The sequence below is a fragment of the Enterococcus sp. AZ050 genome (genome assembly GCF_051715085.1).
Classification (GTDB): Bacteria; Bacillota; Bacilli; order Lactobacillales; family Enterococcaceae; genus Enterococcus; species Enterococcus faecalis.
In genome coordinates this window covers 2,810,344-2,868,014 of record NZ_JBIOTC010000001.1, presented here as the reverse complement: position 1 = coordinate 2,868,014, position 57,671 = coordinate 2,810,344, and the positions used below count along the sequence as shown (strand labels likewise).

The following is a 57,671-nucleotide window of genomic DNA, read 5'->3' as shown; positions in this document are numbered from 1 at the left end:
GAGTGGCAGCGATGACTAGCATGACTAGAATCGCTAAAATCTTTGAATGGCCTAATTGCATAAGTGCACCAGTTGGGATATACGTTTGCATGATTGCTGCCAACAAAGAACCAAAAATTAAATAGCGACCTGTATCAAAAAATTCATCAATACTATGGGTTAACGCTGACCAGCCGTTTTTCCAAAATGAACGAACTTCATCAACGTGTTCATGCGTATGAGCAACCTGCTCTTCTTTAATCTGCGCCAACTCTTTTTCTGTTAAAATTGATTCTTTTCGAAAATAAGCTAACCAAATGCCGATAACCCACGCGACAATCATACTACCTAAAACTCGCCAAATCACAAATTTTGTTGCGCCACTAAAAGCTACGTATGTTGAGAATAGCACAATTGGATTAATGATTGGTGCCGTTAACATAAAAGCAAAAGCGGTATGTGTTGGTACATCTTTTTTTACAAATTGATGCACAATTGGTACAATCCCGCATTCACAAGAAGGGAAGAAAAACCCTAGGAAACTACCTACACAAATTGATAAAAATTTATTTTTAGGTAACACTTTTTTTACTCGTTCTGGTGTTAAAAAAACATGTAAAGCGCCTGAAATCAAGCAACCTAACATGACAAAAGGCAATGCTTCGATAATAATCGAAAGAAAAATAGTGCTCATCTGTAAAACAGAGTTTGGTAAAAATTGAAACATTATAGACCTCCCACTAATAAAAATCTAGTTAACTATACTCCTAACACCAGACAAACACAAGTATTTGTCAAAAAATTAACTAAGAGTTTAAAAGTATTATCACCGATGTCTCTGTCAAACCAGCTAGATAAAAGAACAAAAAATGAGCATGGGACAAAAATCACTTTGGATTTTTGCTCCACGCTCAAAAACTGATAAACCACCATTATTCTAAATTTGAAATAACTCTGAGGCTGAATCGGGGTCTGTATCATATACCTTAAATGCTTCACCGACGCCTAAATCCTTTTGCTTCAAAGTAGACTCCATTGCCATTCGCGCATGAAGTTTCGTATTATTTTCTTTGCTAAGATGACCTAAATAAATGCGTTTTGTTTTATCACCTAACACATCCGCCATCACAAGAGCACCATCATCATTGGATAAATGGCCTTTATCTCCTAAAATCCGTTGTTTAAGACTCCATGGATAAGGTCCTGCTCGCAAAATTTCAATTTCATGATTGCTTTCGACTAAATAAGCATCTGCATTTTCAATCGTACCACGAATATGATCGCTACAATAACCTGTATCCGTTAGAACAACAAAGGAACGATTATTGCGATGAAAACGATAAAATTGAGGCGCAATCGCATCATGTGAGACACCAAAACTTTCAATGTCCATATCTCCCAAGGTCAAAACTTTGCCCATTTCAAAAATATGTTTTTGAGCGACATCGACTTTGCCAATCATGGGATCCATCGCTTGCCACGTTTTTTCATTGGCATAGACATCTAACTTATATTTTCGCGCTAACACGCCAACGCCGTGAATGTGATCCCGATGTTCATGTGTAACTAAAATCGCATCTAAATCTTCTGGTTTGCGATTGACTTCTGCTAACAGTGAAGTGATTTTTTTGCCACTTAAACCCGCATCTACTAATACTTTCTTTTGGTTGGTTTCAATAAAAAGGGAATTGCCTGTACTGCCACTGGCAAGAACACTGATATTAAAAGCAAACTCTGAATCCATTTAAAACTCTTCCCTTCTACATTACAACATTAACGTGTTTCATTATACAACGGACCTTAATGTTTTTCCACCTTTGGCACAGTATTATTTGTGATGATGGTATTACTTACGGCATTCACCTGTTCAATTTCAACTGAATCTTCACCAGTAGAAATTCCTACAAACCAGACTGGAACGTATACATTTTTCTCACGAATTTTATAAATTCTTGAATAGGCCAATTTAATGAATGTTATTTTGGAATTACTAGGAATCCGGTTATTCATATAGAGCGTGTCTATCGCATCACGATTGGAATATAAATCCGTTTTGTCTCGTAACTCTTCAATATTTTCAATGTGCGTTTGCGAATATTTACTAATTTTCCATAATTCACCTGACGTATCTGCTAAAATACTTAATTTTGCCGTGTCGTCTCTAAAAGGAATTCCTTTATACGATTGTGCAGCCACAATTTCTGCCGTCGGCTCTTTTAAATGAGAAAATTCTGGTAAGTATTGATATTCGTCTCCGAATAATAAAGCATTTTTTTCATTTAAAAAGGTACTTAAATCTTTATCAATTTTCTTAGGATCAATAAAATAGTTTTTACTAGGTACACTCGTTAAAGTATTATCCGCAATTTGCAGCCCATTTCTCAAAAAATTTTTATTCTTTTCACGTTGGATTTTTAAAGCAGCAGAAAAATTGGTTTGTTCGCCACTTAAATAATAACCTTCCAATCGTTCTGAAGAAAGTGTCCCTTTATACGAGATGTTATCTTTTTCCAACCGACTTTCAATCGATTCTGTTTGGCTGGAAGAAGAGACGTTGCTCTCCTCTTGTTGACCTTCCCGATAAATTCCAAATAAAAAGATATTTAATCCTAAAAATGCTAAGAAGAAAATCCACTCAATTCGTTTAAAATCCATTAGCCCACCTCCAAGCTTGGTAATTGTTTTACCAAGTCCGTTGCAGTGTACCAATTGTTGTTATAAAGGACATACCATTCCGGACTTAAATCAACGACTTGTTTGACTTCTTCAATTGTCTGCCACGTATAACCGATAACAGCCGATTGAATTTTTTCCTTTTTAGCACCAGCCGTTTCTAAACGCTTAATCAATTTTTCCGTGCTTTCCAGCGTCACTTCTTCTTCTGAAGGAATCGGCACTTGGATCGTATTCACACTTGTGTTAATGGTTACGCTTGGTGCAGCACCATCGTTGTTCGTGATGCGAATATCCACTTGGCCTTTTAAATCATTACTGAACACTGGGAAACCTTCCACAAAAGTCCGATAATTGACACTATCTTTCGTTCGATCAAAGTAACGCAAATTCCCCATATTGGTTCCTAAACGTTTTACATAAGAAAAGCTTTGATTATAGATTGAGTCCCGTTTATTCTCTTCTGGCAAGGTCCCTTTAAAATCAATTTTTCCCAGTTTTTCTTCTGCAAACAATCGTTCTTCTTTACTCGTGTAGGTTAAGTCTTGACTGTCTTCATTGGTTTGGATATCTTCCGTTTCATTGAAAAAAGCATTCCTAAAACGAGTAACTGGTTGCGAAGCTAAGATATAACTGTACTTTTTCAACTTCATATCATTGGTTAAATAACATTGCCCTTGTTTGGTTAGCGTATTTTCGGAAACGTCTTGATATTGTAATCCCTCTTTATTGATAATTCCCATTAAGCGCGCCTTATTGACAGTCATGGGCGCTTCATAGACGTTGGCTTGATCATAATCTAAAAAACGTATCTTATTTTCGTTAAAATCCAATTGAATTTTCGTAAAATACTGGTCCGTCAACTCATTAAAGTTAGTAAAATTAATGGATAGATTATAAATCGAAGCATAGTCCGAGATTAAAAAGGGACCTTGATAAAGAAGTTCAATGCCTTGTTCCATTTGGTTGTAGCGCTTAAGTTGCTCTGCATTTTTTGTCACAACTTGTGTCAATTTACCAAACGTAGCCATTTTAATATCATTTTGAACATTACTAATTAATGTTTCACGATTACTTTGCATCGCTTTTCCATCAGTTATTCGAATCAATTGCAAAGGTAAATAGACATCGCCAATGGCTTTTTCATTGACAGCTGTTGTGACTTGGCTTCCCGACTTCATTTCTGGTATTTTTTTGGCAGAATTCAGCCAGATATTGACTGAAAAATATATACTTAAAATGACCATCAAAATCAAGCCAATTCTTGTAATCCATTCTGATAATTTCATCATTCCCACCAATCCTCTTCATAAGGTTCATATGGTAGTGAAATATAGAAAGTCGATCCTTCACCTTCTGTACTTTCCACCCAAATACTCCCGTTATGGGCCCGAATTACTTCTTTAGAAATTGCTAAACCTAAACCAGTCCCACCTTGTGCTCGCGCACGTGCTTTATCCACACGATAAAAACGCTCGAAGACTTTCCCGAGATCTTTTTTAGGGATGCCCAAACCTTGGTCCGAGATACTAAAGACGACATTATTATGTGTTTCAACTAGTCGGCAGGTAATGACGCCGCCATCTGGCGAATACTTAATCGCATTGTTCAAAATGTTGTCTAAAACCTGAATTACTTTGTCTGTATCTAATTCTACCCATAAATCGCGTTTAGTAAATTCACGGCAAATTTTGTAATTTTTTTGCTCATTTTCAATCATCATATCAAAGCGATCCAAGACAAAATTAATCAATTCGTTAAAATTCACATACTCTAATTGAAGATGTGTATTCCCAGAGTCCATCCGAGATAAATTTAACAAATCATTAATCATACGAATCATCCGGTCGGTTTCTTCTAACGTGACTTTTAAGAAATTCGGCGCAATCTCAGGGTTTTCCCAAGCTCCTTCACTCAAAGCCTCTATATAACTACGCATACTTGTTAAAGGCGTTCGCAACTCATGAGAAACATTGGAAACAAATTCCCGTCTTTCCCGTTCGTTTTTTTCCTGTTCTGTGACGTCATGAAGTACGCAAACTAAGCCAGTAATAAATCCTGATTCCCGACGAATCATTGTAAAGTCTACCCGGATAATCATTTGGTCTTCTTCACGATCAGACGTTGAGCGATCAATCAGCAGTTCATCTGGCTCTTCTAACAGCTTCCGCAATGTGTAATCTTCTTCAATATCTAACAACTCTAATAACGAGGTCCCAATCACATTTTCATTTTTTACATTTAATAATGAAAGGGCCATTTCATTAATCGTAATCACCTTTCCGCGGCGATCCGTCGCAATGACACCATCTGTCATATGCGTTAAGACACTATCTAAACGATTTCTTTCTGCTTCCATTGTTTCTTGTGCTTCTTCAATCCGTTCTGATAATTGATTAAATGTTTCTGCTAATTGGCCTAATTCATCTTTTCCATGGACTTCTACTTTTCCAGCGTAATCACCACGAGCGATTCGAATGGCTTGCTCGCGCATTTCACCAATCGGCTTCGTGATTGATCGTGCAATCAGTAAAGTCACAATAATCGAGATTGCTGCGGCAATAATAGAAGCAGTGAAAAAGATACTTGCTGTGTTGGTAATTTCTTGGTATTTATTTTCTAAATTACTTTTCACATAAAGGACGCCAATCACTGTTTCTCCAGTAGGCGATTGAATCGGCTGGACATTCACATACACGCGTTTATCATTATCTAAAGCTTGATATTTTTTACTCGTAAAGTCATTTAAATCACGATAATCATTCTTTTTCCCAATAATATTTTGTTGATTTAAATCATTGGTTGCCCGAATAATCCCTTTATCATCGACAATTCTCGCTTCAGAAATATCTGCATTTGAAAAATCAGATAACGCTTTTTTTAAATTTGCATCAACGTCACTACGTTCGAGATCTTTGTTGCTCATCTGCGTACTTAACGTGTTTGACAATTGGACAACTTGGGAATCCATATTTTTTTTAAAATCGGAAATTGTAGTGGCTTCCAATTCACGAATGAAATAGCCACCAATGATTTGAATCGCAATCAGTAACAGCAGAATAAATGATAAAGCAATCTTAAAATTAACAGATTGAAAAAAGTGAACTTTTTTCTTCATACCTGATTACTCCTGTTCAGGATTTCTTAGATAATAACCAACCCCACGACGAGTAACTAAATACGTTGGATGACTTGGACTATCTTCAATTTTTTCTCTTAAACGACGTACGGTTACGTCCACTGTCCGCACATCCCCAAAATAATCATAACCCCAAACGGTTTGTAATAAATGTTCACGAGTCATCACTTGTCCGATATGTTTTGCTAAGTAATAAAGTAACTCAAATTCACGGTGGGTTAATTCAATTTTTTCACCCCGTTTTGAGACCATGTATGCATCAGGATGAATGGTTAAATCACCAATCGTTAATTCAGATTGTGTTGTCACCTCGGCTTCTTTCGCATTGGTTGCACCTCGCCGTAAATTGGCTTTTACACGAGCAACTAATTCACGATTTGAAAATGGTTTCGTTACATAGTCATCGGCTCCTAATTCCAATCCTAAAACCTTATCAATTTCAGAATCTTTGGCAGTCACCATAATGATTGGCATATCATGTGTTTTGCGCACTTCTCGCGCGACTTCTAAGCCATCCATTTTAGGGAGCATTAAGTCTAAAATAATTAAGTCTGGTTCCACTTCTTCCACTTTTTCAAGTGCTTCTTCTCCATCATAAGCAGTAAATACTTCATATCCTTCTTTAACCAAATTATATTTAACGATCTCTGAAATTGGCTTCTCGTCATCAACTACTAAAATTTTCTTCACAAAGAGACACCTCTTTTTCCTTCTAATCTTATTTGATACTTTCCTATTATACCTTATTTTGATGATGTTTTCATCTTTGGTTAAAAATGCGCCTTTAGGTTCTCCTAGTATAACAAAAAAAGAATCTCTGACAACAATTGACGCTTGTTATCAAAGATTCTTCTTTCGCTAATCTATTCTTCCGTATCTAAGACGAATTTTGCTACAAGAGCGGCTAATAATCCACCAATTAATGGCGCAACGATAAAAATCCACAACTCAGATAACGCTGAACCACCCGCAAAAACGGCTGGCGCGATGCTACGAGCTGGGTTGACAGAAGTTCCTGTCAAAGGAATGCCGACTAAGTGAATCATTGTTAGTGTTAACCCAATTACGATTCCTGCTAATGAAGCATTGCCTTTCTTAGCACTTGTAACTGTCATGACAACTAAAACAAAAATAAATGTTAAAATAATTTCGACTGTCAATGCACCAGCAACACTTAATTCCCCTACGCCATTTTGACCTAAGTTCTCAATACTTTTACCAGCACCTTTTAGAATGCTTAATAAAGCAAATGAGGCAATCAAGCCACCAACAATTTGTCCCACTACATAGTAGATTAGTTCCATTGTTGTCATTCGTTTATTAAGCCACATTCCTATAGAAACAGCTGGGTTTAGATGTGCACCTGAAATTGTGCCAATACTATAGGCAGCAGCAACGATTGTTAACCCAAATGCTAAGGCAATCCCCGTTGTTCCAATCCCTTCCATACCATTTCCTAGAACGGCTGTTCCTGTCCCAAAAAAGACAAGAATAAATGTTCCTAAACATTCTGCTATTGCTTTTTTCACAAAAAATTCCCCCTTTGTAGATGAATTGTAACACATTCGTGAAATTTTCAATATAATTTTCGTTGTTTTTCCAGCTAAATGATATTTCTATGAAAAAGAGAAATCTTAAATGAAAAATCCCCTCAAAAAAATTTGAGGGGATTTTTCATTTAATTAATCATTTAATAACTGTATGCCAACACCTAAAAGTCCTGGTCCTGTATGAACAACTAATGCCGGACTAATTGTTCCAAAGTAAATTTCTTCTGCTTGTGGAAAAGCTGCTTTCAAGCGTTCCATCATTGCTTTTGCTTCTTCCTCTGCCGCACCGTGAGCGACTGCCAAACGGAAACGGGGTGCCTCACCTATAAAGTTCGTCACCAACTCAAACGTTTTATCAAGACTTTTTTTACGGCCGCGAGACTTAGCCACCGTATAGTAAATGCCTTCTTCATTACAAGAAATAATGGGGTTTAATTTTAGCGCATTCCCTAAAATAGAAGTGACTAAACCAATTCGTCCACCTTTTTGTAGATATTCTAAAGTGGCTACATTAAAAAATACTTTTGCGTTGGCTACTTCTTCTGTTAATTTTTGTTGTAATTCTTGCCATCCTAATCCTGTTTCAATTAATTCTGCTGCTCGTATCGCCTGAATGCCAGCCCCGATACCAATGTTCTTTGTATCTAAAACAAATACATCTAGTCCTTCGGTTTGTTCTCCAAGCAAGCGAACTACATTATACGTTCCACTTAAACCACTAGAAATGGTCACCGCTAAGACTTTTTCGTAACCCGCTTCTTTAATTTTGTCAAAAATAGCTTGGATTGTTGCACCATCAGGTAATGAAGTACTAGGGATTTCTTTCTCTAAACGTTGATACACTTCTTCTGGTGTAATATCTACCTTATCTGTATAGGTTTTTTCAGGATAAATAATCTGTAAGGGCAAGACATACATGCCGTATTGTTTGACTAATGCCTCTGGAACATCTGTCCCAGAATCAACTAGTAGTGCGATTTTTTCTTTATTCATGTGTCATCTCATCCATTTCTTTTAAGTATTCTTGTTCCAATTCAATCACTTTTTCACTAAACATTTTAGTAGCAAAAGACATTGTCGCTGCTTTTACAGCCAAATATTCAATCCCCATAGGTTCTTGTGATTTGGCCTGAACTTCTTTTTCTTGCGCTTGAGCAGCAATCACATAAATCGCTCGTTCCTGTTCTTGACAAAATAAATTGTACGCTTCACGAATACCAACCGTAGCTCCTTGGAATAAAATGCCTTGCTTAATTTCTGGCAATGTTAACACTTGTTTCAACAACGTAATCGCAATTAAAAACGCTAAATGCTTTTGATTGTAGCGCTTTTTCACTGGGGCCGGGATTAACCCGTGTTTGACATAATTATTAACCATTGAGGACGTTAACAAAGTATGTTTTTCCAGTGTAATCAATGGGGATAAGTATTTTTCTATCAGAGTAATCACTTGATCCATATATAATTCAATATCTGGTAACTCATGCCATCTTGGCAAATGAACGTTTTCCAATTGTTGGCCCCAATTTTGTAGTGATTTTTCTATCTCGTCCATAAAAACCCTCCTAACCATTTCTAAAAAAGAATATCATACTTTTGACAATTATTCAATCTAGTTTTTAAAACTAGATTGAATAAAAAAGAAAAGCGAGCAATTTTGGAATTGTTCACTTTTCTCTCTTTATTTTTTTAAAGAACGTTTTCCGATTAAAATACCTATCAAAAACAGGCCTTCTAATAAAATAAAAAACAAGATAAAACAATGCATAAAGTAGGCTTCAGGTAAGGCATTGATAATCGGATCAGTCAGCGGATTAAATAACCAAGCATCGTTGTTAAAAAATAATCCATGAAACGCAATAAAAAATTGATCAAAGCCAATCAGCATGAAAAAGCCAAAAAGCACAGGCAAAAACATTCCCCACTGAAATGGCCGTATCAATGTCCATAAACGCTGATTTTTCACCAAATATTTTAAATAAAGGACACTAGGCAACAACGTAACTAGTAATACGCCATAGCACAATAAAAATAATTTTTTCACTTCATAAAAATGAAAAGCCGCGCTATCAGACATTGGAAAGTCAGGAAATACTAATGTTTTTTCAAAAGGATTGTTTAAGTACATCATTAAATGATCGTAATTTTTAATCAAGGTCACACGATCAACCTCTACGTCTTTTAAAATATTTAAGTGTTGGATATCAAAAAGATACAATGGACGAAAATTAATCGTGATCGTGATACTTAAAGCCACAATCGTTAAAAACAAACAAATGAGTCCAAGTGTTTCCCTTAAACGCAATTTCGACCTCATCATACTCAAAAAGTCCATTCATCTAAGGAATCAACAACATAGGTTGGTGGCGTTGGCAAAGTTGGAACAGCTGACTTAGGGGTAAAACCTGATGTAACTAACAAGCTATCAATACCATTTTGAATCCCTGATTGAATATCGGTTTCATAATTATCTCCAACCATAATCACTTGCTCTTTTTCCACGCCTAAATGCGCAATGGCTCGTTCCATGATAATCGCTTTTGGTTTGCCAATATAAACTGGTTTTGTTTGAGTAGCTGTCTCCACAAACGTCACAACTGAACCTGCACCAGGTAATAAGCCTCTTTCTGTCGGAATGTTCTTATCTGGATTGGTCCCAATAAACAACGCCCCTTTTTGAATGGCTAAGGTAGCTAAAACCACTTTTTCGTAAGATAATTCTGTATCAAGTCCCACGACAACATAATCAGGATTTGTTTCATCCCATTCAAAACCTGCTTCTAAAATTAAGTCAATTAAACCAGCCTCGCCGATGACAAAGACTTTCTTGCCCCGATTGGCTTCTTTCATGTAATCAATCGTCGCTAAAGTCGCTGTATAAACAAGGGATGCTGGGACATGAATATCAAATTCATTTGCTAAACGTTGTGCCACTGTTTCAGGAGATTTAGTGGTATTATTCGTTACAAATAAAAAAGGCAAATCTTTTTCCTGTAACCGCTCGACAAAACGTTTTCCGGCTGGAATTGGTTCTTTTCCTAAATAAATCGTTCCATCTAAATCAATTAAATATCCTTGATAGTCTTTTTTCACTCTGTTTACTCCTCACGTTGACGAATCGTAAAGCCTTTGCCAGATTTTTTGGGACTAGGCTGTTTGGGTGTAGTCGTTTTTTTATTTTCTTCTTTTCTCGTACGAATCACTGGCTTGCTATTTTTATTAGCGGGCGCACTCTTTTCCTCGACAAACGCGTTAGAACGATTATTTTTTTTATGGCGACGACGACGATGCGTTGTTTTTTCTTTACGTTCCCCTGTTCGTTCAATTACAAAATAGGCACAGCCAAAATTACAATATTCATACAAATAGTCTTCTAGTGTATCAATGCGTTGATCCGGCGCTGCCCGACGATTAGAAGTATCAAAAAAGCCACGCAAGCGTAACTGTTCATAGCCCCAGTCTCCTACGATATAATCATAACGAGCTAATACTTCACTAAACCGTTCACCTAAGCGTTCAGGATCAAAGGCATCACGATGATTTTTAACAATTCGGTACTCTCTTTCACCAATTTGAATATCTGTTTCATTCACAATGGTGACAATTTCCCCTTTTTTCTTTTCTTTTACAGGTTCTTCTTTTATTTCTTCAAGAACTGCTGTTAGTTCTTCTGTAAAGGTTGCAGCAGTTTCTGTTTCTTTTTTTTCGGTTGTCTTTTTGTCTGTCATTTTTTCACCACCTAGTTTTTATTATACCTTGTTTTTATTTGATTGGATAGTGGGCATGCAGATAGTTCGCCACGACAGTTCTTAAAACGTCTGGAAATAAAAATTCGACTTCTCCAACTAACTCAATCGTTGGGAAAAACGGAACAAATTGAAAGTGATCCACTGTTGTCAGCGTATACTTCTGCTCTGGCTGAATAGGTTTCCCTTGCCAAAAAACGGTCTGGCTATTTCGCTCAAAACGAATCCCATCATAACATAATTCGCCAAAAATTTTCCCGCGGAAGCCCATCCCGCGAATCGGAAATTTCCGCAGAAATTGACGACTTTTTTCCATTTCACGAATCAAACGGCTCATGTCTGACCCTTTCAAGGTAACCTTGATTAAATGCATTGGATGAGGCAAGGCCTCATGTAATTGGTCTGCATTGATTATTCCTTCTGGTAAATCTGCTAAAAATAACCCGTTGTTCAACACAGCCGCTTCGGTCTGCCCCGCTTCTTTTAACGCCTTCAAGGCAACAGTTATAAAGGCATGCGGTTGCCGTAAGTCCGTTGACAAGGTTTCAGGGATTTGTGCAATTTGCTGCGCTTGCAATAGTCGATGACCTTCCGTTAAGTAACCCGCAATTTCCTTGGCATCCGTTGCTTGCTCTTCTAAACTTGCTGTTTCAATGGTTTTCGCATAACTTGTGACTTGCTTCGTGTCGGCATCCACAAACAGATGCACTTCACCAATATACTGTCCATATTTGCCAGCAGCTGCTAGTTGCACATGATTAATTTTTTCACCATCTTTAAATAAATGATGTGTATGGGAACCTAAAATCACTTGAATTTCAGGATAATTCGCCGCAATCATAAAATCAGTATCTATCCCCAAGTGACTAAGCAAAATGAGAACATCACATTGAGGCGCAACTTCTGTAATCAGTTGAGGAAGGACTGCTTCCACTTGTTTGATTGTCCAGCCATTGGGATTATACGTTAAAGGAAATGGTGCGGTTAAGCCAATAAACCCTAACTTTGTGCCTTCTTTAGTTGTCATAATTTTATATGCTTGACAAAAATCTGGTAACGTTTGGGTTTTTGGTTCTTCTAAATTAGCTAAGACCACTTCAAATGTTGCCTGATCATATAAATGCTCTAATTGTTTCTTTGAATTGCCGATTCCTTCATTATTTCCAATTGTAACCAGGTCATACGCTAATGTATTCATTATAGCTACATTTGCTCGACCATCTGTTGCTTCGGTCAAAGGATGACACCGATCTGAAAAGTCACCTAAATCAATGGTTACGACTGTTTTGCCCTCTTTTTGGTACAGCGAACGTTTGGCTTTAACCAGACGCCGTATTTTGGGCCAATTTTCAAAGTGAGAATGAAGATCATTGGTATGGAACAACACAATCTCTTCCACTAAAATCGCCTCCTTTATTCAGCGCTCTGATTAATAGTACCATATTTATAGAAGAAAGTTACAAAAAAGAACAGATGACTTTAGAAGAATTTCTCCTAAAATCACCTGCTTTTATCAGGACGAACTATGCGTTATTTTTGGGACGCTTGCGTTGCGTCGCTTCCATGATAACTGGTAAGATCACAGGACGACGTTTGGTTTGTTCAAATAAATAACGGCTTAAGTTTTCGCGGATTTCTTGTTTCAGTTTGCTCCATTCGAAATCGTCACTTTCTAAATGCTTTTCAACAATTTCTGTAACAATATTGCTACTTTCTTTCATTAGGTCTTTACTTGTTTTAACGTAAACAAAACCTCTAGAAGTAATTTTAGCTGGTGAAACAATTCGTTTTTCTCGACGATTAATTGTCACAACAGCCACAAAAATACCATCTTCGGAAAGAATACGACGATCCCGTAAAACGATATTACCAATATCGCCGACACCAATCCCGTCAATCATAATATTTTCGGCCGTTGTGCTGCCAGCTACCGACATTCTACCTTTTGTATACTCTAGAATGTCCCCACGACCTGTAATAAAGATATCTTTATAAGGCATGCCAATTTCGTGTGCTAAGTCCGCATGCGCAGCTAACTGGCGGTATTCACCTTGGACAGGAATGAAATATTTTGGTTTCATTAAGTTCAGCATCAATTGCAAGTCATTCGGATTAGCGTGACCAGACACACGTAAATTGTCGGAAATTTGCTTCACCGTAGCACCGGCCCGATAGACAATATCCTCTGTTTTGGCAACCGTTGTTTCCATGGCCGTTGTCGGCGTTGTCGTAATATAAACTAAATCGCCTTCTTCAATTCGAACGACACCATGTGTATTATTAGCCATTTTTTGAAGTGACTTAATAGGTTCTCCCATCCGGCCTGTTTCTAAAATTAATAACTGTTCGGGTGCATATTTTTTCATTTCTTTTGGTTTCACTAATAGATCTTCACTTGGCAATTGTAATTTTTCCAATTTCATCGCCGTCCGAATAATCCGTTCAAAATCTTGGCCTGTCAAAACGACTTTACGACCAGAACGATCCGCTGCATTCAATACTTGTTGGACCCGTTGCAAATTACTTGCCACACATGCCACGATGATTCGTCCTTCCCAATAGCGAATCGTGTCGAACACTTCATCAGCGATTTGGGCTTCCGATGCAACTTGGGCTGGGTTTTCAGCATTTGATGAATCACTAAGTAGCGCCAAGACGCCTTCTTTCCCAATTTCAGCCAAGCGGCCATAATCGGTTTGATACATCTCAATCGCACTTTGATCAAATTTAAAATCACCAGTATAAACAATGTTGCCTTCTTTTGTTTTGATGCTAACGCCAATCGAATCTGGAATGGTGTGCGTTGTTTTAAAGAAGCTCACCGTTGCTTGACCAAAATCAATTTCTGTATGCGGGTCAATCACATGGAAATCTTTAAATTTCTTCGTTTCCGCATGACTGTTGACACTTAGTTTTGCTAGTTCAATCGTTAATTCTGTCCCAAAAACAGGCACTTGAATTTTTGAAAGCAAATACGGTAAGGCCCCAATTGCATCAGCATGGCCATGTGTTAAAAAGACCCCTGCAATTCGTTCACTATTTTCTTCTAAATACGTAAAATCCGGAATGACGACGTCAATTCCTAAAAGTTCGTTCTCTGGATATTGTAATCCACAATCCAGTACAAAAATTTCATCTTCCACTTCAGCAACGTACATATTTTTTCCATTTTCACGAACGCCGCCTAATGGAACGATTTTTATTGTACTCACTCTTTTCACCTCTCTATGATTACACGTTCTTTAAATCTCTAACGTGCGAATAATTCTTTGCTCTTCTTCTGGTGTACAAGCAACTAGAGGTAAACGTAAATTTCCAACAGGAATACCTAAATGATTTAAGGCCGCTTTCACGGGTGCCGGCGAAGGCACTGAAAACAATGCGTTCATTTTTGGTAATAACTGTCGTTGAATTTTAGCCGCTTCCGGCAAGTTCCCCTGCTCCAGCGCTTGATACATCTCATACATTGACGAACCGAAGACATGACTGGCTACCGAAATAACCCCTTGTCCGCCAAGTGCCTTGGTGGCAAAAGCCAACCCGTCTTCTCCAGTATACACTAGAAAGTCTTTTGGCGCTCTTTCAATCAACTCAGTAATTGCATCTAACCCTGCACATTCTTTAATTGCCACAATTTTTTCCAATTGTGCTAAGCGCAAAGTAGTTTCCACTTCTAGACATGCAGCCGTTCTACCAGGAACATTGTACAAAATAATTGGCAGTTCACTTGCTTCTGCGATGGTTTTAAAATGTTGATACATACCTTCTTGATTTGGTTTATTATAATAAGGAACAACCGCCAAAACAGCATCGATACCAGCGATTGTCGCTAACTCTTTCACAAAAGCGACTGAGTCACGTGTATCATTCGTACCTACACCACAAATAATCGGAATACGTCCATCGATCAGTTCAATAATTCGCTGGAATAATTGTAATTCTTCTTCATGAGTTAACGTGGGTGATTCACCAGTTGTTCCTGCTAAAATAACGCCTTCTGTATGATTGGCCAATAAATAGTCTACCAATTGCGGTAGTTTATCAAAATCTATTTCTCCCGATTCTTGAAACGGCGTAACCATTGCCGTAATAATTGTTGCATTCGTTAAATCCATCCTATTCCCTCCCGAGTATACAATACAAACCTTCTAGTCGTTTTCAGGTACACGAAGCAAATTCATTTCGTGTAGCGTTTCAGCAATTTGGACCGAGTTCCAAGCAGCTCCTTTTAATAGGTTGTCTGACACAATCCATAAATGGAAACCGTTCTTCACGTCAACGTCTTGACGAATACGGCCGACAAATGTTTCTTTCTGGTTGACGCTATTTAGCGCTTGTGGATATAGTTGTTCACTTGGCTCATCTTGCAAAATTACACCTGGAGCTTGCGCCATTAATTCTTGGATGGCTGAGACCGATGCATCTGCTTGTTTCACTTCTATATAAACAGATTCAGAATGTCCTGAAATTACCGGAATACGGACACAGGTGGCAACGACTTTTAGCTTGTTGTCTCCCATGATTTTTTTTGTTTCATTCATCATTTTCCATTCTTCGTAGGTATACCCTGCTTCTGAAAAAACATCAATTTGAGGCAACGCATTAAAAGCAATTGGACAATGTTTTTCGTCACTGCCAGCTGGTAAAATTTCAGCTGACCATTCGCTGACAGGTTTTCCCTCTAAAAAATCTTCGGCTTGTTCTTTTAGCTCATTAATTGCACGGATACCTGCGCCACTCACAGCTTGATACGTTGAAACGATGATTCGTTCTAAGCCAAACGCTTGCCGAATTGGTTCTAAGGCCACCATCATTTGAATCGTAGAACAATTGGGATTTGCGATGATTCCCTGATGATTTTTCAAGGCTTCCGGGTTCACTTCCGGAACAACTAAAGGAACATCTTTTGCCATTCTAAAATGGCTAGTGTTGTCAACAACGACAGCTCCGCGCTTAACTGCTTCTGGTGCAAACTTTTCGGAAATACTCCCACCAGCACTAAATAATGCTAAATCGATTCCTTCAAATGATTCCGGGACTAATTCTTCCACGATAAGAGGTTGCCCTTTAAACTGAATCTCTTGTCCAGCAGAACGCTTAGACGCCAATAACCTCACACTGGCAATTGGCAAACTTGTTTCTGCTAACAATTCAATCATTCTTGTCCCGACAGCACCTGTTGCTCCTACCACGGCAACATGATATTCTTTTCCCATATTTTCATACTCCCCTCTTACCTTCTTGTAAAAGCTACTTGTCCTATTTTACCATAGTATTGAAAAAACCTACATAGTCAAAAAAATGATTTTTTTATTTTCCCATGATATTTTAAAACTATTACCCATCAAAGGACTATCCATTGACTTTTGACTTAAATTTGTTATAGTTAAAACGAATTTAATTATAAAGGGAGCGAAATTTCATGGCACGCGTAGAAAGTTTTGAATTAGATCACAACACAGTAAAAGCACCATATGTTCGCCTTGCTGGCACAGAACAAAATGGTGATGCGTTAGTCGAAAAATATGACTTACGTTTCTTACAACCAAACAAAGATGCCCTACCAACAGGCGCATTACACACGTTGGAACATTTATTAGCAGTTAACATGCGTGATGAATTAAAAGGAATCATTGACATTTCGCCAATGGGTTGCCGCACTGGTTTTTATATGATTATGTGGGATCAACATTCACCACAAGAAATCCGTGATGCATTAGTCAACGTTTTAAACAAAGTAATCAATACAGAAGTTGTTCCAGCAGTCTCTGCAAAAGAGTGCGGAAACTACAAAGATCATTCTTTATTTGCAGCGAAAGAATACGCAAAAATCGTCTTAGACCAAGGAATTAGTTTAGATCCATTTGAACGTATTCTGTAATCTTTAGCAATTAACGACAGAGAAACCCACTATTAAGCTGTGGGTTTTTCTGTTCTCTTTCTTAATTTAAACGGAGGTTTTTTATGAATCAAACAATCGAACAATTACTAAGTCACCGTTCCGTTCGTCATTTTAAAAAGCAAGCGTTAACGGACAAGCAGAAACAACAGTTAATTACTGCAGCTCAAGCAGGATCAAGCTCCAATTTTTTACAAGCTTATACAATTATAGAAATCAAAGATCCTGAGCTACGCAGAGAATTGGGACGTTTAGCGAATTGTGAAGACTATGTCGTTAACACTGGTGTGTTCTATGTTTTTGTTGCTGATTTGTATCGTCATGCAACGATTTTGTCAAAAGAGGGGCAATCATTGGAACCCTTAAAGACACCAGAATCATTATTAGTAGCTGCCGTTGATACAACGATTGCTGCGCAAAACATGGCCATTGCGGCTGAATCTATGGATTTAGGGATTTGTTATATTGGCGGCATTCGAAATGACTTAGACACAGTAGCCAAACGCTTATCTTTGCCTGAATTAACTGTACCACTTTTCGGATTAACAATCGGTGTACCAGAAACGTTAAATGGTGTAAAACCACGGATGCCTTTTGAAAATATTTTAAGTGAAAATCACTACCAATCAGACAAATTGACAGATATGCACACATATGATGAATTATTAAAAGATTATTATGCCAGCCGCTCAAGTAACGCCCAAACAGCGGATTGGTCACAGAAATCTTTGTCCTATTTTTCTTATAATCGTCGCCCAGAAGTAAAAATTTTCTTGCAAAAACAAGGATTTGATGTCTAAACAAAAGAGCGTGGGCTTACGTTATTTCAACGTAAGCCCACGCTCTTTTGTTAATTTTTATTTATCTTTACTAAATTTGTCTTTTAAGTCTTCAAAGCCTTCTTTAACTTTATCAGTTAATTTTTCAGCGCCTTCTTTAAGGTCGTCGCCGGCATCACGTGCTTTGTCTTTTACGTCAGCAAAGGTTGATTGAGCTTTTCCTTCAAGTTCTTTGCCTTTATCATCCGTAACTTTGCCTTGCGCTTCTTTTGCAGTACCTTCTACTTTATCTTTTGCATCGTCAAAACGTCCTTTTAAATCTGCCATGCTAATCCCTCCTAAATAATTAATTACATAATAAGAGTATCATTCTTAGCCATTTCCTTCAAATATAATGCATGAACTACGAATAAATGGTTATTTTTGAGCCATTAAAGCTTTTTTTGCCAAGGCAAAGCAACCGATTGTTCCTGGATTATCTTCTAAAAGAGGCGTCACCAAGTATTTTTCTAAAGGCGGTGTTTCCACGTATCCATTGACTAATTCAGCAAATTTTTCACGAACTTTCGGCATCAAATGACGTTGTTTCATGACGCCGCCACCTAAAATGATCACTTCTGGCGCTAATAATAAAGTCGTATTGTACGCCGCTTGCGCTAAATAATAAGCTTCTAATTCCCAAGTTTTATGATCCTCTTCCAATAAATGTCCTTTTTTACCAGAACGACCTTCAACTGCTGGTCCTGCTGCAATCCCTTCTAAACAATCTCCATGATAAGGACAATTTCCTGCATACGTATCTTCAGGATGACGACGAACTAACGCATGCCCCATTTCTGGGTGGCTAAAGCCTTCAATAAACTCACCGTTTTGAATCGCTCCAGCGCCAACACCAGTTCCAATTGTATAATATACACAACTAGATGTATGTTGCCCATTTCCAGCAACATACTCACCATATGCCGCAGCATTCACATCCGTTGTCCAAGCCATTGGCACATCAAAATGTTGTTTCATAGTTCCTAACAAGTCAAAGTTACGCCAAGCTAATTTTGGTGTAGAAGTGATATAACCATACGTAGGAGAATCAACGTGAATATCAATCGGACCAAATGAACCAATCCCAATCGCTTTTAAAGGATATTGTTGGAAAAATTCTATTACTTTTTTCATTGTTTCTTCTGGGGTTGTTGTGGGAAAACTGACACGTTCTACGATGGTCAAATCATCTGTCCCAACGCCACATACAAATTTTGTGCCACCGGCTTCGATACTTCCTAAAAGTTTTTCTGTCATTGCAATATGCTCCTTCGTTTCCATTTTATAAGTAAGCGGATACATTACTTTTGATTAAATAACTAACATACACGTTTAGTTTACCACTTTTTTGTCGTTTCGACAGAACAATTTAACAATTTCAGTCAGGTTGCCCAATGAAATCTGGCAAGTTGCTAAAGAGCATTTTCCTAAAACAAAAAAACGAGCATTCACGGTTATCTAACAATGAATGCTCGTTTTTGTTTATTGATTCTTTAGCGAAAAATATAACAATAGTCCGATTGCAATCCAGCCACCACTAAGTAAAAGCATTAACCAACTTAAAAGCGTTTCTTTTAGAATACTTCTGGGCTCTTTTGCATGCTGAATAAAACTCATACTAGTCACCAAAGAAAAGAGGAAAAACATAAAACAAATGACCGCTAAACCGCCAGACAACCAAAACCAACTAGCCATTATTCTCACTCTCCTTTTCGCTTGTTTTTTGATAATTATTGCGCCAAATGACACTATAAATTGCCCCAATTGTGATTACTAACAACGTGTAGAAAGTCGGTAACCACCATGTGGGTAGGACCCATTTGACCGTAGCTTCTTGATTCAATTTTTTTGCTTCACGAGTGTTAATCGTAAATTCTTGTTGAAAAGGCCAAGACTGTTGTTCATCTTGTTGTAAAATAGCACGTCCTGTAAATATATAAGTCCCAGCATCTAGCGGTTGTTTACCCAAATCAAGATGAAAATTCATGGAACTATTTGGGGCAAAGCGAACATTTTTTAGTGTCCGTTGTGCAATTTTTTTAGAGGATCCTTTTTTTATCACTTGACCTTCTAAACGAACTTCTGGAAAAATAGCAGCATATGGATTTTGAATGACCGCCTTTAGCGATTTGGCTCCTAAAGCAATTGTAGGTGTTACTTTCGCTAATTTCAGTTGGTTCACCTCTGTTAAAGGAACATTCGCAGCACTCCTCATGGCAATCGCAACATTAAACCCGTAGCGACTGGTTAATCCCGTTGTTTGGTTCTCTTCCTCTGTTTTTTCATCTTTGAGATGCGCATAAACCCCGCCCAAAACAACTCCTTTGATAGGCTGATCAAGTCCCTTCACCTTCATCTTTGCTGATACTGTTTGATGAGGCGGCACACTCACTTCCTCATTTTCTAAAGTAACCAAGTCTGTCAGCGGAACCTTTAACGATGAATCAAGTGGTTTATCAAAATCATTGTACACAATCAAACCATTATCATTTGTTGATGCATTTGCTAGAGTCAATACGATGGACAATTTTTCGTCTGTCTTATTTTTTATGTCTAAGACAATAGTGGAAGATTGCTTTGGTGCCAGAATTAAATCATAATAACTAGATGTTCCTGACACTTGATTTTCTGGTAAAACAGGCGTTACTGTAAATTTAGTCTTCATTTCTTCTGTAGCTTCTACTTTTGGAACAATAATAAAAAATGTGAAAAACAGAAATAGACAGAAAACACCAACTTTTTTTCTACTCATTTCTTCAAGATCTCCTTTATAAAGCTGAATGTACCTACTAGTCTAACAAATCAGCGAAACAATGCTGATCAATCTTTGACTTTTGGGAAGGATAATCTTGAAAAAAGTCTCCTTGAAAAATACCAAGGAGACTTTTTATTATTCACTATAATATAATTCTTTTTTTATCTGTGTGGTTGATACTTCTGGCGTTCGTGGCAAATAAAGAACCTTTGCGGTTGTTTCAACTTCTAGAAAATCAAAAGCCCCTTGCCAATCATCGCCCATGACTAAAGTATCAATTTTAAATTCAGCAATATCGGAAACTTTTTGTTTCCAACTAGTTTCAGGAATAACTAAATCAACATAACGAATTGCCTCTAATAATTGTTTACGTTTTTCATATGAAAAATAACTTTGTTTCTTTTTTTCTAAATTAAAAGCATCTGTTGAAAGTCCAACAATCAGGTAGTCCCCTTGTTGTTTCGCTTTTTTCAACAAATTAATATGACCATAGTGTAGGAGGTCAAATGTGCCGTAAGTAAGTATTTTTTTCATAAAAACCTCCATTTGTACTTTGATATTTCTTCGTTAATTATCAATTTTTATGAATAGAAAAAAGGCTACTCTTGATTGACTTTGATGGTTTTTCGATCAAATTTTTTATTTTCTGTAGCAGTATAAATTAGTAATAACTTACTCAGAGATTTTATAGAGAAAGACGTTGTTGTAGCTTTTTTTAATTGCTTTAACTGCTTTTGCAATTTTAACGGATTTTTATCTTTTAATAATTTAATTTTCGTTAAACGAAAAATGTGTTCCTGATGCTCAAATGAACGTTCAGCATCTGAATGACTAAAACGAAGATATTCTGAAAGCACCTCTTGATTTACAGCAACTTTTCCTTTTGGTAAAAACCATTCTTTGCCATTTTGATCTATTAGATGCCGCTCACTTTGATTTGAAATAACAATTTCTTTATCGTCTTCAAAAAGATACGAAAAAAGCATTGCTTTTTTTATAATTATGTACTCAGTTACTTCATATGAAGACAATTTTCTTAATTCTTCTATCAAACTATTCCATTGATTATTTTGAACAAATTTACTTAGTTTGTGAATAGGTGGTACTCGTAAAATGAACTTCTCATCTTTCTCTATTTTCACGATATAAAAAGTTGTGTCTAAGTCATTTTCCCAAATAAACAAAATAATCATTTACTGCCCCCTAGACTTGTTGTTCCGATACTTAATAGTCAAATAAATATATTTAGGAATTTGCATTAACCGATCGTATCTCTTCATTGTCAAACAACGATATAACCATTCCAAATTGTGATTTATATAAAATTCTGGCGCTCTTTTTACTGATCCAGCTAATACGTCAAAAGTACCGCCTACGTCTAAAAATACATTAGCTGTCAGGTGATCAATTGTTTGTTCCAAAAAAATCTCTTGTTTCGGTGAACCTAATGCTACAAAGACAAACCTTGGTTCAGCTTTGTTAATTTGTTCCACAATTTCTTGCTGTTTTTTCTTTGTATAGCCATGTAAAATACCGCTAATAACAATCCCTGGATATTGTCGTTGAATATTTTTAGCTGCTGCTTCAACTACTTCTTGCTTTGCACCATACAAGAAGATTCGTTCCTTATGTTGATTTGCATACTCTAAAAAATTATCCATGACATCAATTCCTGTAACTCTTTCACGAATAGACCCACCCATTAGCTTCGATGCCTTGACCACACCTATCCCATCTGCAATCCGATGAGTTGCTCTTTTCAAATATAACTTAACTTCTGGATGTTCAAATGCTAACAATGAAATCTGCGGATTAACGCTAGTTACAATCATTTTCTCTTTAGCTTTGAGATAACTTTCTAAGTCATCCATAATTTCTTGATGTGTTAATACGTCAACTGGTAATCCCCCAATATATTCAGTGCGTACCTTACTTTTCACAAAATCCCCCCAAGATTCTCTCTACCAACTCTACTATTTTATTAATGGTCTCTTTTGACTGATATTGATTCCATTCTTCGTTAATTCTAGTAATATTATCTTTATAACTATTTATTGAAAAATTTGACAATGCCACAATCAACTGTTTTTCATTTTCAACTAACGGTCCTGGTAAATATTCAAAAAAATCAGGCTCAATTCCAGGATTTAATGCGTATTTTTCTAAATCTGGACAAAAAAATAAAATGTTCGGTTGCTCTTTAACATGCATGTATTCAAAGACCACACTCGAATAATCAGTAATCAAGTAGCCTATTTCACTAAAGCTTTCAAAAATATGCTTTTCCCAAATAGAAACATTTCTCGGTAGTTCAATGGCATCTAACTGGATTGATGGATGTAATTTCATATAAAAATGAAAATTTGGCATAGCAGAAAAAGCCTTTATTGCTTGATTTATCACAAGCATCATTTCATTCATTCCCTCTCGGTAAGTTGGTGCATATAAAACTTTATTATTCTGATTTGTTTCTCCTACCTCTAATTTTTCAAGATAAGCAAGACGCGGCGAACCAAAATGACAAAATTGAGCATTCTCGAGACGATAATTGTTTCTAAAAATTGCTTCCATTTTTAGTGAATTAACGATAAAATAATTCATTTTATCGTAAACTTTTTGAAACCTGATTTGATCCTTGCTACTTCTATGTTTCGTGTGATAAGCACCCCAGCCAAACTGTTTTAAAGCCCCATTAGCATGCCATAATTGGATAACTACTTGCTTTTTTTTTAAAATTGCCAATTCTGGAAAATAATTATCTACAAAAATTAACGGCGCTGACTTCAAGTATGAAATCGCCGTTGTAATCAACAAAGTTTTCTTATCAAAAAGTATCGTCTTTATGCCTTTTTGATTTAAGGATGCTGCGTATGATTGACAATTTTTTGTATAAAGTACTATTATCATTCCGTGATAGTGTTGTTCTAATTGTTCAATTAAATGTCCATCATTTCTTGGGAAACTCATTATGTACACAATTTTTACTTTTTTATGCTTGTACGGTCTCCATCTTAATACTGTTAAGTACAATTGTTTTAGCACTTTTATATCCTTTCACAAACAATAGTTTTCTTATAAAAAAGATATGATCAAAGTCTTTAAAAAGAAAAAGCTTACATATAAACTCATTAAAACAAATTATACCTTAAAGATTCTAAAAAGACAATTGCACTTTACAATATGTATACTATCCAAATAATTTAAATTATACGGTATACGGACTAGCTATACTTTCAGTTAAATAAAATAATATTTAAATAATTTCTCTGAATTTAAAACTGCCTATCCAACAAAAAAAGAGGTTTCCCACCACAGTGGAAAACCTCTATAAACCTTGTCATAACAATGTTTTGAAAGACTATGCGTCTGGATTTGCGTTTTCGTCTTTGAGACCGTATTTTTTGTTGAAACGGTCCACACGTCCGTCGGCTTGTGTGAATTTTTGACGACCAGTGTAGAATGGGTGTGAGTCTGAAGTAACCTCAACACGTAATAATGGATAAGTGTTGCCATCTTCCCATTCAACAGTTTCTGAAGATCCTTTAGTTGAACCTGAAAGGAATTTGAAACCTGTTGTTGAATCCATGAATACTACTGGTTGGTAATTTGGATGGATATCTTGTTTCATACGTTTTTTCGCTCCTTTGCCCTGATCCATTTGCTGTATCAGAGTTATTTTGTCGGTATACAACAATGCTATCTTACCATGTTTTCAGTTGGTATGCAATTATCTTTTTGGATTTCTTTTAATTTGTTTGCCAAACGAAACATCATGGAAAACTTCAAATAATTGTTGATTATTTTGGGTCCGTTTCAACATTTTTATGAATTGATCCGTATATTCCAGCGAGTCTCCTGACATATTATTTCTCAATTTCCACGTTTCTTCTAGTTGTTCTGGTGTCATTAGCAACTCTTCTTTTCGTGTACTTGATTTTTTAATATCAATTGCTGGGAAAATACGGCGTTCTGCTAATTCACGAGATAAATGGAGCTCCATGTTGCCTGTACCTTTGAATTCTTCATAGATGACATCATCCATTCGGCTACCTGTATCCACCAATGCCGTGGCTAAAATAGTCAGACTGCCCCCTTCTTCGATATTTCTGGCAGCACCAAAAAATCGTTTAGGTTTGAAAAACGCAGCTGGATCTATTCCGCCACTTAAGGTTCGACCACTAGGCGGGACCACTAAATTATAGGCCCTTGCTAAACGAGTGATGCTGTCCATTAAAATAACTACGTCCCGTTTGTCTTCAACTAAGCGCATTGCTCGATCCAGAACCAATTCAGCAACTCGCGTATGATTTTGTGGTTGTTGATCAAAAGTTGAAGAAACCACATCGCCTTTAACGCTTCGCTCTAAATCAGTCACTTCTTCAGGGCGCTCGTCAATTAACAACAGAATCAATTCCACATCAGGATGATTTTCTGTAATCCCATTAGCAATTTCCTTTAAAACACTTGTTTTTCCCGCTTTTGGCGGCGCTACAATTAAACCACGTTGCCCAAAACCAATTGGGGCAAATACATCAATCATTCGTGTTGATAATCTGCCAGCCGTTGTTTCTAACGTTAATTGTTTTTCAGGATACAACGGTGTTAGCGCTGGAAAATGTGGCCGCTCTTTCGCTTCTTCAGGATCTTTCCCATTGACACTTTCAACATGCATGAGTCCATAGTAACGTTCTGATTCCTTTGGCGGACGCGCCTTGCCAGCTACTTTGTCCCCATTTCTCAATCCGAAACGACGAATTTGAGAAGAAGAAATATAAATGTCTTCTGCACTTGGTCCATAATTAATTGGTCGCAAAAAGCCATAACCATCCTGAGAAACAATATCTAAAATTCCTTCCATGAAGAAAAACCCTTGCTTCTCAGCTTGTGCACGAATCACAGCTAAAGACAATTCTTTTTTGTTCATTTGGCTATAATAAGGAATTTTAAACTCTTTCGCGTATGCATAAATATCTTTTAACGTACTGTTTTCCAATTCAGCCATTGTTAAATAGTCGCTCATTGATCCACCTCAAACGGACCTTCTTGTTCTTCGGTTTCTAGCATTTGAATATCAGCGCCTAAAGCAGTTAACTTTTCGATAATGTGGTCGTACCCACGTAAAATATATTCTACATTATAAATAGTGGTCGTACCTTCAGCCATCAAGCCGGCAGTGACTAGGCAAGCGCCTGCCCGTAAATCAGAGGCGACTACTTCTGCACCGTGCAATTGATTTGGGCCATTTAAGATAATCATATTGCCTTCAACCGAAGCATCAGCCCCCATCCGCACCAACTCAGGGATATGCTTATTTCGTTGAGCATAAATCGTATCAATAATTTCACCAGTTCCTTGTGCTTTTAAAAGTAATGGCGTTAACGGTTGTTGCAAGTCTGTGGCAAAACCAGGATACGGATAGGTTTTCACCGTCGTCATTTTCAGATCATGTGATGGATGAACTTCAATCATGTCTTCTTCAATTGTCATCTTAACGCCCATTTCTTGCAATTTCGCAATGAAGCTTTCTAAATGCTCATAAATAACATTTCGAACCTTGATTCCTTCACCCATAGCTGCTGCCATAGCTAAATAAGTCCCAGCTTCAATTCGATCTGGAATAATCGAGTGACGACAGCCATGTAATTCTTCGACTCCTTCAATCCGAATAACATCCGTTCCAGCTCCTCGAACTTTTGCACCCATGTTATTTAATAATGTAGCAATATCAATAATTTCTGGCTCACGCGCAGCATTTTCAATAATCGTTTTGCCTTTGGCTTTAACTGCGGCTAACATGACATTGATTGTAGCGCCAATAGATACCATATCCATAAAAATTCGGGTTCCTTGTAAGCCAGCTTCGTCTGTTCTCAAGTACATCGCCCCATGTTCGTTGGTTACATGAGCGCCTAATGCTTCAAATCCTTTGATATGTAAATCAATTGGACGAGGGCCTAAGTAACAACCGCCAGGTAAGCCGACAACGCCTTCCCCAAATCGACCAAGAAGTGAGCCCATAAAATAATAGGATGCACGTAAGCTATTGATTTTTCCTTTTGGCATTGGCACAGAAACAACTTCTGTTGGGTCAATAATTAATGTATTATTTTCAAAAGTAATTTTAGCACCCATAATTTCTAAAATTTCAATTAATGAGTGAACATCCTGAATGTCAGGAACGCCATCTAAAGTCACGGGCGAATCTGCTAAAATAGCAGCTGGAATTAAAGCGACCACACTATTTTTGGCGCCGCTAATGGTTACTTCGCCTTTTAATGGACGATTCCCATTGATTACGATTTTTTTCATTTATATTCTCACCTATCTGTAATATACGTTTTCTAAATAAACTACCCAATCATTCTATCATAATCAAGCTTAAGAAAAAAGAAAACTTCTCAGGTATTTTAATAGAATGAAAAAATAACAAAAAATAAAAAAGACAGCCACGTGCTGTGGCTGTCTTTAACGTAACTAGTTGATTAAGCTTTGTTAGCTGAACCGAACCAATCAATGTGTTCTTCTGCATCTTTGATGATTGCAGCTTTACCTGGTGCTAATAATTTACGAGGGTCAAATCCTTTACCTTCTAAATCTTTACCAGCTTCAATATATTCGCGCGTTGCTTTAGCGAATGATAATTGGAATTCTGTATTTACGTTAACTTTTGAGATACCCATTGAAATTGCTTTTTCAATTTGTTCTTGAGGAATACCAGAACCTCCGTGTAATACTAGAGGTACATCAGAACCGACAGCTTCAGCAATCGCTTGTAAGTGATCAAATGCTAAACCTTTCCAGTTTTCTGGATATTGACCATGGATGTTACCGATACCACATGCTAAGTAGTCAATACCTGTAGCAACCATTTGTTTACATTCTTCGATATCAGCTAATTCGCCAGTACCGATGATTCCGTCTTCTTCACCACCGATTGAACCAACTTCACATTCGACAGAAATACCTTTAGCGTGCGCTTTTTCAACTACATCTTTCGCTAATTTTAAGTTTTCTTCGAATGGTAAGTGAGAACCATCAAACATGATTGAAGTATAGCCAACTTCGATACATTCTAAAGCAGCTTCGTAGTCACCGTGGTCTAAGTGAATTGCTACTGGAACTGTGATATTCATTGAGTCTACTAAATTAGTAATCATGTCTTTAGCTACTTTGTAGCCGCCCATGTATTTAGCAGCGCCCATTGATGTTTGGATTAGAACTGGTGCTTTTTTAGCTTCTGCTGCTTCTAAAATCGCTTGTGTCCATTCTAAGTTATTTGTGTTATAGCCACCTACTGCATACCCGCCTTTACGTGCTGCTTTTAAGAATTCTGCTCCTGATACTACTGGCATAAAAAATTCCTCCTAAGTTTTTAAAAACTTTATTTGTTAGGTGTTCCCTAACCAACGGTTCTATTTTAGCAGAATTCCTGACACTTTTCTAGTAAAATTCCCTTTTTCAGAAAATTTTTGTCTATTCTTTCACATAACCTTCATTTTTATAAAAAAACCTCCAGTTTTCCCGTTAAGACTTTGGGACCTGAAGGCCGACTTGCTATTTTAATTTTTTCTTTGGTGGATAACGTTTCACCTTGTAGGATTGAAGCTCAGGAAATGTTCCTGTACTATGAAAAATCCGTTGTTCATCTTCATTGGCAAAACGCCCTAAAACCGATTGTGTTGGTAAAATATTTACAAAGGCATTCTCATCGATACTGTAAACTGCTTGTTCTAAATCATAGAGCTCGTAGCGAGTAATGACCATCATAATCATCCGACCTTCTGCACCTGAATAGCCGCCGATTGAAGGCAACAAGGTCATGCCACGAGCGATTTGTTGAGAAACTTCTAAGGCAACGGCTTCTGGTCTCGTGGTGACAATCATTGCTGTGACTTTTTGGTGACTGGTATGAATCATGTCGACCACCTGACTCAAACAGTAAATAGAAATAATAGTATACAACGCACTTTCCCAGTTAAATACAAAACCAGCCAACAGCACAATAATACCATTTAATAAGAACATAAAATTACCAACTGTTTTCCCTGTTGTTTTTGAAAGAATCAGTGAAATAATGTCCATGCCGCCAGTGTTAAAGCCCATTTTCAATGAAAGCCCTGCGCCAACGCCGACTAAGACACCACCCATAATTGCGTTCATCAAAGGATTCGTTGTGACTGTTACGATTGGCACAAACATAGTGACAACGGAAATACCAATAACATTGATGAAACTAAGAATCGTTGATTGTTTCCCTAATTTTACAAACCCTAGAATGAAGACGGGAATGTTTAAAAATAAAATGAAAATCCCTGTATTAATATGGATTCCTAAATTTGTATATAATAATGTAGCAATGATTTGCGCAATTCCGTTCATCCCTGCCGAAAAAACTTTTGCCGGAATCAAAAAGAAATTCAAACCGACCGCAGAAGTCAAAGCGGTTATCGCCATCACTGCTATTTTTTTTATCGATTCATTCCTTTGGTAAGTACTAACCAATCGACTCATTTTTCTTCGCTCCTTCGCTATTCTTCTGACTTAGAATAACAGGTTCTATCCTAAAAGAAAAGGGGCTAAAAGCGAACATTGAAAAAAATTTTTTTGCAACGTTTCCATGAAAGAATGCGGGAAGATATCCCTAAAAATTGATCTTCTTATTTCTCTATTCAAAATGATTCTAGCCTAACCTTTTTTACTATTTCATGATATGATGAAGCAAAGAATATTTTAGGAGGTTTTTACATGGCTGCAAAAGAAGCAAGTTTTGATGTAGTTTCAGAGGTCAATATGGAGGAAGTCAAAAACGCAATTCAAATTGCCTTGAAAGAATTGAAAAATCGTTTTGACTTTAAAGGGTCAATTGCTGATATTAAATTGGAAAACGATAAATTAGTAGTCGTAGCTGAAGATGATTATAAAGTCGAGCAAGTGAAGGATATTTTATTTGGAAAATTAGTCAAACGCAATGTTCCGATTAAAAATATTCATTTTTCAGAAAGTGAAAAAGCCTTAGGCGGTACTGCTCGCCAATATGGTGATTTAATCAGTGGTATTGATAAAGAAAATGCAAAAAAAATCAACACAGCTATCAAAAACTCTGGGATTAAAGTTAAGTCACAAATCCAAGAAGACAAAATTCGGGTAACTGGAAAAAGTCGGGATGATTTACAAAAAGTCATGGCTCTTTTACGAGAATTAGATTTACCAATGGCTCTTGAGTTTAATAATTATCGCTAAAAAAATCCTTCAACTGTTAATGAACAGTTGAAGGATTTTTTTGTTTTGGTACCGGCCATTCTTGATTATTCAATAAAACGATTGGTCGGCGTTGGATTTTTCCTGAAAAAGCGGCAATTGCTTTGAAAACCTTTGGCATAAAATAAAACGCATTTAATTCTTCTAAATCCAGTTCTTCTTCTGCCGTAAACGAGACACAAACCTCTTGTTCTGAAAGCATAATTTCAATTTTCTTTAAAAATTGAAATTGCCGCATTCCTGGCACGAAATAACCAGCCTTTGCAACACGAGAGGTTGTAATATCTAATTTATCACTAATGATTAGCGCTAGTGTCATTAACTCTTCCGAATCAAAGCCGTTACTATGATTTTCTATAGAAGATAAAATTTCTTCTTGATAAGGCAAACAAATCTTTTGCTTACGAAAATATGCTTCTGCAAATTGTTTCCCACGAAGTGCATGTCCTGCTTTTCCTTGTAGCGCACCCACATCATGGAGCAGTGCCGCAATTTTTGCCGCCTCTAAATACTCCTCTGAAACAGCAAGTTGTTTCAAAATCATTTCCGTCATGGCTACGACATTGGTTACATGAAACCAATTATGGTATGCCCACCCAGCTTCTTCATCTTCCATTTGACCAATTGCATCATAAATTTGTCGAATTTCAGTATCTTGATGAATGCGTTCAAACAGCTTCATTTATTTTCTCCTTAAAATTAGTTACTGTTCCAAAAATTCTTTTAACTCTGCAGGATTTTTTTCGCTGTTTAAACCAACAATTAAACGAATCCGCGCTTTCGGTCCGTTTAAACCACGGGCAAAAACGACCCCCATTTTTTTCAAGCCAACGCCACCACCAGCATAATCATAGATATCTTCAGCAATGCCATTGGAACAACGAGAAACTAAAATGACTGGAATCCCGTTGTCTAGCATTTTTTGTAATGCTGGGAGCGTTTCTGGCGGTAAATTACCCGCGCCTAGCGCTTCAATTACTAACCCATCCGTTTCTGGGGTGTTTAATAATTCAAACATCCGTTCACCCATCCCCGCATAGGCCTTCACTACGTGAACATTTCCTTTCACAGAAGAAACATCGCAAACTTCTTGCGGTAAGACCTCTTTCGCAAAAAAAGCACGTTCTTTCGCAATGGTTCCTATTGGTCCAAAAGTTGGCGTCCGAAACGTCGCTACGTTCGTTGTATGTGTTTTTGTCACATAACGCGCCGTATGAATTTCATCATTCATCACGACTAAAACACCTTTATCGTACGATTCGTCTGAACAAGCAGTCCAAATAGCACTGATGAAATTATACAAGCCATCACTACCGATTTCGTTACTTGACCGCATTGCTCCTGTTAAAACAATGGGGATTTTTTTCTCTAAGGTTATATCTAAAAAATAAGCAGTTTCTTCTAATGTATCTGTTCCATGCGTAATAACCACGCCATCAATTGGTTCAGAATAAGCTTTTTGAATCCGTTCTTTTAATTGAAACATCCGTTCTAAGGTCATGTGTGGTGAGGGAATATTAAAAATATCTTCAACAACTAAATGAACCTTGCCAGAAAATAATGCTTCTTGTTCCATCAACGGATTTTTTTCATTCGGGGCAACACTTCCTCCTGCTACTTTCGACATGGAAATGGTCCCACCTGTATGAAGGACTAAAATGGTCTTCATTTGTTTCCTCCTTTGTTTTCTTTATTTTTTAACCAAAATTGTTTCACTTGTTGAATGAGTTGTTCATTGGTGTTTGCCTTTCGATGCGCCAACCAATGCGGCGGAAAGAAACGCTGGACACTTGGTAATTCAAATCGTTCGTCTAATAACAACACAAAGCCTTTATCTTGCGCATCTCGAATGACACGTCCAGCCGCTTGCAAGACTTTATTCATGCCAGGAATTTGATACGCAAATTGAAACCCTTGCCCTCGCTCTTCTTGATAAAAAGTGCGAATCAGTTCTTGCTCTGGGTTCATTTGTGGTAGCCCGACACTAACAATTATCGTACCAATCAATCGGGTACCTTTCAAGTCAATTCCTTCTGAAAATATACCACCTAAAACACAAAAACCGATGAAAGTTTCTTGAGGATTCTCTTTAAATTCAGCTAAAAATGCTTCTCGCTCTTTTTCGTTTAAGTCCGTTCCCTGAATTTGAGTTTTTACTTGCGGGTAACGTTGGCTAAATACTTGATAGACATCATCCATATAGGCGTAGGAAGGAAAGAAAATTAAATAATTACCTGTTTTTGTTTCACTTAACTTCCCTAAAAGTTCACTAATCTGTGGATAACTTTTTTCACGGTTTTTATAGGTTGTTTGAAGATGACTACCAATCATCAACAATTGATTTTCTTCCGGAAAAGGATACGGAATCCGATAACGTAGGCTTTCTTCACCTCCACCAAGCACTTCTTGATAATAATTCAGAGGTGTTAAACTTGCCGAAAATAAGATACTCGCTTTCCCTTTATCTAATCGTTGTGACAATAAATAAGCCGGATCGACACAAAATTGTTTCACAACGCAGTCATAGTTTCGCAAAGAAATAGACGTATAAAAGCCGTTGTCGTAATACTCGCTGATTCGAAGATAACTTAAACAATCAAAATAAAAACTGAGAATCGACGCCAATTCCTCAATGTGTTGATTTTCTGGCAACCATTCTGCAATTACTTCTGTTAATCGATGTATCTGTTTAACTAATGAATCAATTGGCGCGCGTTGGGCAAAAAAATCCGTGTCTTTTTCTTCACAGATTGCTTCAATATCATCAAACGTAGTTAAGACTTTTTGACAAGCTCTTTTCAATTGAACAGATTCTTTTTGCAATCTTTTTTGAATTTGCAAAACCGCATTCCTAGAAATAGCGGCCGAATACATCTCCCGTGAACGATTAACCAAATTATGGGTTTCATCCACTAAAAAAATATTCTCTTCTGCACTTTGGGGTTCTTCAAAGAAGCGCCGTAAATAAACCGTTGGATCAAATAGATAATTGTAATCGCCAATAATTAAATCACACCAAAGACTTGCATCTAGCGACAACTCGAATGGACACAATTGGTGCTTTTGTGCATACCGTTCAATAACCTCTCTCGTTAAATGATTTTCATGTTGCAATAAATCCCACAGTCCCTCATTTAAACGATCATAATAGCCATCAGCAAACGGGCAATGTTCTGGTGTACAATTTCGTTCAGTTAAAAAACAAATTTTATCTTTTGCTGTTAACGTAATACTCTTAGTTTGCGCTTGTTTTTCGGACAGCGCTTTGACGGCATCTTCAGCCACTTGCCGCGTGATGGTCTTAGCTGTTAAATAAAAAATCCGTTCACCTTCTTCTTCACCAATTGCTTTCATTGCTGGAAAAAGAGTGGACATTGTCTTGCCTGTTCCAGTTGGTGCTTCCACGAAGAGCCGCTGTTTACTAAGAATTGTTTTATAGACGGCTACCGCCAATTCTCGTTGCCCTTTGCGATACTCCCCGTAAGGAAAACTAAGATTTTTTAATGATTTATTTCTCAAAATACGCCACTCTTCTTTAAAAATTACCCACTGTTCATAGCGCTTCATCAAATCAGTAAAAAACTCCGCTAATGCAGCTTCTGTAAAATGGCGTTCTTGTCGTGTGATTTGTTTTGTGGTGGTCTGATAATAAGTGAGTTGAAGCGTTATTTCAGAAAGTTGTTCTTGTTGGCAATACATGTGACCATAACACATCGCTTGATACCAAAACAATTCGACCTTTTCTGGCGGCAATTCTTCAAACGCTGGTTCGGATGTTTTAATTTCATCAATGACCACTTGCCCAGTTTCTTTCACAAAAATGCCGTCTGCACGACCTTCTACACAATAATTATGGCCATTTAAAGGCACCTCAATTTTAAAAGATACTTCCTTTTGATAAAGGCTCCCCGCTTCCTTTTGCAACATTCGATGAAGGCGACTACCTTCTTGTGGTGTATGTTCACTCACATGGCGAGAATCGATACTTCCCCGCCTTAAAATAAATTCGACCACTTGACGCACCGCAATTTTTCTCGTTGATTTCACGTAATCCCACCTATCTGCCTCCCTATTATAGAACATACATTCGCTAAACAAAAGCAAAAAATCCAAAACGAACACAATCATGCGTTCATTCTGGATTTCTCTTTAGATTATCAACAATTAAAAACAACTTGTTTCTTCTAACTGTTTGGTTTCTTTTCCATTTGCTTTTGCCACGACCAATTGCGCCATTTGTTTAAACGAATTATTTAAACCAATGCCGCCCTTTTTGGGCATCTTCACAATCGGTACTTGCTGATAATAGTGACTAACTGCTGGATTTTCTTCTGCCATCGCTGCAATTGCAGGAATGCCTGCAGCATTAAACTTACAAGCTAGACGAGCAGCCATTTCTCCAAAATTAGGATAATGCATGGCTGGTCCGCAAAGAACCGCATCGGCATGAAACTTTTTTGCAAAGCCAATAAATTTCTTTGCTACCTCTTCCTCGTTTTCCAAATAATATTGGTCACCACAATAAAGTGTCGCAACAATTTCCGCTCCTTGCTTCTGTAAAAATGGTAGCAATGTTACCCCTGGACCTAAGGGAGCTTTTTTACCACTTGGTTTCAGCTGAGCTTGTTCATCACTGCCAAATCCTGCTAAACTGTGGTTTAAGACTAAAAGGATTTTTTTCATGCCTATTTCCTCCTTATTTATAAATCATCGAAGTCAAAGGAATCAAAATCAATTTCTTCACTCTCTTCTTCTTGTGCTTTCCATTCTTCACGTAAATATTGGTCATCCATAACTCGAATAAAAGGATAATAAATGAACATTCCTAGTACCAATAAGAGAGCTTGCAGAATTGATCCTTGCCAACCGCTGACTAAAAATCCTGAGATAATTGGCGGGGTCGTCCACGGCAATTGAATACCATTCGTCAATGGAACTAAGCCCCAATCCATAGCAAAATAGGCAATAATAATATTAATTGCGGGTACTAAGACAAATGGAATTAAAAGGATTGGATTTAAAACAATTAGTAACCCAAAAATGATTGGTTCGTTAATCCCAAAAACACCAGGAATTAGTGAAAGTTGCGAAAGCTTTTTAATTCATTGACTTTTACAGAATAAGACCATCACAATGATTAATGAGAGTGTGGAACCGGCGCCACCAAATGTTGCAAACATATCTTGAAATTGTCCAGTGATGATGTTGGGAATTTCATGACCGTCTTTAAATGCTTGTAAATTTTCAACAGACAATGCCCGCAAAACAGGATTAAAGACTGCGCCAACCACACTACCTCCGTTAATGCCAAAGAACCAAAAGAAGTGTAAAAATAAATAAGCAATGCTCATTGCACCTAAGGTATTACCAAGACTCAATAAGGGCGTTTGTAGAAATTCAAAAATAACATCTTGTAAATTACCATAAGGAGTTAAAGCAGCCAGCCAATTGACTAAAAACATGAGAGTAACAACTAAAAAACTCGGAATCAGGGCCTCAAAAGACTTAACCACTGTTGGTGGCACTCCTTCTGGCATTTTTATTGTCCACCCTTTACGAACAATGGCCACAAATAAACGAGTCGCAATTAATGCGACAATCATTCCTAAAAAACAAGCCACTGGAACCCATCCATTTTAAAGGTAAACTAGTAACTTCATAAACCTTTGAACTATTTTCCGGTGTAAATAATGTTTGATAAGGCGTTACAATAAAAAATGAAACCAATGCGATAATTCCTGCTTGCATTGCATCCACATTGAATTGTTTTCCTAAACTATAGGCAATACCGACAACGGCCAGAATAGTCATTACATCAAAACTAGCACTAGCTGGAACAGACATCATTGTCGCCCAGTCTTTACCAAGCAAATGAGACATCCAAGTATCCCATTGTGGCAAAGGAAAATTAGCAATTAATAAGAAGACCGAACCAACAATCAACAAGGGCGTTGATAAAAGGAAGCCATCACGAATCGCTACTAAATACTTATTTTCTCCTATCACTTTTGCCAAAGGGGTCAATACGCGCTCTAACCAATCCAAAAATTTTTGCACGGTCGTCACTCCTATCTATTATTTTTTATTTTGCTTAATTAACCGCAGCGCTTCTTTCAATGCTTTTTCGCCATCCATCATGCCATAAATTTCTGGCGCAATTGCAGCGACAGGAATCCCTTGAGGAGCAAATTGTTCTTTTGTTTTTTCTAATAAAAAACGGACTTGTGGTCCTAATAAAATAGCAACAGGCTTCTCTGCTTCAACCACTTCTTGTGCTCTTGCAATAGGAAAAGCAGTAATCATTAAAGGCATTTGATGTTTTTCCACCACTTCCATCATTTTATTCACCATAATACTTGTAGACATCCCTGCATCACAAAAAAGATAAATTTGTTTTTTACTCATGTTCCTTCACTCTCCTCATTTATTCAATTGGTGCTTTGATTCTTTTTTCATAGACCGCTAACCATTCTTGTGAAATCGGCTGAATCTCTGTGGTATGATTCTTGCCTGGATTTGCAATATAGATTTCTGGTTGCTGCATATCAGTACCAACCGTAAAAGTAAATTCCACATTCGTAGCTACGCCCCAGTCTCCCTGTTTGTTCATGGCCACTAGTGAAAAAGCTCCTGCTTTCCCATAACGTTGGGTCAATTTTTCATGAAAAGCATAGACGGCTTGATCACATGCTTGTTGTGGCGAGCGCCCTTCCCCCATTAAACGAACGATTTCATAAGAAAGACAGCCTTTCATTAAATCTTCACCTAAGCCTGTAGCCGCAGCACCACCAATTTCGCTATCAACATAAAAACCAGAACCTGACAGTGGTGAATCGCCAACACGTCCTGCTTTTTTCATGAAGAGTCCCGAACTGGAAGTGCCAGCTGCCATTGATCCTGTTTGGTCTAACGTAATAGCGCCGACAGTATCATGCCCATCATAGGGGTTCAACTGATTTTCCTGAATTTCTTTTAAACGCTTTTGCCACCATTGATTAGCGCGTTCTGTCAACATATTCTTTCTTTCAAAACCGTGCAACATTGAATATTTCGTTGCACCTGCGCCAACACGAAAACTATTAAACTTCTCTTTACTTAATGCTTTAGCCACTGAAATCGGATTTTTAACATCTGTAATTCCCGCCACAGCACCAATTGCAAATGTGTCTCCATCCATATAGGCAGCATCCATTTCTAAAATCCCTTCCTCATTAGGTAAACCGCCGTAGCCCACTGACTTATAAAAAGGATAGTCTTCTACTTCTTTAATTAATTGTTCCACGGCCGTGCCTGCAGCACCTCCTTGTTGTAATTCTTCTGTAGCTTTTAGTAACCCATCATGTGCCATCCGCCATGTCGCAATTGCACCCCAAGTCATTTTCCATCCGCCCTTTCGTTAACGCTTACATTTCTCCACCATTATAAACTAGTATATACTGTTTTGTATATACTGAAAATGAAATTTTATACAGAAAAATAGAAGATACACGTATGCGACCTCTACGAAACACATTGGCTTCTTCTCATACGTGTATCTTCTATTGGTTTTATGCTTCTGTTAATGCAATCATCGCTTGCATATAGATTTCCAGATTAAGCAGTAAATCTTTTTCATCCATATATTCATCTTGGTTATGCGCAATGCCTTTTTGACCAGGAAATGATGGACCAAAAGCAACGATATTCGGCATAAAGCGAGCATACGTAGCACCTGTAGTTGTGACTGGCGTCCCATCTAAGCCAGTAATTTGTTCATAAACCTTGGTTAATTTTTGAACATTGCGCTCATCTTTTGGAAACAGCGTACTAGGGAGGCGGCGGATGACGGTCACTTCACTTTCTGGAAATAGTGCCTTCGTTAGCTGCGTGGTTACTTCGTTTTCTGTAATAGAAACAGGATAACGCACGGCCAATGATAACACCAATTGCTGTCCTCTTTTTTCCAACGCATAGGGCGTTAAAATCAATTGCCCACTATCCTGATCCTTAAAGTCCAGAGCTACTCCTTCGCCATAGTGCTTTTCGTGAAAACTAGCGGTTAACCAGTCGAAATACTGTAATAAATTTCCTTTGACTAACTGTTCCTCGCTAATTTTCTGTGCCAATAAAGTAATCGCGTTCTTGCCTAGTTCTGGCGCATTGGAAGGAGCACGTTTTCCCGTGATTGCTGTTGTTTTTCCCGCAATCACCACACTTAATTGATCAGGTACGTGGTCTTTTGCTTGATCACCTATAATCTGACCAATTTGTTCACTTGAATCATCTGGGATGGTCGTTGTGATCTCATAATTAACAATCCCTCGCTCCCCATAAACTACTGGATATTTACAATCTGGAGTAAATCCAAAAACGGGTGCGTTTTCCTTCTCTAAATATAAGGGGATATCTCCACTCCCACTTTCTTCATCCGTGCCAAACATTAAGCGAATGGTTTTCTTTGGTTGGTAACCAAGTTCTTTCAGTAATTTCATTCCATACAGGCAAGCCAAGATAGGACCTTTATTATCTAGAATTCCTCTACCATACAAACGTTGATTTTTTTTCGTTAATTGAAAGGGCGGCACTGACCAACCAGAACCTTCTGGTACTACATCTAAATGACCAATAATTCCCAGATATTCTTCCACTGTTCCCCATTGCGCATAGCCAACTGCGTCATTGACAATCCCAGTTTGAAAACCATAACGCTCTGCAAGTTTCAGCGTTTCTTCCAAGGCTCTTTTCGGTCCTTCGCCAAAAGGTGCCTCTTTTTTAGGCGACCCTTTCACACTTCGAATCGCGATAATTTTGTTTAAGTCTTCATAAAATAAATCTTTTTGAGCGGCTATTTCTTCTTTGATCTTCATTCGTTCCAAGAACCTCCTAGCTCCACTTGGTTGTTTTCAGACGGGCTATAGCGGGTCAGTGTGTTTTTAAACGTGTACCGATCTGCTCGATATAAAGAGACATCATATAAAATAGGAGTTGCATCAAGCGCATAGGTGATAGAGTGGACTTGTAAAAGTGGTTGGCCCACAGGAACATTCAATAATTCTGAAATTTCCGCTTCAACTAAGATTGCTTCAATTTCTTGATGCGAATAAGCAATCTCGACGTTCTTCTCGATTAAGCAGAAAAGAGAGCCCTCGAAGTCTTGCTTCGTATGGCCTTGTACGTATGCCTGTGGCAAATAAATTTTTTCAACTGTCATTGGTTCGCCGTCTAACATTCGGCGGCGAATCAGTTCATAAATTGCCTCATTTTTGCCTACTTGGAGCGCCTCCCGAATTTTCTCAGCGGGATGTACTACTTCTTCAAAGGAAATGACTTCTGTCTGGCTTTTTTTCCCGTAAGCTTTGGCTGCCTCAGTAAAACCTTGTAAGCCAGCGCGACCACTTTGAATTTTCGCTTGCGACATCACATAACTACCTTTACCATGTCGTTTTACCAAAATATTTTTGCGGATCAAATCATCAATCGCTTTACGGATGGTCAAGCGACTGCAGTTATATTCTTTAGCTAAATCATATTCTGAAGGTAATTTTTGTGCACTTACATACAGACCGTCTCGAATCTTCTTTTCAATTTCTGCAGAAATTTGCTTAAATTTGGGTGCATTTTCTGTCATTTCATCGCCTATCTTTCTTCAAAAAAATAAATTTTCTAGTATATACCACACTGTCTATACTAAATCAATTTTTAAGAAACCGCAATCATTTGTTGCGTTTCTTAAAAATCAAAAAAAGAAAGCGAGCCACAAGTCGGTTGGACTTGTGGCTCGCTTTTTTAGGAATAAATGTGTTATTTCCCTTTCATCCGTTCTTTGCCTTCTTGACACATATAGAGTAGCGGACAGGCTTCACATTTAGGCGCTCTTGCTAGGCAGTGATAACGCCCAAAGAAAATCATGGTATGGTGCGTTTTCACCCAGAGTTCTTTCGGAACTTTACGCATTAAGGTTTGCTCAACTTCAGTAACATTCGCATTTAGCTTACAAATTCTAAGGCGCTTGGACACTCGTTCCACATGTGTATCTACTGCAAAAGCCGGTTCGCCGAAAGCATCTCCCATTACTACATTGGCTGTTTTTCTCCCCACGCCAGGTAAACTGACCAGTTCATCTCTGGTTTGCGGAACTTCTCCATTGAAACGTTCTAAAAGTTGTTGTGCGCACGCTTTAATATTTTTTGCTTTATTGCGATATAAGCCAATGGTTTTTATTTTAGCAATAATCTCCTCCACCGGCGCAGCTGCTAAAGCTTCTGGTGTTGGAAAAGCTGCGAATAAACCAGGAGTCGCTTTATTTACCGATACATCGGTTGCTTGCGCACTTAAAATCACAGCAATTAATAATTCAAAAGGATTCTTATGTTTTAATTCACATTCTGCATTTGGAAACATCTCATACATAATTTCAATAGCTTCCATTGTTTTCTCTTTTGATAGCATGGCCCACCTCCTTTTTATTCACTGTCTTCTGGATTTAACCAATTGTGTAATGTAACCTTTGGCAACGATTCTTGTGTCTGACCTTGTTGTTCAATCTCATTTTGAATCATAGAATCTTTTCGTTTTTTCTGATCAGCAGCAACTTGTTCTTTGGTGGTAATATTTTTACGCTCCCACGCAAGTAAAATACGATCAATATATTTCAAACTATACGCCTGATTTAAAACAGCTTCTCGCAACGCTAACCGGATTAATTCAGGGGAATAATGGTCCGTGTTCAACCACTGACCAATCATTTCTAATTCAATTGGTGAAAGTGGACGTCCGAATTCTTTTTCAAAGCCTTGGTAAAGCTGTTTAATTTCATCTTCGTGGTTTGCGACAACTTGTTTTTCTTTGCTCGTTTGTAAAAATAATTGAATCTTTTGAAAAACAGGCAGTAAATCATACGTATCCATCATTTGACCTTTTTGGTTTTGTTGTGTTTCAATTCGAATAAATCCGCGAGAAACCAATTGATTTAACAACTTATAAATCGTATCTGGCGTTTTACCCATCGTCTCTGCAATCGCCATTAAGTCTGGAAATAAATCGCCTGCATTTTGCGAACGAAAAAGTTGCAGTAAAAAGAGAAATTCATCATCTTTCAAACCAATTTTTTGGTAATGATCAAATAGTAAGTTTGAGATTGTTGTTTCACCAGCTTCTAAATATTCACGAATTGATAACATTGTTGTTGTCCACTTCCCCTTGCTTGTTTCACTTATTGCACTTGATAAACATCAAAATAAATAGCTTTCATATAATCAATTAAATAACTAGGATTCAATTCTTCTCCCGTTGCATCATAAATTAATTGATTTGGTTTACGTGAAGCGCCGTACTGATGAATATGTTGTGTTAACCATTTACGGATATCAGAATAATCCTCCGAAGCTAAAATTTCATCAACAGATAATTCTTGTTTCATTGCGTGAAATAGTTGCGCGGCGTACATATAACCCAAGGCATAAGATGGGAAATAACCAAAGCTACCTCCAGACCAATGAACATCTTGAAGGACACCTTCTAAATCATTTTCAGGTGATACGCCTAAGTACTCTTGGTATTTTTCGTTCCACACTTTTGGCAAATCAGCGACTTCCAAAGAACCATTAAATAACATTTTTTCAATTTCATAACGAATAATGATATGCAAAGGATAGGTGAGACTATCGGAATCAATCCGAATCAAACTTGCTTTCGTTTCTTTTAAAGAAGCATAGAAATCTTCAAAAGCAATATCATCAAAAGTACCTTCTGCGCAGTCTTGGAAAAACGGGTATTGTTTTTGCCAAAAAGCCCGGTTGCTACCAATGATAATTTCATTAAAGAGCGATTGTGATTCGTGAATCCCCATAGAGGCACCTTCGCTTAGCGGCGTAAAGTCAAATTTAGGATCAAAATTTTGTTCATACATCCCATGACCCGCTTCATGAATCACACCAAATGTTGCCATTGAGAAATTATTTTCTTCCCAGCGCGTAGTAATCCGCGCATCATTTCGATTTAGAGCTGTCATAAATGGATGAACTGTATCATCTAATCGGCCTTTTGAAAAATCATAGCCTAATTGCTCAACCACACCAATCACAAAACGGCGTTGTTGTTCTTTGGTCATTTTTCTAGATAAAAAGTCAGTTCTAGGCGGCGTACCTTTTTCTGCCAAAACGGTCCGAATTTCTTGAATCCCTTGTTTTACTTGGTCGAATACTTGGTCTAGCTTCTCAACCGTCATCCCCGGTTCAAATTGATTTAATAACACATCGTACGGTGTTTTTTCTTCTTTTTGCCAATAAGGAATGAACTCTTTTTGGAACGCAACGACCTTCGTTAAGGTTTCTTCTAACAAGCCGAAATCTTGTGCAGCGCGTGCTTTTAGCCAATCTGTATGTGCTTGGTTTAATACTTTAACATACTCTTGCATACGTTCAGCTGGAACATTTTTATTCAAAGCATATTCTTCTTTTACTTTTTCAAAAACCAGTTTCCCTAATTCAGATAATTCTTCAGGGCGTGTCTCAAAATAGGCCAATGCTTCTTGAATAACTGGGCCAATACTTCGTTCAAAATATAATCCGGTTAAATACCCTTCTACTTCTCCTCGAAAAGGACTACTTTTTTCTGGCATCCCAGTTGATGAATCCCAGTCTAATAATGTCAAGGCATTTTTTAGTAATTGAATTTCTTTCACTTCTTGTAAAAATACAGCTTCCTTCATTTTTTTACACCAGCTTTCTTAGTCTTCCCGTGGTTTTCTTGGTGGACGTGTTCCCCAGTATTGGAATAAATCTGTTCGTAAGGCTCCGTTGTAAAGCTTCCGTTTTTTAGTAGCTTTGGCACCATAATATTCTTCAAAAGCAAGATCACTCGTCAGTATATACTTGCTCCAAGTAGTTAACGGACGGAAAACATGGCCCATTTCTTTATACAAACGACGAACACTTTCCTCTTCTCCTAAACGCTCACCATAAGGCGGGTTAGCTACCATTACACCATATTCCTTCTCGGTTGTAAAATCTTTTAATGCCAATTGTTTAAAAGTAATTGAATCACCTAAACCAACTTCCTCAGCATTCGCTCGTGCGACTTCAATCATTCGCCCATCAACATCTGAACCACAGATATCTAATTCAACATCGTAGTCTGCCTTTGCCTCGGCTTCGTTACGTACTTTTTCAAAAATTGCTGGATCAACCCAATCCCATGTTTCACAAGTGAAACTACGATTAAAGCCAGGGGCAATGTTATGGCCAATTAATGCTGCTTCAATACAAATTGTTCCAGAACCACAAACTGGATCATAAAAAGGACGATCTTTGCGCCAATTGGTCAACATCACTAAAGCAGCTGCCATGTTTTCCTTAAGAGGTGCGCCCCCCTTTTCAATGCGATAGCCTCGTTTAAATAAACTTGGTCCAGTCGTGTCCAACGTCAACGTCACTTTATCTTTTAGCAGAGCCACTTCTAATTTAAACAAAGCTCCTGTTTCGGTTAAAGGCACCGTCGCTGGACGATGGTAAACTTCTCTTAAACGGTTAACAATGGCTTTTTTGGTGATGGCTTGGCAATCAGGAACACTATACAATTTTGACTTAATTGATTTACCTGCAACTGGAAATTCTGCATCTAAAGGCAAATAATCTTCCCAAGGAAGTGCTTTAACTTTTTCAAATAATTCATCAAAACTATAGGCGTTAAATTCGCCAACGACGATTTTAATCCGATCTGCTGTTCGTAGCCATAAATTGGCAGTAGCAATTGTTTCAACTGTGCCTTCAAAGACGGCCCGACCATTTTCTACTTCACAGGGAATCCCTAAATCACGCAATTCTTTTCCAACTAATGCTTCTAAGCCACTAGCAGCCGTTGCAACAAGTTTGAATGTTTTTTCTTTCGTCATAAAAACTCCTTCTTGACTCTTTTTTATTGTCTGGAGCTAACAGTCCTGCCGACTACTGCTCCGCTTGTTTTTTATAATTGTCCGCTTTCTCTGAACTAAACGGTCCTGTTCCGGCCTCTTTAGAACAGACAGCTTACTACTTTTATCTCAGTTTCTTTATTTTAACATTTTTTTATTCTTTTCGTAAAAAAAGCCTTCACAACTACGTTGGAAGGTCTTCCTGAATTACTTGTAATTTTCTATAAGCCATGTTCTGTATCACCAATTCTTCAGGAAAAATTGGTGACGGTCATCATCTATCTGCAGAGTAAACTCTGCCTCTTCTACTCGTTCATTTCCTTTAGAAGAGCGCCCCTACCATTGTTTGGGTTGCTCGCTCGAGGGGTTTACCGCGTTCCACCGATGGAGTTTCCCACATCGCTTCGTCACTGTGGCACTTTCAAGGATACTTTGACATAGTCGAAACCTTAGTCATTTTTCCTGCCGTTACTCTAAAAGAGTACCTTAGCTTATGATTTCGCTAAGCACGAACACTACAAGCATCTCAGCTTGTGCGAGCATGGACTTTCCTCAGCTTGCAAAAGCAAACCGCGATCACCCGAAAATTACAAATCTGTTTAGACGAACAGCAAAAATTTATACACTACAACAAGTGTCCACTATTCTAATAAATGCTTTTTGTTCCTTGTAAAAACTTGACTTAAATTGTCTTGCTAAAATTGACGTGTTTGTGCATTATCAACATCATGATTCGCTGGTTCTGCAGGCATTGACGGTGCAGAAGGCGTTACAGGTGTTGAAGGTGTTTCATCTAACTTTTTACCAAAAACTTCACGCTCTAAGTTTGATAAACGTTTTAAAATATCAAAGTTGGTCACTGCTGCACTTTTTGGTACTTCTTGAGCAACACGAGGCGTTGGTTGGGCTTTTGATAATTGGTCTAATTTTGCCATTAAGCGGCTGTTTTCTTCTTGCAAGCTTAATAATTCTTTATTATAAGCTTCGTAGTCTTTAATAACATTGTCTAAAAATTCGTCTACTTCAATCGGGTCATACCCGTTCATCATTTTCGTTTTAAATTCTTTTTGTAAAATGTCTTTAGGACTATATACTAAATTTGCCATGTTTACACCTCATTTGTTTATTTACGATAGAAAATTTCATAGTTCCACAAATACTATTGTAACGAAAAATAGCTAGAAAATCAAACAGATTCTCTAATCAATCACCGAGTTTTGTAAATCATCCATTGTAATTAAGCGAATATCATAGGGTTCTCGTTCCGAAAAATGTTGTGCATCCTTTAAAAAATACTCCGTTTTGCCAGGGTACTCTTTGTCATAAATAAGTAAGCTGCCTCCAGAATGTTCCAAAAGAAATTTTGTATGCATTTTTAATTGTGCTGGCGATTGATAGGGCTGGTGACTTACTGAGTTGATATAATCAGCCAAACTTTCCGCTTTCGTTAACAGTTCTCGATTTTGTTCATTCCAATTATTGCCAAAGTCTTTAAATGGATAAAGCAAACCTAGCTGGACTTCTGGATATTCCGTTTTTAATTCCCCAACTACTTCAGCTGTCCAAAGTTCAACACCTAAATTGCCAGAAATCAAAATCCATTCTACTCCCGCTTCAATATAACTGGCTAACTCTTTTTTTAAGACATTTTTAATAACTGTAATTTTCGGGTCTTTTCCTTGAAATATCCCCAATTCAAAGCTGCGATAACCGGTGACATAGAGGGTTTTTATCATTTCCATAAGTCATCCCTTTTCTTTCAGGTCTTTTTTTTGGTACAATACAGGCTAGGAGTGTGATAAACGTGACGTTCCATTATCCTAACGGAATACCTTATAATCATCATGAAGCACAATCACCAAAAAAACAAGTAAAAAAGAAACGCCCCGTTGAATTTGGTAATCGTGGGATGGATTTCGAAGAAGCGATCAATCAAAGCAATCAATATTATCTATTGAATAAGCAAGCAGTCGTTCATAAGAAACCCACTCCTGTTCAAATTGTTAAAGTAGATTATCCCAAACGAAGTGCGGCTGTTATTAAGGAGGCCTACTTTAGACAAGCTTCAACGACTGATTATAACGGTGTATATCAAGGCCGTTACATAGATTTTGAAGCGAAAGAAACGAAAAATACCACGTCCTTTCCCTTTAAAAATTTTCATCAACATCAAATTGATCATATGGAACAATGTATAGCACAACAAGGGATTTGTTTTGTGCTATTATGGTTTTCAAGCTTAAAACGCTGCTTCTTTTTTAGTGGTGAAAATCTAATAACGCATTGGAAAAACCAAGCAGTTACTGGAAAAAAATCTATGCCGCTTGCACTCATCGAGAAAGAAGGAATTGAATTATCTTTTGGAATCGCACCGCGAATCCCTTATCTCGACGCAGTGGAACAATATATTCAGACACACTAGATTCATAAAGTTTTGAAAGTATAACAAAGGAGTTGCTATTTATGCCAACCGCAAATTCAGGCTCGCGAGCTGCTAGACATGCATCCAACACCTCATCGAAGTCAAGTTACAAGAAAAAGACACAACCGCCGAAAAAGAAAAAACGGCTTGTTTTAAAAATCTTTCTTGGCTTACTTATCGCTGGGATGGTCGCTTTTTTAGCAGGCGTTGGTCTTTTTTGGTTCTATGCACGACAAGCCCCAAAATTAGAAGATGACAAACTGAATGCGACAGTTTCATCGAAGCTTTACGATATTAATAATGAAATTTTTGAGGATTTAGGCGCAGAAAAGCGTGAATTAATTCAACCAAATGATGTGCCTCAATTATTAAAAGATGCCATTGTTTCTGTCGAAGACCGTCGTTTCTATAAACACATTGGTGTGGATCCGATTCGGATTATCGGTTCTGCCCTTTCAAATGTCAAAAATGGTGGATTACAAGGCGGAAGTACCTTAACCCAACAATTAATTAAATTGTCCTACTTCTCTACAAAAGAATCTGACCAAACCTTGAAACGGAAAGCACAAGAAGCATGGATGGCTGTTCGTTTAGAACGTGAAAAATCAAAAGAAGAAATTTTAACTTACTACATTAACAAAGTCTACATGGCGAATGGTTTTTATGGAATGGAAACAGCGGCTGAAAATTATTATGGTAAACATTTATCTGAACTTGATTTACCACAAACGGCCCTACTGGCAGGAATGCCACAAGCGCCAAACTCATACGATCCCTATACAAAACCAGATACTGCTAAAGAACGCCGAGATGTCGTACTCTACACAATGTACGACAATAAAAAAATCTCGAAAGCAGAGTACGAAAAAGCCAAAGCTACTCCAATCGATGAAGGCTTAGTGCCATTAAAAGCCAGTGATGACAATCGAAAAGTCGTAGATAATTACGTCAAAGAAGTAATCAATGAAGTGAAAGCAAAAACTGGTAAAAATGTTTACACAGACGGACTAGATATCTACACAAACTTAGATATGAATGCCCAAAAACAACTTTACGATATTGTCAACAGTGATCAATACGTTGCGTTTCCAGATGATAAAATGCAAGTGGCTTCAACCGTTATTGATGTTGCCTCTGGACAAGTCCGAGCACAGATTGGTGGTCGTCACATTCCTGATGATGTACAATTAGGAAACAATTTAGCTGTTAACACCCAACGTGATGTTGGTTCAACCGTGAAACCAATCATGGATTATGGTCCCGCAATTGAGAATTTAAATTATTCGACAGGTCGCCTCATGGTGGATAAACCAACGAAATATCCTGGTACCGACATTGATGTCTTCAACTCTGATTTAACATATCAAGGCGTCATTACTATGCGCCGTGCGATTATGGGTTCTCGTAACACGACTGCGGTCCAGACGTTTGATGAAGTTGGTAAAGAAAACATCATGCCTTTCATTAAAGGGCTAGGAATTGACTATAAAAACTTAGAAGCCTCGAATGCCATTTCAAGTAACACAAGCGATGTAGATGGCGATAAATATGGAATTTCCTCATTGAAGTTAGCAGCAGCTTATGCGGCTTTCGCCAATAACGGGATTTACAACAAACCGTATTACGTAAACAAAGTCGTTTTCAATGATGGAACTAGCGTTGATTATCAACCTGATGGCAAACGTGCAATGAAAGACTCTACCGCCTATATGATGACGGATATGTTAAAAGATGTTTTAAACGGCGGAACAGGATTTAACGGCGCCATTCCAGGCTTAATCCAAGCGGCCAAAACAGGGACTTCTAACTATACTGATGAAGATTTAGCGCGAATGGGCACAACAGAAAAAGGAATTGCCCCGGATAGTACCTTTGTTGGTTATACAACACACTATGCCGTTTCTGTTTGGACTGGATACAATGATCGAAATACACCAATCTATCAAGAATACTATGGGATTGCCTCGGATGTTTATCGTGAAATAATGAGTTACTTGTCTCAAAATGTTTCAAACGATGACTGGGTGCAGCCAGACAGTGTTGTGCGGGTAGGTAATGAATTATACGTGAAAGATGCCTATGAGGTACCAAATGTACAAGTTTTACCAAGTACTACCTCTTCAGCACCACAGCCGGAATCTAGCAGTACGGTGGAATCCTCTTCCACAAAAGAAGCGGAAAGTTCATCAAGTTCTAGTTCAGAAAGTGCGCCTTCTTCCTCTGAAGCGCCACCATCAACCGAACAACCGGCAAGCTCTTCCTCAGCAGAGCAACCAGCAACATCGGAACAACCACCTGAACCATCAAGTTCTAGTTCACAAGAACCGCCGCAACCACCTGAAAGTAGTTCTAAACCAGATGAAAATAAAGCAGCATAAAAAGTACGGGGCTCATGATGAGCCCCGTACTTTTTTAGATTAAAAATGGACGAAGTGAACTGAATCACTTCGTCCATTTTTGCTTATTTACTTTCTTTATTTGCCAAAGCTGCACCAACAAATCCTTTGATTAAGCGTTGTGGGCGATTTGGACGAGAAATTAATTCTGGGTGGAATTGACAAGCCACAAAGAATTGTTTTTCAGGAATTTCAACAATCTCAACTAAACGATTATCTGGTGAAACTCCAGAGAAAACTAAGCCATTTTCTTCAAATAATTGACGATATTTGTTGTTAAATTCATAACGATGACGGTGACGTTCTTGGACAACATCTTCATTTCCGTATGCTGCCGCAGTTTTCGTTCCTTTTTTCAATTTACATGGATATAAACCTAAACGTAGTGTGCCACCTAAATTCTCGATGTTTTCTTGATCTGCCATTAAATCAATAATGTTATTTGTCACGTCAGGATTAGTTTCTGCAGAACCAGCATCTTCTAAGCCCACAACGTTACGACCAAATTCTACACAGGCCATTTGCATACCTAAGCAAATGCCAAGGAATGGTACGTCATTTTCGCGAGCAAAACGAATCGCTTCAATTTTTCCTTCAATTCCACGATCACCAAAACCACCAGGAACCAAAATACCATCTGCTGAACCAATTCTTTCAGCGACATTTTCAGCAGTTAATTCTTGTGAATCAACCCAATCAATTTCGATATCTGAATCAAAATCAAACCCAGCATGTTTTAATGCTTCTACAACAGAAATATAGGCATCTGGTAATTCAACATATTTACCAACCAGCGCAATTTTTGTTTTCTTTTTCAAGTTAAGAACTTTTTCTTCTAATGCACGCCACTCAGTCATGTCTGCAGCCGGTGCATCCAATTTTAAATGATCACAAACAATTTGATCCATGTTTTGTGCTTGAAGTGCTAATGGAATGGAGTATAACGTTTCAACATCACGAGATTCAATTACCGCTTCCGGATTAACATCACAGAATTGTGCTAATTTGTTTTTAGTGTTTTGAGAAACAGGTAATTCCGTACGGACCACTAAAATATTTGGTTGAATCCCTAAACTTCTTAATTCTTTGACACTATGTTGTGTTGGTTTAGTTTTCATTTCGCCAGCCGCTTTTAAGTAAGGAATCAAGGTTGTATGGATGTACATTACATTGTCACTACCCATATCAGCTTTCATTTGACGCAATGCTTCTAGGAAAGGTAATGATTCGATGTCGCCGACAGTACCACCTACTTCTGTGATAATCACATCGGCATCCGTCATTTTCGCTGCACGCATGATTTTTTCTTTGATTTCATTGGTAATGTGTGGAATAACTTGCACTGTTGCACCTAAGTATTCCCCTTTACGTTCTTTACGTAAGACTTCTGAATAAATTTTCCCAGTGGTTACGTTTGAGTATTTATTTAAGTTAATATCAATAAAACGTTCATAGTGACCTAAGTCCAAATCTGTTTCGGCACCATCATCTGTGACAAAAACCTCTCCATGTTGGTAAGGACTCATTGTCCCCGGATCCACATTAATATATGGATCGAATTTTTGAATCGTTACTTTTAATCCACGATTTTTTAATAATCGTCCTAAAGATGCTGCGACAATCCCTTTTCCGATAGAAGAAACCACGCCACCTGTAACAAAGATGTATTTTGTCATAATAGTTAAAAACCCTTTCTTTGATAATATTTTGTAGAGAGAAGTAAAACAACTTTGAGACTCTTACGTTTCTCCAAATAAAAAAGAAACAAAAATAGAAAAGCTCCCTATCCATTACGAATAGGGAGCTTGTAAGTTCGTTCAAACTTCTGACCTTCTTAAAGGTGCCCAAGTAGTATAATACAAGCAAACGGACATCAGGTCAAGTACTTCTATTCAAGAAAATAATTTTTTCTATTTTCTCATTTTTCTTGGGCATTCAACTAAAAAGCTTGACTCCTTCTTAGGAATCAAGCTTTTTGGTTTCTTACTCTTCAGAATATTCGTCATCAAAATCGTCTTCATCTTCAACATCATCGTCATCAATGATCGTTAAATCTTCTTCGATTTGCGGAATGTCTTCTTCATCATCGTCTGAATCTGCACCAATCTCTTGTAAGTCAGAGTTGTATGCTTTGATTTCTTCATCTTCATCTTCATCTTCTTCATCATCGTACAAGATGTCTTCTTCATCATCATTTGTTAATTCAGCATCTTCTGGATCGTCATCGTTATAGTCAATTACATCTTCATCGTTTGGATTAGTGATGAAGGCATTTACTTTTTTACGTTTTCTACGACGTGGTGCATCTTCTTCGTCTTCTTCCAAGCCATGTGTAACTTCTTCATCGATTGAATCGATTGGATACCATGAACGTAAGCCCCAACGATTGTCTCCCAATGAGATAAAGCTACCGTCGATGTTTAAATCTGTATAAAATTGTGCTAATTGGTCACGAATTTCACTATCAGACTTGCTAAGATAATTTTGGATTTGGTTAACTAAATCAGAAAAATCCATTACATCTGCATGTTGTTCTAAAATAGCGTGTGCTACTTCAATCATGGATAATTCTTTTTTGTTTAACCCTTCAAATACATTAATTTCCAAGAGGTACACGTCCTTTCACAGTCTACTCCTTATCATACAAAAACATTGAAAAAAAATCAATTCTATTCTGCAATATTTATGCAGTAAATTCTAATTCTAAATGATATTCTCCGATTCGCTCTGTTTGAGAGTATAAATCATAATCAACTAAAATCTTACCAGACATTGGTTGATCTTTTAAACTAACACGCAAATTATGTGTAAACGTACTAATCTGTAGCAAGCCATAAGGGGTTCGATAACTTGTATCTAATTTTTCCTGATAGCCAAATCTTAAACGCATCCGTAATTCGCCGGCACGAATCAGCTGAACATGCCCGTCTGGTTCAATTTTAATGGTTACGGGGGTTGGTTCTGTATCCTCTAATAATTCTTCTTTGTAACGAATGTATAATGTATCACCCATTTTTACTAATTGACCTTCTAAGTCAAAGAAAAAATCTTTTTGTTCGTTGCCTTGTTGGACAATCGTTTTTAGTTGAATCGATACAGGAACGCCTGTTGATAAATCCATAATGGTCACTCCTTTTCCAAAATATAACTTTCTTATTGTTGACTTTTTCAATATATTTGTCAACTAAAATCAATTTTTCCTTGTTTATGTACCTTTTCTTATTGTATAAGCTCTTTTCACGGGTTGCAAGCATTTGTTTCATCTATTTAATAAGAAAACCGTTTACTATTTTAGAGAATTCCTTCAGAATTCGTTTATATAACATGCTTTTTTGCGTTTTTTGTATATAATATAAGAGAGAGTAAGAAAATAAACGTATTAAATGACGTAATTATAAATAGACAGGACGTTTTTTATGAGCACAACTTTTCCCCTTCACACCGAATCATTTATGCTCCTTGATTCAGGTTGTTTAACAAACAGTGACTATTTTTTACCTTTTGCCTTGACCGATGTTTTAACTACTTTTTCAGGAATGCAGCACCAACCAATCATTCATTTCTGGCAATTGGATCAAGCAATGATTCTTGGCATGAAAGATACCCGTGTACCACATCTAAAAGAAGGCATCACTTCTCTGCAAGAAAACGATTATTCTGTAGTCGTTCGCAATGCCGGCGGTTTAGGGGTGATTGCCGATTCGGGTATTTTAAATGTTTCACTTATTTTACCAAATAATTCTGAACACAAATTAAGTATCGATGCGGCTTATGAATTAATGTGGGCTTGGCTCCGTCAGAGTTTTCCGGAGAAAGAGATTGACGCCTTTGAAATTACTACATCCTATTGTCCCGGTACTTATGATTTAAGTATTGGCGGTCAAAAGTTTGCTGGGATTGCCCAACGACGCGTCAAAGACGGTATTGCTGTCATGATTTACATCAGCGTTAACGGCAATCAACTTGCTCGTGGAGAAGTGGTGCGAGACTTTTACCTTGCTGGCTTACAAGAACAATTTGGTGAAAATGGCTATCCACCCGTTGATCCAGCAGTGATGGCAAATTTAGAAACCCTGATTGAGACTCCATTAACAATAGACGCCGTAAAAACCCGTTTAATCGAAGCATTACCTCAACAATTTGAAAAATCTATTGATCCAAACTTAACCGAACCAATTATAACTTCAGAATGGTTCCAAACAAATTTAACTGTCCAGCTGGAAAAAATGGCGCAACGAAACGCCTTAATTAAAGGAGAGATCGTATGACGATTCCGTATAAAGAGCAACGATTACCAATCGAAAAAGTTTTTCGTGATCCCGTCCATAATTATATTCATGTCCAACATCAAGTGATTTTAGATCTTATTAATTCTGCTGAAGTGCAACGATTACGTCGCATTAAGCAACTAGGTACTTCTTCTTTTACGTTTCACGGTGCCGAACATAGTCGTTTTTCCCATTCTTTGGGTGTTTACGAAATTACACGTCGGATTTGTGAGATTTTCCAACGTAACTACTCTGTGGAACGATTAGGTGAAAACGGCTGGAATGACGACGAGCGCCTGATTACACTTTGCGCAGCTTTATTACATGATGTCGGTCATGGTCCTTATTCACATACATTCGAGCATATTTTTGATACAAACCATGAAGCAATCACGGTCCAAATCATCACCTCACCAGAAACGGAAGTCTATCAAATTTTAAACCGTGTTTCGGCAGATTTTCCTGAAAAAGTCGCCAGCGTTATTACTAAACAATACCCAAATCCTCAAGTGGTGCAAATGATTTCTAGTCAAATTGATGCCGATCGCATGGACTATCTGTTACGTGATGCATACTTTACAGGGACGGAATACGGAACTTTCGATTTAACTAGAATTTTACGTGTGATTCGACCCTACAAAGGAGGCATTGCCTTTGCTATGAATGGGATGCATGCGGTGGAAGACTATATCGTTAGTCGTTACCAAATGTATGTCCAAGTCTATTTCCACCCTGTTTCTCGTGGGATGGAAGTGATTCTTGATCATTTATTGCATCGGGCGAAAGAATTATTTGAAAACCCTGAATTTGACTATGATTTACAAGCCTCTCTGCTTGTACCATTCTTTAAAGGGGACTTCACCTTACAAGAATATTTAAAATTGGATGATGGCGTCCTCTCTACGTACTTTACACAATGGATGGATGTGCCTGATTCAATTCTAGGTGATTTAGCCAAACGTTTCCTTATGCGTAAGCCTCTGAAGTCAGCCACCTTTACGAACGAAAAAGAGAGCGCAGCAACGATTGCTTATTTAAGGGAATTGATTGAAAAAGTTGGTTTCAACCCTAAATATTATACTGCCATTAATTCAAGCTATGATTTACCTTACGATTTTTATCGTCCAAATAAAGACCGTCATCGTACACAAATTGAATTGATGCAAAAAGATGGCTCATTAGTGGAATTGGCAACGGTCAGTCCCCTAGTTGCAGCACTTGCTGGTCAGAGTCAAGGAGATGAACGTTTCTATTTCCCTAAAGAAATGCTTGACCAAGGAAATAAAAAACATTACGATTTATTTGATGAGACGTATCGTGAGTTTTCAAGTTACATTCATAATGGTGCGTTAGTTTTAAAAAAATAGGTTTTCTAGGAGGATTCTATGTCAATTAAGTTAGTTGCTATTGATATCGACGGAACATTGCTAAATTCACAACACAAGATTACCCCACGGGTCAAAGAAGCGCTCCAAAAAGCAAATGATCAAGGCGTTCGTATTGTTTTATGTACAGGCCGTCCTTTGCCAGGCGTGAAAGAACAATTGGATGAATTAGCCTTATATGGTGAAAATGATTTCGTGATTACCTACAACGGTTCGCTTGTCCAAGCAACCAAAGATAATGCGATTATTTCACGCTATACCTTGAGTTATGAGGATTTTTTAGAAATTGAAATGTATTCTCGTAAAGTCGGCGCTCACTTGCACACAATTGATGATTCCGCTATTTACACTGCCAATCGCAATATTGGTAAATATACGATTCACGAAGCATCTTTAGTGAACATGCCTTTGAAATATCGTACGGTGGATGAAATGACACCAGAGATGAACATTATTAAAATGATGATGATTGATGAGCCAGAAGTTTTAGATCCTGCCATTGCAAAATTACCATTACATTTTACCGAAAAATATACGACTGTTAAAAGTACGCCTTTTTACTATGAAATCATGAATAAAAATGCTAGCAAAGGCAATTCTCTAGCAAAATTGGCAGACCATTTAGGCTTAAATAAAGACGAAGTGATGGCCATTGGTGACAATGAAAATGACTTATCCATGATTGATTACGCTGGGATTGGTGTTGCGATGGGCAATGCTACAGAAAATGTTAAAACAATTGCCGATGTGCATACCACTAGTAATGACGAAGATGGTGTCGCTCAAATTATTGAAAAAATGGTTTTAATTTAAACATTCTTTTCAATAACAATAACCCTCAATCTAATCAACATAGATTGAGGGTTATTCGTTATTTTATGATGCTGCCGCTAGCCATTTTTCAACGGCCCAGCGGTGGCTTCCTCTTTTTAATAAACGGACTGCTTCTTCTGGTGCAACCCAGTGTAAAGTATTGGTCCTTTCTAAGGGTTCGCTAAGTTGCCGCCAAATATTCGCTACATAAAAATATCCAGGATTATAATAGGCAGTTTGGCGATGGTTCGAATAAAAATATTCATCAGCTTCCCCTAAATAACGGCCAATTTCTACACTAATTCCTAATTCTTCTAGCACTTCTCGATGGATCGCTTCTTCTTTCGTTTCGGTGCCTTCAATTTCGCCTCCTGGTAAAAAATAAGCTCCATTTGGCGCTTGTACCAGAACCATTGTGTTATTTTCTGGCTTTGAAACAATAATGTATGCAGCATATCTTGTTTGATAGGTCAATGTCTCTTCTCTTTTTCCAAACGTTGGCGTTTTCATTGGCGCACCTCTTCTCTTTTCATCTATTTTACCTGAGAAATTCCTTTAGAACAAGTCAGAAACCAAGCGTTTTTCTCTACATTTCACGTTTATCTATGCTACTATTAACGTTGGAAATATAATTAAGTTTGAAAGGGAGTTTTTAACTATGAAAATGGCTCATACATGTGTGCGTGTAAAAGATTTAGAGGCATCATTAGATTTCTATCAAAAAGCCTTCAATTTTGAAGAAAGTCGCCGTCGTGATTTTCCAGAAAATAAATTTACTTTGGTTTATCTAACTTTACCAGGAGACGACTACGAACTAGAACTAACTTATAATTATGATCATGAAGCATACGATTTAGGAAACGGTTATGGTCATATCGCCATCAGTACAGATGATTTAGAAGGATTACACGAAAAACATCAAGCGGCTGGCTTAACTGTTACTGACTTAAAAGGCTTACCTGGAACTGCACCATCTTATTACTTTGTTGTCGACCCCGATGGTTATAAAATCGAAGTCATTCGTGAACGTTAAAAAGTTTCACTTGTTCACTTACTGAGCTTTTTGTGTTTGAGAGCTGTCCGAGACAAAACTTGTCTCGACTTCTTCTCAAACACTTTTTTCAAAAAAAGTGCTACAATAGAACGTATGAATTTATTGAGGATGTGATGTTATTATGACAAAAAAAATTATTGGAATCGCTGGCAATCAACTTTTGCAGGCAGCTGAAGTGTTTCACGGTAACCAAGTGACTTACACCCCACAAGGTTTTGTTAGCGCTGTTCAAGCCGCAGGTGGCGTTCCTCTCGTTTTGCCAATTGGCCCCAAAGAATTAGCCGCTACGTATATACAACAAATTGATAAACTACTTTTAGTAGGCGGTCAAGATGTTGCCCCTGAATTTTACGGACAAGAACCCCATATAAAATTAGAAGAAACGAATCGTGATCGTGACGAGTTTGAGTTAGCCCTAATTGAAGAAGCCTTAAAACAAAACAAACCTATTTTTGCGGTTTGCCGTGGAATGCAATTAGTCAATGTTGCTTTAGGTGGCACATTATATCAAGATTTATCGATGTATCCTCAATGGTCAGTTAAGCACGGACAACAACCCACTCAACCAATCTTTGCGACGCATCGTATTGATGTTGAACCAGACAGTCAATTATCAAACATATATGGTACAACTGGTCAAGTCAACTCGTACCATCACCAAGCACTACATACTTTAGGAAAAGATTTACGCGTTACTGCTTGGTCCTCTGATGGCCTTGCAGAAGCAGTGGAATCAACAAATGAACAGCAGCCTTTATTAGCTGTTCAATGGCATCCTGAACTAATGTACGCACGTGATGCCAAATCCCAAGCACTCTTTAACTACTTTGTTCAAAAATTATAGTAAAAACGGAGGGACGTCTTTCGCCCCTCCGTTTTTACTTGCTATCATACTTAAAAATCAAAATTATCTGGATCTGCACCAAAACGATGATCCTTATTTAACTGATTAATTGCGGTTATTTCTTCTGGTGTTAATTCAAAATCAAAGACAGCAAAATTTTCCTGAATTCTTTTTTCGTGAACAGATTTGGGAATCACGATAATATCATTTTGTAAGTGCCAACGAATAATCACTTGGGCCGCTGATTTACCATATTTTTCACCAATTTTCACTAGTACTGGTTCAGATAATAAATTACCTTGTCCTAGAGGAGACCAAGCCTCCACGGCAATCTTATTTTCGGCTAAATATTTTCGTAGCGGTTCTTGTGTTAACGTAGGATGTAATTCAATTTGATCCACCATTGGCACAACATTTGCTTCTGTTAGTAAATCTTCCAAATGATGTTGATGAAAATTGGAAACGCCAATTGCTTTGGCACGACCACTTGCGTAAATTTCTTCTAATGCTTTCCATGATTCTTTATATTTACCAGCAACAGGCCAGTGAATTAAATATAAATCAACATAGTCTAGCCCTAATTTTTCTAAGCTTTTATCAAACGCTTTAATCGCATTTTCATAGCCTTGATCTTCATTCCATAATTTCGTCGTCACGAAAATTTCTTCGCGGGGAATACCCGATTGACGAATGCCTTCGCCCACCCCTACTTCGTTTTTATAAACGGCTGCCGTATCAATCAAGCGATAACCCGCTTCTAAAGCCCATTTTACTGAATTTGTTG

At 37.6% G+C, this 57,671-nt stretch carries 58 protein-coding genes, 1 other RNA gene and 1 pseudogene (2 of these 60 only partly in view); 10 read left to right on the top strand and 50 right to left on the bottom strand.

The features are described from left to right. From IGJ04_RS14165 to IGJ04_RS14090, 16 genes are all read right to left on the bottom strand, one after another. Positions 1 to 706, bottom strand: the 5' portion of a protein-coding gene (locus IGJ04_RS14165; RefSeq protein WP_002379342.1) for a permease. 209 nt of this gene lie to the left of the window's left edge; 706 of the gene's 915 nt are visible here — the first part of the coding sequence; its start codon is at positions 704 to 706; its stop codon lies beyond the left edge, outside the window. A gap of 210 nt (positions 707 to 916) precedes the next feature. Beyond that, positions 917 to 1,723, bottom strand: coding sequence for an MBL fold metallo-hydrolase (locus tag IGJ04_RS14160; RefSeq protein ID WP_002357943.1), 807 nt, complete (start codon positions 1,721 to 1,723; stop codon positions 917 to 919). Between the two features lie 56 nt (positions 1,724 to 1,779). Further along, entirely contained in the window at positions 1,780 to 2,634 is an 855-nt protein-coding gene (locus tag IGJ04_RS14155) for a two-component system regulatory protein YycI (RefSeq protein WP_002365516.1), read from the bottom strand. Further along, positions 2,634 to 3,944 carry a YycH family regulatory protein gene (locus tag IGJ04_RS14150; protein ID WP_002385989.1) on the bottom strand — a complete coding sequence of 437 codons (1,311 nt, stop codon included), beginning with the start codon at positions 3,942 to 3,944 and terminating at the stop codon, positions 2,634 to 2,636. The genes IGJ04_RS14155 and IGJ04_RS14150 overlap by 1 nt, the downstream gene beginning before the upstream one ends. Further along, entirely contained in the window at positions 3,941 to 5,770 is a 1,830-nt protein-coding gene (gene walK / locus IGJ04_RS14145) for a cell wall metabolism sensor histidine kinase WalK (protein ID WP_002379340.1), read from the bottom strand. Before walK ends, IGJ04_RS14150 begins: the two co-directional genes overlap by 4 nt. A gap of 6 nt (positions 5,771 to 5,776) precedes the next feature. After that, positions 5,777 to 6,481 (bottom strand): response regulator YycF, encoded by a 705-nt coding sequence (yycF, locus tag IGJ04_RS14140; RefSeq protein ID WP_002357947.1) that lies wholly within the window; start codon positions 6,479 to 6,481, stop codon positions 5,777 to 5,779. Between the two features lie 173 nt (positions 6,482 to 6,654). Next, a complete protein-coding gene (locus tag IGJ04_RS14135; protein WP_002399963.1) occupies positions 6,655 to 7,356 on the bottom strand; it encodes an MIP/aquaporin family protein in 702 nt (233 codons plus the stop codon). Positions 7,357 to 7,473: 117 nt separating this feature from the next. Beyond that, the gene (locus tag IGJ04_RS14130) at positions 7,474 to 8,334 is read right to left on the bottom strand and encodes a DegV family protein (protein WP_002357950.1); all 861 of its coding nucleotides are present in this window, start codon (positions 8,332 to 8,334) and stop codon (positions 7,474 to 7,476) included. Beyond that, a complete protein-coding gene (locus IGJ04_RS14125; protein ID WP_002357951.1) occupies positions 8,327 to 8,896 on the bottom strand; it encodes a DUF1836 domain-containing protein in 570 nt (189 codons plus the stop codon). Before IGJ04_RS14125 ends, IGJ04_RS14130 begins: the two co-directional genes overlap by 8 nt. Positions 8,897 to 9,022: 126 nt before the next feature. Continuing rightward, positions 9,023 to 9,676, bottom strand: a complete 654-nt coding sequence (locus IGJ04_RS14120) for a TIGR01906 family membrane protein (protein ID WP_023894546.1) — start codon at positions 9,674 to 9,676, stop codon at positions 9,023 to 9,025. Then, entirely contained in the window at positions 9,664 to 10,434 is a 771-nt protein-coding gene (locus tag IGJ04_RS14115) for a TIGR01457 family HAD-type hydrolase (protein WP_002380180.1), read from the bottom strand. Before IGJ04_RS14115 ends, IGJ04_RS14120 begins: the two co-directional genes overlap by 13 nt. 5 nt (positions 10,435 to 10,439) lie before the next feature. Then, positions 10,440 to 11,069 carry a YutD family protein gene (locus IGJ04_RS14110; RefSeq protein WP_002357954.1) on the bottom strand — a complete coding sequence of 210 codons (630 nt, stop codon included), beginning with the start codon at positions 11,067 to 11,069 and terminating at the stop codon, positions 10,440 to 10,442. Positions 11,070 to 11,103: 34 nt separating this feature from the next. Further along, on the bottom strand, positions 11,104 to 12,486 hold the full coding sequence (locus IGJ04_RS14105; RefSeq protein WP_002365512.1) for a bifunctional metallophosphatase/5'-nucleotidase: 1,383 nt from the start codon (positions 12,484 to 12,486) through the stop codon (positions 11,104 to 11,106). A 124-nt stretch (positions 12,487 to 12,610) separates the two neighbouring features. After that, a complete protein-coding gene (locus IGJ04_RS14100) occupies positions 12,611 to 14,299 on the bottom strand; it encodes a ribonuclease J (protein ID WP_002357956.1) in 1,689 nt (562 codons plus the stop codon). 30 nt (positions 14,300 to 14,329) lie between these two features. Beyond that, complete coding sequence (dapA, locus tag IGJ04_RS14095; protein ID WP_002361644.1) at positions 14,330 to 15,202, bottom strand: 4-hydroxy-tetrahydrodipicolinate synthase; 873 nt, start codon at positions 15,200 to 15,202, stop codon at positions 14,330 to 14,332. 33 nt (positions 15,203 to 15,235) lie between these two features. After that, on the bottom strand, positions 15,236 to 16,303 hold the full coding sequence (locus IGJ04_RS14090) for an aspartate-semialdehyde dehydrogenase (protein ID WP_438840305.1): 1,068 nt from the start codon (positions 16,301 to 16,303) through the stop codon (positions 15,236 to 15,238). 206 nt (positions 16,304 to 16,509) lie between these two features. Here IGJ04_RS14090 and IGJ04_RS14085 point away from each other — a divergent pair, with 206 nt between their 5' ends. Together IGJ04_RS14085 and nfsA are read left to right on the top strand one after the other, a co-directional pair. Next, positions 16,510 to 16,968: an S-ribosylhomocysteine lyase gene (locus IGJ04_RS14085; RefSeq protein WP_002357960.1), complete on the top strand. Its 459-nt coding sequence runs from the start codon at positions 16,510 to 16,512 to the stop codon at positions 16,966 to 16,968. A gap of 83 nt (positions 16,969 to 17,051) precedes the next feature. Beyond that, a complete protein-coding gene (gene nfsA, locus IGJ04_RS14080; RefSeq protein WP_002360554.1) occupies positions 17,052 to 17,786 on the top strand; it encodes an oxygen-insensitive NADPH nitroreductase in 735 nt (244 codons plus the stop codon). A gap of 57 nt (positions 17,787 to 17,843) precedes the next feature. On the opposite strand, the gene IGJ04_RS14075 is transcribed toward nfsA, so the two are convergent. The 13 genes from IGJ04_RS14075 to IGJ04_RS14015 all read right to left on the bottom strand — a co-directional run bounded on the left by IGJ04_RS14075 (position 17,844) and on the right by IGJ04_RS14015 (position 29,070). After that, entirely contained in the window at positions 17,844 to 18,092 is a 249-nt protein-coding gene (locus IGJ04_RS14075; RefSeq protein WP_002357962.1) for a YtxH domain-containing protein, read from the bottom strand. Positions 18,093 to 18,182: 90 nt separating this feature from the next. Next, positions 18,183 to 19,061: a fructokinase ScrK gene (gene scrK / locus IGJ04_RS14070; protein WP_002361643.1), complete on the bottom strand. Its 879-nt coding sequence runs from the start codon at positions 19,059 to 19,061 to the stop codon at positions 18,183 to 18,185. A gap of 225 nt (positions 19,062 to 19,286) precedes the next feature. Further along, complete coding sequence (locus IGJ04_RS14065; RefSeq protein WP_002379337.1) at positions 19,287 to 19,499, bottom strand: hypothetical protein; 213 nt, start codon at positions 19,497 to 19,499, stop codon at positions 19,287 to 19,289. Beyond that, complete coding sequence (locus IGJ04_RS14060) at positions 19,492 to 20,556, bottom strand: DUF916 and DUF3324 domain-containing protein (RefSeq protein WP_002363734.1); 1,065 nt, start codon at positions 20,554 to 20,556, stop codon at positions 19,492 to 19,494. The genes IGJ04_RS14065 and IGJ04_RS14060 overlap by 8 nt, the downstream gene beginning before the upstream one ends. A gap of 138 nt (positions 20,557 to 20,694) precedes the next feature. Beyond that, positions 20,695 to 21,105, bottom strand: coding sequence for a glycerol-3-phosphate cytidylyltransferase (gene tagD, locus IGJ04_RS14055; RefSeq protein ID WP_002384695.1), 411 nt, complete (start codon positions 21,103 to 21,105; stop codon positions 20,695 to 20,697). 53 nt (positions 21,106 to 21,158) lie between these two features. Further along, complete coding sequence (locus IGJ04_RS14050; RefSeq protein WP_002363732.1) at positions 21,159 to 21,752, bottom strand: hypothetical protein; 594 nt, start codon at positions 21,750 to 21,752, stop codon at positions 21,159 to 21,161. Beyond that, positions 21,753 to 22,499, bottom strand: a complete 747-nt coding sequence (locus IGJ04_RS14045) for a WecB/TagA/CpsF family glycosyltransferase (protein ID WP_002360559.1) — start codon at positions 22,497 to 22,499, stop codon at positions 21,753 to 21,755. Beyond that, on the bottom strand, positions 22,489 to 23,601 hold the full coding sequence (gene tagB / locus IGJ04_RS14040; protein WP_002363731.1) for a teichoic acid biosynthesis protein TagB: 1,113 nt from the start codon (positions 23,599 to 23,601) through the stop codon (positions 22,489 to 22,491). The genes IGJ04_RS14045 and tagB overlap by 11 nt, the downstream gene beginning before the upstream one ends. A gap of 316 nt (positions 23,602 to 23,917) precedes the next feature. Then, positions 23,918 to 24,187: a type B 50S ribosomal protein L31 gene (locus IGJ04_RS14035; RefSeq protein WP_002357967.1), complete on the bottom strand. Its 270-nt coding sequence runs from the start codon at positions 24,185 to 24,187 to the stop codon at positions 23,918 to 23,920. Positions 24,188 to 24,286: 99 nt separating this feature from the next. Further along, entirely contained in the window at positions 24,287 to 25,579 is a 1,293-nt protein-coding gene (gene rho, locus IGJ04_RS14030; RefSeq protein ID WP_002357968.1) for a transcription termination factor Rho, read from the bottom strand. Further along, positions 25,576 to 26,868: a UDP-N-acetylglucosamine 1-carboxyvinyltransferase gene (locus tag IGJ04_RS14025; protein ID WP_002357969.1), complete on the bottom strand. Its 1,293-nt coding sequence runs from the start codon at positions 26,866 to 26,868 to the stop codon at positions 25,576 to 25,578. Before IGJ04_RS14025 ends, rho begins: the two co-directional genes overlap by 4 nt. A gap of 173 nt (positions 26,869 to 27,041) precedes the next feature. Then, entirely contained in the window at positions 27,042 to 27,911 is an 870-nt protein-coding gene (locus IGJ04_RS14020) for a class II fructose-bisphosphate aldolase (protein WP_002357972.1), read from the bottom strand. Positions 27,912 to 28,113: 202 nt separating this feature from the next. Then, complete coding sequence (locus IGJ04_RS14015; protein ID WP_002381974.1) at positions 28,114 to 29,070, bottom strand: YitT family protein; 957 nt, start codon at positions 29,068 to 29,070, stop codon at positions 28,114 to 28,116. Positions 29,071 to 29,304: 234 nt separating this feature from the next. Here IGJ04_RS14015 and IGJ04_RS14010 point away from each other — a divergent pair, with 234 nt between their 5' ends. Then, on the top strand, positions 29,305 to 29,799 hold the full coding sequence (locus tag IGJ04_RS14010; RefSeq protein ID WP_002357974.1) for a YajQ family cyclic di-GMP-binding protein: 495 nt from the start codon (positions 29,305 to 29,307) through the stop codon (positions 29,797 to 29,799). A 16-nt stretch (positions 29,800 to 29,815) separates the two neighbouring features. Here IGJ04_RS14010 and IGJ04_RS14005 read toward each other — a convergent pair whose 3' ends face one another. From IGJ04_RS14005 to IGJ04_RS13930, 16 genes and pseudogenes are all read right to left on the bottom strand, one after another. Then, entirely contained in the window at positions 29,816 to 30,499 is a 684-nt protein-coding gene (locus IGJ04_RS14005; protein ID WP_002380173.1) for an HD domain-containing protein, read from the bottom strand. 21 nt (positions 30,500 to 30,520) lie between these two features. Beyond that, positions 30,521 to 31,486: an asparaginase gene (locus tag IGJ04_RS14000; protein ID WP_438840304.1), complete on the bottom strand. Its 966-nt coding sequence runs from the start codon at positions 31,484 to 31,486 to the stop codon at positions 30,521 to 30,523. Continuing rightward, complete coding sequence (locus tag IGJ04_RS13995) at positions 31,483 to 33,945, bottom strand: ATP-dependent DNA helicase (protein ID WP_438840303.1); 2,463 nt, start codon at positions 33,943 to 33,945, stop codon at positions 31,483 to 31,485. Before IGJ04_RS13995 ends, IGJ04_RS14000 begins: the two co-directional genes overlap by 4 nt. A 36-nt stretch (positions 33,946 to 33,981) precedes the next feature. Further along, positions 33,982 to 34,500, bottom strand: a complete 519-nt coding sequence (locus IGJ04_RS13990; RefSeq protein WP_002361637.1) for a GrdB-related putative oxidoreductase — start codon at positions 34,498 to 34,500, stop codon at positions 33,982 to 33,984. A gap of 17 nt (positions 34,501 to 34,517) precedes the next feature. Beyond that, positions 34,518 to 35,874, bottom strand: a pseudogene (celB, locus tag IGJ04_RS13985) (PTS cellobiose transporter subunit IIC). Between the two features lie 18 nt (positions 35,875 to 35,892). After that, positions 35,893 to 36,222, bottom strand: coding sequence for a PTS sugar transporter subunit IIB (locus tag IGJ04_RS13980; protein ID WP_002357981.1), 330 nt, complete (start codon positions 36,220 to 36,222; stop codon positions 35,893 to 35,895). 19 nt (positions 36,223 to 36,241) lie between these two features. Then, positions 36,242 to 37,195, bottom strand: coding sequence for a N(4)-(beta-N-acetylglucosaminyl)-L-asparaginase (locus IGJ04_RS13975; protein WP_185939609.1), 954 nt, complete (start codon positions 37,193 to 37,195; stop codon positions 36,242 to 36,244). Positions 37,196 to 37,364: 169 nt separating this feature from the next. Continuing rightward, on the bottom strand, positions 37,365 to 38,663 hold the full coding sequence (locus tag IGJ04_RS13970; RefSeq protein WP_438840302.1) for a Sapep family Mn(2+)-dependent dipeptidase: 1,299 nt from the start codon (positions 38,661 to 38,663) through the stop codon (positions 37,365 to 37,367). After that, complete coding sequence (locus IGJ04_RS13965) at positions 38,660 to 39,424, bottom strand: GntR family transcriptional regulator, LSA1692 subfamily (RefSeq protein ID WP_002357984.1); 765 nt, start codon at positions 39,422 to 39,424, stop codon at positions 38,660 to 38,662. The genes IGJ04_RS13970 and IGJ04_RS13965 overlap by 4 nt, the downstream gene beginning before the upstream one ends. 173 nt (positions 39,425 to 39,597) lie before the next feature. Further along, positions 39,598 to 40,245 (bottom strand): endonuclease III, encoded by a 648-nt coding sequence (nth, locus tag IGJ04_RS13960; RefSeq protein ID WP_002357985.1) that lies wholly within the window; start codon positions 40,243 to 40,245, stop codon positions 39,598 to 39,600. Between the two features lie 14 nt (positions 40,246 to 40,259). Next, complete coding sequence (locus tag IGJ04_RS13955) at positions 40,260 to 40,976, bottom strand: DnaD domain protein (protein WP_002357986.1); 717 nt, start codon at positions 40,974 to 40,976, stop codon at positions 40,260 to 40,262. A 32-nt stretch (positions 40,977 to 41,008) separates the two neighbouring features. Continuing rightward, positions 41,009 to 42,505 (bottom strand): carboxypeptidase M32, encoded by a 1,497-nt coding sequence (locus IGJ04_RS13950; RefSeq protein WP_002357988.1) that lies wholly within the window; start codon positions 42,503 to 42,505, stop codon positions 41,009 to 41,011. A gap of 18 nt (positions 42,506 to 42,523) precedes the next feature. After that, positions 42,524 to 43,687 (bottom strand): THUMP domain-containing class I SAM-dependent RNA methyltransferase, encoded by a 1,164-nt coding sequence (locus tag IGJ04_RS13945; RefSeq protein WP_002357989.1) that lies wholly within the window; start codon positions 43,685 to 43,687, stop codon positions 42,524 to 42,526. A 237-nt stretch (positions 43,688 to 43,924) separates the two neighbouring features. After that, positions 43,925 to 44,293: RNase P RNA component class B (gene rnpB, locus IGJ04_RS13940), an RNA gene on the bottom strand. 107 nt (positions 44,294 to 44,400) lie between these two features. Beyond that, positions 44,401 to 44,811 (bottom strand): cell division regulator GpsB, encoded by a 411-nt coding sequence (gene gpsB, locus IGJ04_RS13935; protein ID WP_002363721.1) that lies wholly within the window; start codon positions 44,809 to 44,811, stop codon positions 44,401 to 44,403. Positions 44,812 to 44,904: 93 nt separating this feature from the next. Continuing rightward, positions 44,905 to 45,447 carry a DUF1273 domain-containing protein gene (locus IGJ04_RS13930; protein ID WP_002360568.1) on the bottom strand — a complete coding sequence of 181 codons (543 nt, stop codon included), beginning with the start codon at positions 45,445 to 45,447 and terminating at the stop codon, positions 44,905 to 44,907. 62 nt (positions 45,448 to 45,509) lie between these two features. Here IGJ04_RS13930 and recU point away from each other — a divergent pair, with 62 nt between their 5' ends. Together recU and IGJ04_RS13920 are read left to right on the top strand one after the other, a co-directional pair. Beyond that, positions 45,510 to 46,127 carry a Holliday junction resolvase RecU gene (gene recU / locus IGJ04_RS13925; RefSeq protein WP_002388848.1) on the top strand — a complete coding sequence of 206 codons (618 nt, stop codon included), beginning with the start codon at positions 45,510 to 45,512 and terminating at the stop codon, positions 46,125 to 46,127. 41 nt (positions 46,128 to 46,168) lie between these two features. After that, positions 46,169 to 48,505, top strand: a complete 2,337-nt coding sequence (locus IGJ04_RS13920; RefSeq protein WP_002360569.1) for a PBP1A family penicillin-binding protein — start codon at positions 46,169 to 46,171, stop codon at positions 48,503 to 48,505. 83 nt (positions 48,506 to 48,588) lie between these two features. Here the strand turns inward: IGJ04_RS13920 and IGJ04_RS13915 are convergent, their stop codons facing one another. From IGJ04_RS13915 to IGJ04_RS13905, 3 genes are all read right to left on the bottom strand, one after another. Next, on the bottom strand, positions 48,589 to 50,199 hold the full coding sequence (locus IGJ04_RS13915; RefSeq protein WP_002357995.1) for a CTP synthase: 1,611 nt from the start codon (positions 50,197 to 50,199) through the stop codon (positions 48,589 to 48,591). 307 nt (positions 50,200 to 50,506) lie between these two features. Next, complete coding sequence (rpoE, locus tag IGJ04_RS13910) at positions 50,507 to 51,130, bottom strand: DNA-directed RNA polymerase subunit delta (protein WP_338361771.1); 624 nt, start codon at positions 51,128 to 51,130, stop codon at positions 50,507 to 50,509. A gap of 76 nt (positions 51,131 to 51,206) precedes the next feature. Continuing rightward, entirely contained in the window at positions 51,207 to 51,644 is a 438-nt protein-coding gene (locus tag IGJ04_RS13905; protein WP_002382132.1) for a DUF1934 domain-containing protein, read from the bottom strand. Between the two features lie 331 nt (positions 51,645 to 51,975). Between IGJ04_RS13905 and IGJ04_RS13900 the strand changes: the two genes are divergently transcribed. Genes IGJ04_RS13900 through yidA form a run of 3 tightly spaced genes read left to right on the top strand, consistent with a single transcriptional unit; the run spans position 51,976 to position 54,989 of the window. Next, a complete protein-coding gene (locus tag IGJ04_RS13900; protein WP_002385999.1) occupies positions 51,976 to 52,791 on the top strand; it encodes a lipoate--protein ligase family protein in 816 nt (271 codons plus the stop codon). Continuing rightward, positions 52,788 to 54,158 carry a dNTPase gene (locus IGJ04_RS13895; RefSeq protein WP_002357999.1) on the top strand — a complete coding sequence of 457 codons (1,371 nt, stop codon included), beginning with the start codon at positions 52,788 to 52,790 and terminating at the stop codon, positions 54,156 to 54,158. The genes IGJ04_RS13900 and IGJ04_RS13895 overlap by 4 nt, the downstream gene beginning before the upstream one ends. A gap of 18 nt (positions 54,159 to 54,176) precedes the next feature. Then, entirely contained in the window at positions 54,177 to 54,989 is an 813-nt protein-coding gene (gene yidA / locus IGJ04_RS13890; protein ID WP_438840301.1) for a sugar-phosphatase, read from the top strand. Positions 54,990 to 55,052: 63 nt separating this feature from the next. Here yidA and IGJ04_RS13885 read toward each other — a convergent pair whose 3' ends face one another. Beyond that, on the bottom strand, positions 55,053 to 55,499 hold the full coding sequence (locus IGJ04_RS13885; RefSeq protein ID WP_438840300.1) for an NUDIX hydrolase: 447 nt from the start codon (positions 55,497 to 55,499) through the stop codon (positions 55,053 to 55,055). 148 nt (positions 55,500 to 55,647) lie between these two features. Here IGJ04_RS13885 and gloA point away from each other — a divergent pair, with 148 nt between their 5' ends. Together gloA and IGJ04_RS13875 are read left to right on the top strand one after the other, a co-directional pair. Then, positions 55,648 to 56,022 carry a lactoylglutathione lyase gene (gene gloA / locus IGJ04_RS13880; RefSeq protein ID WP_002358003.1) on the top strand — a complete coding sequence of 125 codons (375 nt, stop codon included), beginning with the start codon at positions 55,648 to 55,650 and terminating at the stop codon, positions 56,020 to 56,022. Positions 56,023 to 56,164: 142 nt separating this feature from the next. Continuing rightward, positions 56,165 to 56,887 (top strand): gamma-glutamyl-gamma-aminobutyrate hydrolase family protein, encoded by a 723-nt coding sequence (locus IGJ04_RS13875; protein ID WP_243572881.1) that lies wholly within the window; start codon positions 56,165 to 56,167, stop codon positions 56,885 to 56,887. 50 nt (positions 56,888 to 56,937) lie between these two features. On the opposite strand, the gene IGJ04_RS13870 is transcribed toward IGJ04_RS13875, so the two are convergent. Next, on the bottom strand, positions 56,938 to 57,671 hold the 3' portion of the coding sequence (locus IGJ04_RS13870) for an aldo/keto reductase (protein ID WP_002393437.1). The gene runs 139 nt beyond the window's last position; the window shows 734 of its 873 coding nt (coding positions 140-873); the start codon falls outside the window, past its right edge; its stop codon occupies positions 56,938 to 56,940.

Bases quoted from the DNA above. Each gene is read 5' to 3' on its own strand.
- IGJ04_RS14160 (WP_002357943.1), bottom strand. From the start codon at position 1,723: ATGGATTCAGAGTTTGCTTTTAATATCAGTGTTCTTGCCAGTGGCAGT.
- IGJ04_RS14155 (WP_002365516.1), bottom strand. From the start codon at position 2,634: ATGGATTTTAAACGAATTGAGTGGATTTTCTTCTTAGCATTTTTAGGA.
- IGJ04_RS14150 (WP_002385989.1), bottom strand. From the start codon at position 3,944: ATGATGAAATTATCAGAATGGATTACAAGAATTGGCTTGATTTTGATG.
- walK (WP_002379340.1), bottom strand. From the start codon at position 5,770: ATGAAGAAAAAAGTTCACTTTTTTCAATCTGTTAATTTTAAGATTGCT.
- IGJ04_RS14135 (WP_002399963.1), bottom strand. From the start codon at position 7,356: ATGTGTTACAATTCATCTACAAAGGGGGAATTTTTTGTGAAAAAAGCA.
- IGJ04_RS14130 (WP_002357950.1), bottom strand. From the start codon at position 8,334: ATGAATAAAGAAAAAATCGCACTACTAGTTGATTCTGGGACAGATGTT.
- IGJ04_RS14125 (WP_002357951.1), bottom strand. From the start codon at position 8,896: ATGGACGAGATAGAAAAATCACTACAAAATTGGGGCCAACAATTGGAA.
- IGJ04_RS14120 (WP_023894546.1), bottom strand. From the start codon at position 9,676: ATGGACTTTTTGAGTATGATGAGGTCGAAATTGCGTTTAAGGGAAACA.
- IGJ04_RS14110 (WP_002357954.1), bottom strand. From the start codon at position 11,069: ATGACAGACAAAAAGACAACCGAAAAAAAAGAAACAGAAACTGCTGCA.
- dapA (WP_002361644.1), bottom strand. From the start codon at position 15,202: ATGGATTTAACGAATGCAACAATTATTACGGCAATGGTTACGCCGTTT.
- IGJ04_RS14090 (WP_438840305.1), bottom strand. From the start codon at position 16,303: ATGGGAAAAGAATATCATGTTGCCGTGGTAGGAGCAACAGGTGCTGTC.
- IGJ04_RS14085 (WP_002357960.1), top strand. From the start codon at position 16,510: ATGGCACGCGTAGAAAGTTTTGAATTAGATCACAACACAGTAAAAGCA.
- nfsA (WP_002360554.1), top strand. From the start codon at position 17,052: ATGAATCAAACAATCGAACAATTACTAAGTCACCGTTCCGTTCGTCAT.
- IGJ04_RS14075 (WP_002357962.1), bottom strand. From the start codon at position 18,092: ATGGCAGATTTAAAAGGACGTTTTGACGATGCAAAAGATAAAGTAGAA.
- scrK (WP_002361643.1), bottom strand. From the start codon at position 19,061: ATGACAGAAAAACTTTTAGGAAGTATCGAAGCCGGTGGCACAAAATTT.
- IGJ04_RS14065 (WP_002379337.1), bottom strand. From the start codon at position 19,499: ATGGCTAGTTGGTTTTGGTTGTCTGGCGGTTTAGCGGTCATTTGTTTT.
- IGJ04_RS14060 (WP_002363734.1), bottom strand. From the start codon at position 20,556: ATGAGTAGAAAAAAAGTTGGTGTTTTCTGTCTATTTCTGTTTTTCACA.
- tagD (WP_002384695.1), bottom strand. From the start codon at position 21,105: ATGGAGGTTTTTATGAAAAAAATACTTACTTACGGCACATTTGACCTC.
- IGJ04_RS14050 (WP_002363732.1), bottom strand. From the start codon at position 21,752: ATGATTATTTTGTTTATTTGGGAAAATGACTTAGACACAACTTTTTAT.
- IGJ04_RS14035 (WP_002357967.1), bottom strand. From the start codon at position 24,187: ATGAAACAAGATATCCATCCAAATTACCAACCAGTAGTATTCATGGAT.
- rho (WP_002357968.1), bottom strand. From the start codon at position 25,579: ATGAGCGACTATTTAACAATGGCTGAATTGGAAAACAGTACGTTAAAA.
- IGJ04_RS14025 (WP_002357969.1), bottom strand. From the start codon at position 26,868: ATGAAAAAAATCGTAATCAATGGGAATCGTCCATTAAAAGGCGAAGTA.
- IGJ04_RS14020 (WP_002357972.1), bottom strand. From the start codon at position 27,911: ATGCCAGTAGTATCAGGAGCAGAATTCTTAAAAGCAGCACGTAAAGGC.
- IGJ04_RS14015 (WP_002381974.1), bottom strand. From the start codon at position 29,070: ATGAGTCGATTGGTTAGTACTTACCAAAGGAATGAATCGATAAAAAAA.
- IGJ04_RS14010 (WP_002357974.1), top strand. From the start codon at position 29,305: ATGGCTGCAAAAGAAGCAAGTTTTGATGTAGTTTCAGAGGTCAATATG.
- IGJ04_RS14005 (WP_002380173.1), bottom strand. From the start codon at position 30,499: ATGAAGCTGTTTGAACGCATTCATCAAGATACTGAAATTCGACAAATT.
- IGJ04_RS14000 (WP_438840304.1), bottom strand. From the start codon at position 31,486: ATGAAGACCATTTTAGTCCTTCATACAGGTGGGACCATTTCCATGTCG.
- IGJ04_RS13995 (WP_438840303.1), bottom strand. From the start codon at position 33,945: ATGATTGTGTTCGTTTTGGATTTTTTGCTTTTGTTTAGCGAATGTATG.
- IGJ04_RS13990 (WP_002361637.1), bottom strand. From the start codon at position 34,500: ATGAAAAAAATCCTTTTAGTCTTAAACCACAGTTTAGCAGGATTTGGC.
- IGJ04_RS13980 (WP_002357981.1), bottom strand. From the start codon at position 36,222: ATGAGTAAAAAACAAATTTATCTTTTTTGTGATGCAGGGATGTCTACA.
- IGJ04_RS13975 (WP_185939609.1), bottom strand. From the start codon at position 37,195: ATGACTTGGGGTGCAATTGCGACATGGCGGATGGCACATGATGGGTTA.
- IGJ04_RS13970 (WP_438840302.1), bottom strand. From the start codon at position 38,663: ATGAAGATCAAAGAAGAAATAGCCGCTCAAAAAGATTTATTTTATGAA.
- IGJ04_RS13965 (WP_002357984.1), bottom strand. From the start codon at position 39,424: ATGACAGAAAATGCACCCAAATTTAAGCAAATTTCTGCAGAAATTGAA.
- nth (WP_002357985.1), bottom strand. From the start codon at position 40,245: ATGCTATCAAAAGAGAAAACAATGGAAGCTATTGAAATTATGTATGAG.
- IGJ04_RS13955 (WP_002357986.1), bottom strand. From the start codon at position 40,976: ATGTTATCAATTCGTGAATATTTAGAAGCTGGTGAAACAACAATCTCA.
- IGJ04_RS13950 (WP_002357988.1), bottom strand. From the start codon at position 42,505: ATGAAGGAAGCTGTATTTTTACAAGAAGTGAAAGAAATTCAATTACTA.
- IGJ04_RS13945 (WP_002357989.1), bottom strand. From the start codon at position 43,687: ATGACGAAAGAAAAAACATTCAAACTTGTTGCAACGGCTGCTAGTGGC.
- gpsB (WP_002363721.1), bottom strand. From the start codon at position 44,811: ATGGCAAATTTAGTATATAGTCCTAAAGACATTTTACAAAAAGAATTT.
- IGJ04_RS13930 (WP_002360568.1), bottom strand. From the start codon at position 45,447: ATGGAAATGATAAAAACCCTCTATGTCACCGGTTATCGCAGCTTTGAA.
- IGJ04_RS13920 (WP_002360569.1), top strand. From the start codon at position 46,169: ATGCCAACCGCAAATTCAGGCTCGCGAGCTGCTAGACATGCATCCAAC.
- IGJ04_RS13915 (WP_002357995.1), bottom strand. From the start codon at position 50,199: ATGACAAAATACATCTTTGTTACAGGTGGCGTGGTTTCTTCTATCGGA.
- IGJ04_RS13905 (WP_002382132.1), bottom strand. From the start codon at position 51,644: ATGGATTTATCAACAGGCGTTCCTGTATCGATTCAACTAAAAACGATT.
- IGJ04_RS13900 (WP_002385999.1), top strand. From the start codon at position 51,976: ATGCTCCTTGATTCAGGTTGTTTAACAAACAGTGACTATTTTTTACCT.
- IGJ04_RS13895 (WP_002357999.1), top strand. From the start codon at position 52,788: ATGACGATTCCGTATAAAGAGCAACGATTACCAATCGAAAAAGTTTTT.
- yidA (WP_438840301.1), top strand. From the start codon at position 54,177: ATGTCAATTAAGTTAGTTGCTATTGATATCGACGGAACATTGCTAAAT.
- IGJ04_RS13885 (WP_438840300.1), bottom strand. From the start codon at position 55,499: ATGAAAACGCCAACGTTTGGAAAAAGAGAAGAGACATTGACCTATCAA.
- gloA (WP_002358003.1), top strand. From the start codon at position 55,648: ATGAAAATGGCTCATACATGTGTGCGTGTAAAAGATTTAGAGGCATCA.
- IGJ04_RS13875 (WP_243572881.1), top strand. From the start codon at position 56,165: ATGACAAAAAAAATTATTGGAATCGCTGGCAATCAACTTTTGCAGGCA.